General features: G+C 40.2%; 58 protein-coding genes, 1 tRNA gene and 1 riboswitch (2 of these 60 only partly in view). Of the genes, 25 read left to right on the forward strand and 34 right to left on the reverse strand.

Annotated elements, in window-relative coordinates; translation table 11 throughout:
- On the forward strand, window positions 1-680 hold the 3' portion of the coding sequence (locus tag ACXACJ_RS14285; RefSeq protein ID WP_475135142.1) for a flotillin family protein. 745 nt of this gene lie to the left of the window's left edge; only the last 680 of its 1,425 coding nucleotides appear in the window; the start codon falls outside the window, past its left edge; it ends in the stop codon at window positions 678-680.
- Window positions 681-786: 106 nt separating this feature from the next.
- Window positions 787-1,725, forward strand: a complete 939-nt coding sequence (locus tag ACXACJ_RS14290; RefSeq protein WP_475135143.1) for a carbon-nitrogen hydrolase family protein — start codon at window positions 787-789, stop codon at window positions 1,723-1,725.
- Between the two features lie 32 nt (window positions 1,726-1,757).
- Here the strand turns inward: ACXACJ_RS14290 and ACXACJ_RS14295 are convergent, their stop codons facing one another.
- The 5 genes from ACXACJ_RS14295 to ACXACJ_RS14315 form a co-directional block, all read right to left on the reverse strand.
- A complete protein-coding gene (locus ACXACJ_RS14295) occupies window positions 1,758-2,381 on the reverse strand; it encodes a hypothetical protein (protein WP_475135144.1) in 624 nt (207 codons plus the stop codon).
- A gap of 133 nt (window positions 2,382-2,514) precedes the next feature.
- Window positions 2,515-3,471 (reverse strand): DUF4097 family beta strand repeat-containing protein, encoded by a 957-nt coding sequence (locus ACXACJ_RS14300; RefSeq protein WP_475135145.1) that lies wholly within the window; start codon window positions 3,469-3,471, stop codon window positions 2,515-2,517.
- A 22-nt stretch (window positions 3,472-3,493) separates the two neighbouring features.
- The gene (locus ACXACJ_RS14305) at window positions 3,494-4,288 is read right to left on the reverse strand and encodes a HEAT repeat domain-containing protein (protein ID WP_475135146.1); all 795 of its coding nucleotides are present in this window, start codon (window positions 4,286-4,288) and stop codon (window positions 3,494-3,496) included.
- Window positions 4,289-4,296: 8 nt separating this feature from the next.
- On the reverse strand, window positions 4,297-5,169 hold the full coding sequence (locus ACXACJ_RS14310) for a DUF4097 family beta strand repeat-containing protein (protein ID WP_475135147.1): 873 nt from the start codon (window positions 5,167-5,169) through the stop codon (window positions 4,297-4,299).
- 25 nt (window positions 5,170-5,194) lie between these two features.
- Window positions 5,195-5,761 (reverse strand): RNA polymerase sigma factor, encoded by a 567-nt coding sequence (locus ACXACJ_RS14315; protein WP_475135148.1) that lies wholly within the window; start codon window positions 5,759-5,761, stop codon window positions 5,195-5,197.
- A gap of 132 nt (window positions 5,762-5,893) precedes the next feature.
- On the opposite strand from ACXACJ_RS14315, the gene ACXACJ_RS14320 reads away from it, so the two are divergent.
- The 3 genes from ACXACJ_RS14320 to ACXACJ_RS14330 all read left to right on the forward strand — a co-directional run bounded on the left by ACXACJ_RS14320 (window position 5,894) and on the right by ACXACJ_RS14330 (window position 7,589).
- Window positions 5,894-6,067 (forward strand): hypothetical protein, encoded by a 174-nt coding sequence (locus ACXACJ_RS14320; RefSeq protein ID WP_475135149.1) that lies wholly within the window; start codon window positions 5,894-5,896, stop codon window positions 6,065-6,067.
- Window position 6,068: 1 nt separating this feature from the next.
- Window positions 6,069-7,037: an MBL fold metallo-hydrolase gene (locus ACXACJ_RS14325; RefSeq protein WP_475135150.1), complete on the forward strand. Its 969-nt coding sequence runs from the start codon at window positions 6,069-6,071 to the stop codon at window positions 7,035-7,037.
- A gap of 78 nt (window positions 7,038-7,115) precedes the next feature.
- Window positions 7,116-7,589 (forward strand): MgtC/SapB family protein, encoded by a 474-nt coding sequence (locus ACXACJ_RS14330; RefSeq protein ID WP_475135151.1) that lies wholly within the window; start codon window positions 7,116-7,118, stop codon window positions 7,587-7,589.
- A gap of 2 nt (window positions 7,590-7,591) precedes the next feature.
- On the opposite strand, the gene ACXACJ_RS14335 is transcribed toward ACXACJ_RS14330, so the two are convergent.
- The 6 genes from ACXACJ_RS14335 to ACXACJ_RS14360 form a co-directional block, all read right to left on the reverse strand.
- Window positions 7,592-8,188 carry a DedA family protein gene (locus ACXACJ_RS14335; protein WP_475135152.1) on the reverse strand — a complete coding sequence of 199 codons (597 nt, stop codon included), beginning with the start codon at window positions 8,186-8,188 and terminating at the stop codon, window positions 7,592-7,594.
- A gap of 4 nt (window positions 8,189-8,192) precedes the next feature.
- Window positions 8,193-8,672 carry a thiol-disulfide oxidoreductase DCC family protein gene (locus tag ACXACJ_RS14340; RefSeq protein ID WP_475135153.1) on the reverse strand — a complete coding sequence of 160 codons (480 nt, stop codon included), beginning with the start codon at window positions 8,670-8,672 and terminating at the stop codon, window positions 8,193-8,195.
- A 142-nt stretch (window positions 8,673-8,814) separates the two neighbouring features.
- Window positions 8,815-9,099 (reverse strand): GIY-YIG nuclease family protein, encoded by a 285-nt coding sequence (locus tag ACXACJ_RS14345; RefSeq protein ID WP_475135154.1) that lies wholly within the window; start codon window positions 9,097-9,099, stop codon window positions 8,815-8,817.
- A gap of 77 nt (window positions 9,100-9,176) precedes the next feature.
- Window positions 9,177-9,461: a GIY-YIG nuclease family protein gene (locus ACXACJ_RS14350; protein WP_475135155.1), complete on the reverse strand. Its 285-nt coding sequence runs from the start codon at window positions 9,459-9,461 to the stop codon at window positions 9,177-9,179.
- Between the two features lie 77 nt (window positions 9,462-9,538).
- On the reverse strand, window positions 9,539-9,823 hold the full coding sequence (locus tag ACXACJ_RS14355; protein WP_475135156.1) for a GIY-YIG nuclease family protein: 285 nt from the start codon (window positions 9,821-9,823) through the stop codon (window positions 9,539-9,541).
- Between the two features lie 37 nt (window positions 9,824-9,860).
- Window positions 9,861-9,935 (reverse strand) — tRNA-Val (locus tag ACXACJ_RS14360).
- Window positions 9,936-10,142: 207 nt separating this feature from the next.
- On the opposite strand from ACXACJ_RS14360, the gene ACXACJ_RS14365 reads away from it, so the two are divergent.
- The 4 genes from ACXACJ_RS14365 to ACXACJ_RS14380 all read left to right on the forward strand — a co-directional run bounded on the left by ACXACJ_RS14365 (window position 10,143) and on the right by ACXACJ_RS14380 (window position 15,285).
- Window positions 10,143-10,634: an RNA polymerase sigma-70 factor gene (locus ACXACJ_RS14365; RefSeq protein WP_475135157.1), complete on the forward strand. Its 492-nt coding sequence runs from the start codon at window positions 10,143-10,145 to the stop codon at window positions 10,632-10,634.
- Window positions 10,635-10,644: 10 nt separating this feature from the next.
- Entirely contained in the window at window positions 10,645-11,553 is a 909-nt protein-coding gene (locus ACXACJ_RS14370) for a FecR family protein (protein WP_475135158.1), read from the forward strand.
- 44 nt (window positions 11,554-11,597) lie between these two features.
- Window positions 11,598-14,240: a TonB-dependent receptor gene (locus tag ACXACJ_RS14375; protein ID WP_475135159.1), complete on the forward strand. Its 2,643-nt coding sequence runs from the start codon at window positions 11,598-11,600 to the stop codon at window positions 14,238-14,240.
- 103 nt (window positions 14,241-14,343) lie between these two features.
- Complete coding sequence (locus ACXACJ_RS14380) at window positions 14,344-15,285, forward strand: FecR family protein (protein ID WP_475135160.1); 942 nt, start codon at window positions 14,344-14,346, stop codon at window positions 15,283-15,285.
- 125 nt (window positions 15,286-15,410) lie between these two features.
- Here the strand turns inward: ACXACJ_RS14380 and ACXACJ_RS14385 are convergent, their stop codons facing one another.
- Window positions 15,411-16,700, reverse strand: coding sequence for a UDP-N-acetylmuramoyl-tripeptide--D-alanyl-D-alanine ligase (locus tag ACXACJ_RS14385; protein WP_475135161.1), 1,290 nt, complete (start codon window positions 16,698-16,700; stop codon window positions 15,411-15,413).
- A gap of 160 nt (window positions 16,701-16,860) precedes the next feature.
- Here ACXACJ_RS14385 and ACXACJ_RS14390 point away from each other — a divergent pair, with 160 nt between their 5' ends.
- The 3 genes from ACXACJ_RS14390 to ACXACJ_RS14400 all read left to right on the forward strand — a co-directional run bounded on the left by ACXACJ_RS14390 (window position 16,861) and on the right by ACXACJ_RS14400 (window position 20,578).
- Window positions 16,861-18,996, forward strand: a complete 2,136-nt coding sequence (locus ACXACJ_RS14390; RefSeq protein WP_475135162.1) for a T9SS type A sorting domain-containing protein — start codon at window positions 16,861-16,863, stop codon at window positions 18,994-18,996.
- On the forward strand, window positions 18,993-19,388 hold the full coding sequence (locus ACXACJ_RS14395; protein WP_475135163.1) for a hypothetical protein: 396 nt from the start codon (window positions 18,993-18,995) through the stop codon (window positions 19,386-19,388). Before ACXACJ_RS14390 ends, ACXACJ_RS14395 begins: the two co-directional genes overlap by 4 nt.
- An 89-nt stretch (window positions 19,389-19,477) precedes the next feature.
- The gene (locus ACXACJ_RS14400; protein ID WP_475135164.1) at window positions 19,478-20,578 is read left to right on the forward strand and encodes a serine hydrolase domain-containing protein; all 1,101 of its coding nucleotides are present in this window, start codon (window positions 19,478-19,480) and stop codon (window positions 20,576-20,578) included.
- Window positions 20,579-20,586: 8 nt separating this feature from the next.
- Here ACXACJ_RS14400 and ACXACJ_RS14405 read toward each other — a convergent pair whose 3' ends face one another.
- From ACXACJ_RS14405 to ACXACJ_RS14450, 10 genes are all read right to left on the reverse strand, one after another.
- Window positions 20,587-21,366, reverse strand: a complete 780-nt coding sequence (locus ACXACJ_RS14405) for an amidohydrolase (protein WP_475135165.1) — start codon at window positions 21,364-21,366, stop codon at window positions 20,587-20,589.
- 56 nt (window positions 21,367-21,422) lie between these two features.
- Window positions 21,423-22,565, reverse strand: coding sequence for a methionine aminotransferase (locus tag ACXACJ_RS14410; protein ID WP_475135166.1), 1,143 nt, complete (start codon window positions 22,563-22,565; stop codon window positions 21,423-21,425).
- A gap of 124 nt (window positions 22,566-22,689) precedes the next feature.
- Window positions 22,690-23,877, reverse strand: coding sequence for a phosphoglycerate kinase (locus ACXACJ_RS14415; RefSeq protein WP_475135167.1), 1,188 nt, complete (start codon window positions 23,875-23,877; stop codon window positions 22,690-22,692).
- 13 nt (window positions 23,878-23,890) lie between these two features.
- A complete protein-coding gene (locus ACXACJ_RS14420) occupies window positions 23,891-24,850 on the reverse strand; it encodes an L-threonylcarbamoyladenylate synthase (protein WP_475135168.1) in 960 nt (319 codons plus the stop codon).
- Complete coding sequence (locus ACXACJ_RS14425; protein ID WP_475135169.1) at window positions 24,850-25,566, reverse strand: tetratricopeptide repeat protein; 717 nt, start codon at window positions 25,564-25,566, stop codon at window positions 24,850-24,852. The genes ACXACJ_RS14420 and ACXACJ_RS14425 overlap by 1 nt, the downstream gene beginning before the upstream one ends.
- A 51-nt stretch (window positions 25,567-25,617) precedes the next feature.
- A complete protein-coding gene (locus ACXACJ_RS14430) occupies window positions 25,618-28,464 on the reverse strand; it encodes a FlgD immunoglobulin-like domain containing protein (RefSeq protein ID WP_475135170.1) in 2,847 nt (948 codons plus the stop codon).
- Between the two features lie 49 nt (window positions 28,465-28,513).
- Window positions 28,514-29,074, reverse strand: coding sequence for an NUDIX hydrolase (locus ACXACJ_RS14435; RefSeq protein ID WP_475135171.1), 561 nt, complete (start codon window positions 29,072-29,074; stop codon window positions 28,514-28,516).
- Window positions 29,064-29,432 carry a carboxypeptidase-like regulatory domain-containing protein gene (locus tag ACXACJ_RS14440; protein WP_475135172.1) on the reverse strand — a complete coding sequence of 123 codons (369 nt, stop codon included), beginning with the start codon at window positions 29,430-29,432 and terminating at the stop codon, window positions 29,064-29,066. Before ACXACJ_RS14440 ends, ACXACJ_RS14435 begins: the two co-directional genes overlap by 11 nt.
- 12 nt (window positions 29,433-29,444) lie before the next feature.
- A complete protein-coding gene (locus ACXACJ_RS14445; RefSeq protein WP_475135173.1) occupies window positions 29,445-30,041 on the reverse strand; it encodes a hypothetical protein in 597 nt (198 codons plus the stop codon).
- A 20-nt stretch (window positions 30,042-30,061) separates the two neighbouring features.
- Window positions 30,062-32,011 (reverse strand): RecQ family ATP-dependent DNA helicase, encoded by a 1,950-nt coding sequence (locus tag ACXACJ_RS14450; protein ID WP_475135174.1) that lies wholly within the window; start codon window positions 32,009-32,011, stop codon window positions 30,062-30,064.
- A 225-nt stretch (window positions 32,012-32,236) separates the two neighbouring features.
- Here ACXACJ_RS14450 and accD point away from each other — a divergent pair, with 225 nt between their 5' ends.
- Both accD and ACXACJ_RS14460 read left to right on the forward strand, forming a co-directional pair.
- Complete coding sequence (gene accD / locus ACXACJ_RS14455) at window positions 32,237-33,082, forward strand: acetyl-CoA carboxylase, carboxyltransferase subunit beta (RefSeq protein ID WP_475135175.1); 846 nt, start codon at window positions 32,237-32,239, stop codon at window positions 33,080-33,082.
- Between the two features lie 128 nt (window positions 33,083-33,210).
- Window positions 33,211-34,188, forward strand: coding sequence for a radical SAM protein (locus ACXACJ_RS14460; RefSeq protein WP_475135176.1), 978 nt, complete (start codon window positions 33,211-33,213; stop codon window positions 34,186-34,188).
- A 12-nt stretch (window positions 34,189-34,200) separates the two neighbouring features.
- Here ACXACJ_RS14460 and ACXACJ_RS14465 read toward each other — a convergent pair whose 3' ends face one another.
- The 3 genes from ACXACJ_RS14465 to ACXACJ_RS14475 all read right to left on the reverse strand — a co-directional run bounded on the left by ACXACJ_RS14465 (window position 34,201) and on the right by ACXACJ_RS14475 (window position 37,291).
- Window positions 34,201-35,121 (reverse strand): YeiH family protein, encoded by a 921-nt coding sequence (locus ACXACJ_RS14465; protein ID WP_475135177.1) that lies wholly within the window; start codon window positions 35,119-35,121, stop codon window positions 34,201-34,203.
- Window positions 35,122-35,153: 32 nt separating this feature from the next.
- The gene (locus ACXACJ_RS14470; RefSeq protein ID WP_475135178.1) at window positions 35,154-36,332 is read right to left on the reverse strand and encodes a threonine synthase; all 1,179 of its coding nucleotides are present in this window, start codon (window positions 36,330-36,332) and stop codon (window positions 35,154-35,156) included.
- Window positions 36,333-36,394: 62 nt separating this feature from the next.
- Window positions 36,395-37,291, reverse strand: coding sequence for a LysR substrate-binding domain-containing protein (locus ACXACJ_RS14475; RefSeq protein ID WP_475135179.1), 897 nt, complete (start codon window positions 37,289-37,291; stop codon window positions 36,395-36,397).
- Window positions 37,292-37,447: 156 nt separating this feature from the next.
- Window positions 37,448-37,572, forward strand: a riboswitch (SAM riboswitch).
- Window positions 37,573-37,737: 165 nt separating this feature from the next.
- On the opposite strand from ACXACJ_RS14475, the gene ACXACJ_RS14480 reads away from it, so the two are divergent.
- From ACXACJ_RS14480 to ACXACJ_RS14515, 8 genes are all read left to right on the forward strand, one after another.
- On the forward strand, window positions 37,738-38,790 hold the full coding sequence (locus tag ACXACJ_RS14480; protein ID WP_475135180.1) for a homoserine O-acetyltransferase family protein: 1,053 nt from the start codon (window positions 37,738-37,740) through the stop codon (window positions 38,788-38,790).
- Window positions 38,790-40,064: a homoserine dehydrogenase gene (locus ACXACJ_RS14485; protein WP_475135181.1), complete on the forward strand. Its 1,275-nt coding sequence runs from the start codon at window positions 38,790-38,792 to the stop codon at window positions 40,062-40,064. The genes ACXACJ_RS14480 and ACXACJ_RS14485 overlap by 1 nt, the downstream gene beginning before the upstream one ends.
- Window positions 40,065-40,194: 130 nt before the next feature.
- Window positions 40,195-41,499, forward strand: coding sequence for an NADH:ubiquinone reductase (Na(+)-transporting) subunit F (gene nqrF, locus ACXACJ_RS14490; protein ID WP_475135182.1), 1,305 nt, complete (start codon window positions 40,195-40,197; stop codon window positions 41,497-41,499).
- A 216-nt stretch (window positions 41,500-41,715) separates the two neighbouring features.
- On the forward strand, window positions 41,716-44,202 hold the full coding sequence (locus tag ACXACJ_RS14495) for a glycoside hydrolase family 2 TIM barrel-domain containing protein (protein ID WP_475135183.1): 2,487 nt from the start codon (window positions 41,716-41,718) through the stop codon (window positions 44,200-44,202).
- A 36-nt stretch (window positions 44,203-44,238) separates the two neighbouring features.
- Complete coding sequence (locus ACXACJ_RS14500) at window positions 44,239-45,183, forward strand: SMP-30/gluconolactonase/LRE family protein (RefSeq protein WP_475135184.1); 945 nt, start codon at window positions 44,239-44,241, stop codon at window positions 45,181-45,183.
- Between the two features lie 108 nt (window positions 45,184-45,291).
- Window positions 45,292-46,143, forward strand: a complete 852-nt coding sequence (locus tag ACXACJ_RS14505; protein WP_475135185.1) for a sugar phosphate isomerase/epimerase family protein — start codon at window positions 45,292-45,294, stop codon at window positions 46,141-46,143.
- A 126-nt stretch (window positions 46,144-46,269) separates the two neighbouring features.
- Entirely contained in the window at window positions 46,270-47,406 is a 1,137-nt protein-coding gene (locus tag ACXACJ_RS14510; protein ID WP_475135186.1) for a formimidoylglutamase, read from the forward strand.
- Between the two features lie 192 nt (window positions 47,407-47,598).
- Window positions 47,599-48,786 (forward strand): PHP domain-containing protein, encoded by a 1,188-nt coding sequence (locus ACXACJ_RS14515; RefSeq protein WP_475135187.1) that lies wholly within the window; start codon window positions 47,599-47,601, stop codon window positions 48,784-48,786.
- On the opposite strand, the gene ACXACJ_RS14520 is transcribed toward ACXACJ_RS14515, so the two are convergent.
- The 9 genes from ACXACJ_RS14520 to ACXACJ_RS14560 form a co-directional block, all read right to left on the reverse strand.
- A complete protein-coding gene (locus ACXACJ_RS14520; protein WP_475135188.1) occupies window positions 48,783-49,265 on the reverse strand; it encodes a hypothetical protein in 483 nt (160 codons plus the stop codon). The two genes, ACXACJ_RS14515 and ACXACJ_RS14520, sit on opposite strands and share 4 nt — an antisense overlap.
- Window positions 49,265-49,666 carry a hypothetical protein gene (locus tag ACXACJ_RS14525; RefSeq protein WP_475135189.1) on the reverse strand — a complete coding sequence of 134 codons (402 nt, stop codon included), beginning with the start codon at window positions 49,664-49,666 and terminating at the stop codon, window positions 49,265-49,267. The genes ACXACJ_RS14520 and ACXACJ_RS14525 overlap by 1 nt, the downstream gene beginning before the upstream one ends.
- Before the next feature lies 1 nt (window position 49,667).
- Window positions 49,668-49,928: a hypothetical protein gene (locus tag ACXACJ_RS14530; RefSeq protein ID WP_475135190.1), complete on the reverse strand. Its 261-nt coding sequence runs from the start codon at window positions 49,926-49,928 to the stop codon at window positions 49,668-49,670.
- 109 nt (window positions 49,929-50,037) lie between these two features.
- On the reverse strand, window positions 50,038-51,000 hold the full coding sequence (locus tag ACXACJ_RS14535) for a DUF58 domain-containing protein (RefSeq protein WP_475135191.1): 963 nt from the start codon (window positions 50,998-51,000) through the stop codon (window positions 50,038-50,040).
- On the reverse strand, window positions 51,000-51,977 hold the full coding sequence (locus ACXACJ_RS14540) for an AAA family ATPase (protein ID WP_475135192.1): 978 nt from the start codon (window positions 51,975-51,977) through the stop codon (window positions 51,000-51,002). The genes ACXACJ_RS14535 and ACXACJ_RS14540 overlap by 1 nt, the downstream gene beginning before the upstream one ends.
- A 12-nt stretch (window positions 51,978-51,989) precedes the next feature.
- Window positions 51,990-53,198, reverse strand: a complete 1,209-nt coding sequence (locus ACXACJ_RS14545; RefSeq protein WP_475135193.1) for a DUF4350 domain-containing protein — start codon at window positions 53,196-53,198, stop codon at window positions 51,990-51,992.
- Window positions 53,195-53,911: a hypothetical protein gene (locus tag ACXACJ_RS14550; protein ID WP_475135194.1), complete on the reverse strand. Its 717-nt coding sequence runs from the start codon at window positions 53,909-53,911 to the stop codon at window positions 53,195-53,197. Before ACXACJ_RS14550 ends, ACXACJ_RS14545 begins: the two co-directional genes overlap by 4 nt.
- Entirely contained in the window at window positions 53,892-54,794 is a 903-nt protein-coding gene (locus ACXACJ_RS14555) for a hypothetical protein (protein WP_475135195.1), read from the reverse strand. The genes ACXACJ_RS14550 and ACXACJ_RS14555 overlap by 20 nt, the downstream gene beginning before the upstream one ends.
- Window positions 54,772-55,740 (reverse strand): stage II sporulation protein M, encoded by a 969-nt coding sequence (locus ACXACJ_RS14560; RefSeq protein ID WP_475135196.1) that lies wholly within the window; start codon window positions 55,738-55,740, stop codon window positions 54,772-54,774. Before ACXACJ_RS14560 ends, ACXACJ_RS14555 begins: the two co-directional genes overlap by 23 nt.
- A gap of 45 nt (window positions 55,741-55,785) precedes the next feature.
- Between ACXACJ_RS14560 and ACXACJ_RS14565 the strand changes: the two genes are divergently transcribed.
- The 3 genes from ACXACJ_RS14565 to ACXACJ_RS14575 form a co-directional block, all read left to right on the forward strand.
- Window positions 55,786-56,496, forward strand: a complete 711-nt coding sequence (locus ACXACJ_RS14565; RefSeq protein ID WP_475135197.1) for an RDD family protein — start codon at window positions 55,786-55,788, stop codon at window positions 56,494-56,496.
- Window positions 56,497-56,506: 10 nt separating this feature from the next.
- Window positions 56,507-56,743 carry a cytochrome b5 domain-containing protein gene (locus tag ACXACJ_RS14570; RefSeq protein WP_475135198.1) on the forward strand — a complete coding sequence of 79 codons (237 nt, stop codon included), beginning with the start codon at window positions 56,507-56,509 and terminating at the stop codon, window positions 56,741-56,743.
- Window positions 56,744-56,938: 195 nt separating this feature from the next.
- On the forward strand, window positions 56,939-57,028 hold the 5' end (the start) of the coding sequence (locus ACXACJ_RS14575) for a hypothetical protein (RefSeq protein WP_475135199.1). It continues 285 nt past the right edge of the window; 90 of the gene's 375 nt are visible here — the first part of the coding sequence; it begins with the start codon at window positions 56,939-56,941; its stop codon lies off the right edge, out of view.

Here is a 57,028-nt window from a genome sequence, read left to right on the forward strand (position 1 = left end):
AAATCAAAGTGGCTCAGTCCGATGCGCTTAGAAAAGAGAAAGAAGCCGAAGCTTTGAAAATTGCTACAGCCGCTGAAAAAGTACAGTCGGCCAAAGCTTTGGAAGAAGCCTACGCTGCGGAACAACACGCTGAAAACGCCAGAGCCGAAAGAGATAAATCCAGCCAAACTGCGGATATCGTAATCCCAGCGCAAATCGATAAAGAGCGAGTAGAAATTGCCGCGGAAGCGGAAGCGGAAAGAATCAGAAGACGCGCAAAAGGTGAGGCTGATGCAATCCTTTACATGAAGCAAGCTGAAGCGAGAGGTATTTATGAGGTATTGACCAAGCAAGCCCAAGGTTTGGAGCAAATCGTAAAAGCTGCGGGAGACAACTCAAAAGATGCCGTTCTCTTGCTTGTTGCGGACAAATTGCCTGAACTGGTTAAACTTCAAACTGAAGCGATTAAAAACATCAAAATCGATAAGGTTACCGTTTGGGACAATGGTGGCAATGGCCCTGAAAGCAAAGGCTCAACGGCCAATTTCATTTCTGGTCTTTACAAGTCCGTTCCTCCGTTGCAAGAAATGTTCAACATGGCTGGAATGGAGCTTCCAAACTATCTTCAAGGAAAGTCAACTTCTGAAATTGAAGAAATGGCCGAAGAGGTTAAAAGCAAGAAAGAAGAAGATTCTGAGTAATCATTATTCACACAAAATTGAAAGGTCAGGTGCTACGCCTGACCTTTTTTGTTTCTATTGAATTTAAGGGCTCCGTTTTCAAGCAATTATTAATTAATATCGGCATATGAATCGTAAAACAACCATTGGCGTAGTTCAGGCGGCTCCTGAATATTTGAATGTTTCAAAATCAATGGAAAAGGTAGAAAGCCTTCTGAAAGAAGCAGCCAATAAAGGTGCTGAACTAATTACTTTTGGAGAAACCTGGTTTACAGGCTACCCCGCATGGCTTGACTATTGCGATGAATACGCTCGCTGGGACTTTCAACCCACCAAACAGATTTTTGCTAAAACCTACCACAACAGCCTAGAAGCAACCGGAAAAGAAGTCAAACAAATTGGCGAATGGGCTAAACAACTTGGTGTTGCTGTAGTAATGGGCATTAACGAAAAAGTGAGTTCTGGCCCAGGAAATGGAACTATTTACAATTCATTACTCACTTGGAACGAAAAAGGAGAGCTAGCCAATCATCATAGAAAACTGATGCCCACCCATACAGAACGGCTCATTTACGGCCAAGGCGATGGCTCTGGACTGAAAGCGGCCGAAACTTCATTTGGGCGCATTGGCGGACTGATTTGCTGGGAACACTGGATGCCACTTACACGCCAAACCATGCACAATTCTGGGGAACACATTCATGTTGCCGTTTGGCCCAAAGTGCATGAAATGCTGCAAATCGCTACTCGATCTTATGCTTTTGAAGGCAGATGCTTTGCCGTTGGTGTGGGGCAAATTATGAGAGTAAGAGACATTCCTGAAGAATTAAATCTACCTGAGGAATTACAAAATAAGCCAGACCATATGTTACTAAATGGAGGCAGTTGCATTGTAGGCCCTGATGGCAAATACATTTTAGAGCCGCAATGGGATGTAGAAGACATATTTACAGCTGAGGTAGATTTAAATCGCTGCTACGAAGAAAAACTAGCCCTAGATGTAACCGGGCACTATCAACGACACGATGTTTTTGATTTTTCTGTCAATAAAAAAAGGCCTGCTTAAAGGCCTTTCATTTATTCTTTTCTCTGAGAAGATTACCTACATCTGTCATCACGCTCATCAATTTTTTCCGCGTATTCAGATTGATTGATGGTAAACTGAGTGCCAGCCGTGCTGGTGCTGAAGTTTGAGATGCGGAAAATATGAGATGTCCCCATTTCATCCATCGCTTTAATTGAAGTGATATTATCCCCTTCTACAGAAATCAAAAGTTCTGTATATGCCTTTTCAGAATTAGGGACCAATTTGATTTGATTGCCTACTAAAGTAGCTGAATGTCCCGTTCCAAAGAAGGTCAGCAAGTGTCCATAATCAACAATGGCTTCCGTGTTATCGCCTGGGCAGAAGAAAAGAATTTGAGAATGATCTTCTTCTTTAGTGCCCACATATTCAGTTTTGCCATCGCTCATCCAAGTTTCATTCGGGCCATATTTCAGGATATACTGTTCTCCACGCACAACCAAAACGCCATTTTGGGTATTGCTGAAGCCCATATCGTCATTATTCACCTCGTATTCAACATCTACTTTATAAGCAGGTACTTCACCGTATTTATTCACCAATTTGGCGACAAGGGCATCGGCATTTTGAGCAGAGAGGTTAGAAGTTGCAAAACAAACCACCGCAAGGGTTAAAAAGTATTTGGTCAAGTTCTTCATATGAAAACGCGTTAGTTTAAAAGAAATAGCAGATTAAAATCGATGGATAGCGATTTGATGAGGCGATCAAAAATAGAAAAATCCTGCAGATAATTAATCTACAGGATTCAAAATAGTATGCTTACACTAAGGCCTAGCCTTTTCTGATATAAATGTTACCGTTTTGGGTTTTCATCATCACTTCGGCTCCTCCACCATTTAAATCTCCTTCTACCCAATTTTCATACTTTACTTTATAGCCTTTCCCTTCTGTGTTTTTCTCTGTAACAGGAGCTGTTTTCTTCAAGTTAAAGGCTTCAAAATCAGTGTAGATATCTCTGTTGGTTTTCATTTTAGTCGAGATTTTTGTGCCGGCTGGAAGCGTCAAATCCACATTACCATTGTAGGTTCCAAAAACCATAGGAGCATCTGGCGTTACTTTGGCAAATGAAACCGTAACTGAACCATTGTAAGTGTTGGCACTTGCCGAACCACTCACATTGCTAAGCGTGATGGGGCCATTATAACTCTCAACGTTAAGCTCTCCGTTCACTCCTGAAATTTCGATGTTGCCATTATTATAAGCTTCTGCACTGATGTCGAAATTAGTTGGCACTTGAATCTCGAAATCCACGCGGTTTCCCCAGCCTTCGTTTTCAATCTGAACGGTGTTATTGAACTCTTCCGCCTGAACTGAAAAACCACCCGTGCTTAATAGCTTCATTCCGTTTTTACCTGTTTCGCGCTCAACCTTTTTGGCGTACTTAATCATTTTCACCTTCACGGTATTTCCCGCATAAGCTGAGATTTTAACTTCGCCATTGTGAGATTCAATCTCTAGTTTTCCTCTTTCTCCTGGCTTGCTTAATGGAATTTCCAACTCTTGTGCTTCCTGCTGATATTCAGTATAATCATCACCACCGAAATCAAAGTCGAAATCAAATCTGAAATCTGTTTCAGAAATGGATGAAACTGCCAAATCTATGATTTTATCGACATTCACATTGGTCGATACTTCCAAATCGGGATTTACATTAATCTTTGGATTTTGCGCCACCAACATCTGGCTTGAAATCCCTAACACCACAAATACTATTGCTAACCTTTTCATTATAAGTTGTTTCTGAGTTCTATTACATTATTTTATCTATGCTCGCTTGGAGCGTTGTTTTCACCTCTTCAGGTGTAAATTCATTGTCGAGAATGGGCTTGAATTCATCAATAGCTTTTTTCTCTTGCAGCTCCACCATCAGTTCGGCCAAAGCCACCTGCATAAGCGGTGATTCTTGATGAGAAATACTGTTGATCAAACCTTCTCTGATCTCTGGATTTGCTGCGTATTGAGCCAAAGTATTTAAAGCCGCCATTCGCACATTAGTACTTCGATCTTTATTGAGCGTTACAAAAAGTGCGTTAATTACTTTTTGGTTGGAAGAAGGGAGTTCCGAAGACATTTGAACGCCCTTGAGCCTATCCGTAACCAACTCTTTTTCCAGCATGCTCACCATCATCATTTCGCGCATTTCTGTCACTTGGCCATTCAACTCATTCAACTGATCTTGATATGGGTCGGCTCCGACCCCCTTTCCAATCCAAAGACCGACTGTAAGAATGAGCGCACCAAAGGCCACTCTCCCGAAAGCTTCCGCAAAAAACCATTGGCTTATTCGATCCAAAACCGAAACCTTTTCTGGCCTATTTATCTTCTTTTGCTCTTCACCTAGTTTTTGATAGAATGAGTCCCTAAGGGCTGGTGACGGTTCGGGAGTTTCGATAGCCAACATATTAGACTGCATGGCCATTAAGTCTTCAACTTCCTTCATGTCAATATGCCCTTCTTCAACATACTTCTGAAATTCCTTTTCCCTTTCAGGAGAAAGTGTTCCATCCATATATTCCGTGATAAGCGACATATAATGCTCTTCCATGATTCTGATTATTTTCCTTTTTTGATCATCACATCCCCATTCAGTGTTTTAATGCTGATTTCGGGACCGCCTTTGCCTACTTGAAAGCTATTGGCATTGGAGATTTTATACATTTTAGCACCTCGGCTATCGGTTGTTTTGGTCATTTGAGGTGCCAGTTTTTCTGAGAAGTCGAAATCGCTGTACATTTTACCCCACTGCGATTCGAAGCTATAAACTGCGCTAGAATTGGCCGGAGCCGTAACTTCAATATTCCCGTTTACGGTATTGAATTCCGCAAACTCCTTCGGCATGGCCGTATAGTTTACCTCAATCGTTCCGTTTACCGTAGTGGCCTTAGTGTCGTTCGAGATATCAATCAAGTCTACATCGCCATTCACGTTTCCTGCATAAACTTGCCCCTTCACTCCTTTCACTCGTAGATCACTTTCATTCACTGTTGAAATTTTGACACTGATTTGGCGAGGTACCTTCACCTTAAAATCCAATCGGTAATTATACTTTATGCGCTCGCCTTCTTGATGCCAATCCCAACCACATTCTAAAGGATCGTCCTTTTCTCTATAACGGTTATAAGGCGTTGCCAATCTCGCCCTTACAAAGCCATCTCCCTCAGTAAAATCTACAGTTACATCTTCCATTCCCTTTTTAACATCTGCATCATTCTTAGCAGAAATTCGCTTGGTAACTTCCACTTCAATGGTATTACCATCATATGCTTCCACATCGATATCACCTTCAATATTGCAAGCGCAGAACCACATTTCTTGTGTGAGTTGGCTTACCTGAAAGCTCTTTTTTATGGTTTCGGAGTTTTGCCCCATCACCACAACAGAGCAGCACATGAGCAAACCCAGCAATAAATATTTTACACCTTTCATTTTCAGTTTTTTTGAGTTTCCCTTTTTAATAGATAGAAGATTGAGCTTCTAACTTTTCATAAGTAGCCTTTAAATCTTTTAATGCCCGGAAAATCCGCACCTTCACAGCGCTTTCCGTAAGTCCCAGTAAATCAGCAATGTCTTTGTATTTCATTTCCTGATATTTACTCAGCACCAGCACTTCCTTTTTATCAAAAGGCAGTTGATTCATGGCCTTCTGCAGCAGGTCCACTTCTTCACTTTGAATTCTTGTCAACTCGGCATTGACTTCATTTTTGAAATACCGATCAGTTACTGAAACATCTTCTTTGTAGCCCATTTTCTTGTTTTTTCTGTAATGGTCTGTAAAAAGATTTCTGGCCATGTGGTACATCCAAGTGCTGAATTTTCCATCGCCATTGTATGTATGCCGGTACTTCATTATTCTCAGAAAAACATATTGCACAAGGTCTTCACTCGCCTCTTTATCAAGGGTTAACCTGTAAAAGAACCCGAACAGATTCTTGTGGTAGCGTTCGAAAAGCAGCCCCAATTTATCGAGTTGCCCTTCCTTTACCTGAAGCATTAATGTGTTGTCTGAGAGTGAATCCAATGCTCTGTTTTAAGAATTCAGTAGGGGAAACCTAAGCTTTTGAGAAAGGTTACACACAATTTACACTTTTTTGTTTTTATGAACTGATAGGCTATATTCATCGTTACCGAACCAAACGAACATAACCCAACCATGGAAATGACTAAAGAAAGTATTGAGCAAGAAATTTCAGAATTGAAATTACAATTGACCGGAGACATGTTTCAAGACATGGATATTAAAGATAAAATTCACAACTTGACAATGAAGCTGAACGGAGTTAAACCAATGGATTCATCGTTTGATTGTGTAGGCTGCGGCAGCTGATATGAAAACAACACCAACTTCAACCTTAAGAATCGAGCCCTTTGTGGCTCTTTTTTTATTCCTTTTGGTTTCGTGTTCACATAAGAAGGAAACAACCGAATTGCCGCCCGACAAACCTTTTTTGGTGGTGCTAGGCGTTGCTCAAGATGCTGGCTATCCACAAGCTGGCCAAAAGAAAGAATGGGATTTAGTAAAAGCAGGAAAAGCCAGCCAACAACATGTGGTTTCTCTGGGCTTGGTAGATCCAGAAAGCCAGCAAAGATGGCTTTTTGAGGCGACTCCAGACTTCAATATTCAGTTGAATAAAATGGATCAGTTTTCCACCACCAAGAACTATCCTTACGATGGTATTTTCATTAGCCATGCGCACATTGGGCATTATACAGGTTTAATGCATTTAGGTAGAGAAGTGATGGGCGCTCAAAACACGCCCGTGTTTACCATGCCTAAACTGAAAACTTTTTTAACAGAAAACGGCCCTTGGAGCCAATTGGTAGAGCTCAACAATATTAAACCCACTGATATTGAAAACGGAAAAGCTATTCAGCTTAATGAAAGAATTACGGTAACTCCGCTTCAAGTTCCTCACCGTGATGAGTTCTCCGAAACTGCTGGTTTTCTTATTGAAGCGAATCAAAAGAAGCTTCTTTTCATTCCAGACATCGATAAATGGGAGAAGTGGCAAATGAGTATTACAGATTTAATAAAGCAGGTAGACGCTGCATTATTGGATGCTTCCTTTTTTCAAAACGGGGAAATCCCGGGCCGTGATATGAGCGAAATTCCTCATCCTTTTGTAGAAGAAAGTATGGCTTTATTTGGTTCGCTTTCAGATGAAGATAAAGCGAAAGTCCATTTTATTCATTTCAATCATACCAATCCATTGATTTTTGAATCCAGCCCAGAAAACAAAAAAGTACTAAACGAGGGCTTCAAAATTGCTCGTGAAGGGCAAGTTTTTGAATTCTGAAGTTTCAGTTTAACAAAGGCTCAAATTCCTAGTTTTCCTTCTTAACAATGCTTTTCAAGCATTTAAGGGAAAGAGAACATGACGGAATTTAAAGAACTTAACATCTTAATCGATGTGATGATAGCCACTATACTCTGTGGTTTCGTGGGCTATGAACGCGAAAGTAAGGACAAGCCTGCTGGCCTAAGAACGAATATGATTGTAGGTGGTTTTGGCTGCCTCATCGTATCACTCTCCATTCCTTTAGTAGATTTCATGCAACAGGCCAATGTGGAAGAAACGGTTGATTCAGATCCGATCAGAATTTTACAAGCGTTAGTTGTGGGCATAAGCTTTATTGGCGCAGGCACTATTCTGAAAAGGGATGATGAAAAAATTAAAGGCCTTACCACTGCCGCCACACTACTCTATTCCCTAGGAATTGGGATTGCTGTGGCTTTGCACAATTACATTGTAGCTGCTGGCATCACCTTAATCATTCTTTTGATTAACAATGTATTTAGGGGAGTCAAAAACAAAATTAACGATAACGATGAAAAGATAGTGGAATGATATTAAGCCTCAGTTTTCTCTTTTCTGAACTTCAGTATCACAGGAATTAGGACCACAATCACCAAAGCAGGAAGAACATATTTGAGGTAATTTTTCAGTTCAGGAAATTGCTTTCCTATGAAATAACCAGCCAAAACCAAGCTAGAGACATAAGCCACAACTCCCAGTACAACAGCCCAAATAAATGTTTTAAACTTTACTTTTCCCGTGCCACAAAGTAGCGGATTCATGGTTCTTACTATGGGCAAAAACCTTCCTAGAATGAGTGCCCATGCACCTTTTTCTTTGTAAAAATCTTCTGCCTTTTTTAAGTATCGTTGCTTAAAATACCAAGTATCCTTTTTCTGATGGAGCTTATCACCAAGCTTTTTCCCTATAAAATAACCCGTGACATCCCCCACAATGGCCGCAGCAACCAGAACAGGAATAATTAACCAAATTGAGACATTGAAAACACCCGTGGCAGCCAAAAGCCCTGTGGTAAACAAAAGTGTTTCTCCACCAGGCACCACAAGGCCAATCAAAAAGCCTGTCTCTACATAAACCATTGCTATTACGATAGCAAACCCTCCCCATTCAATCAGACTTTCTCCATTCATAGCATTAAATAAGCACCCAAACAGCTACCGCTACAAGAGCCATCAAACTTAGAAGAACAACCAACCAATAGGGCTTTCTGTTAACAGGATTTTTTCCAAACAAAGCAAGCGTCAACTTCATCATAAAAGGCCGGTGTTTAGCCACATAGCTATAAGCTCGGTCACTCAGCTTGCGGAAAAAGCCATACCGAACATACCAGCGATGAAGAAAATGAATTGGGCTTTTTAGATAGGTTAAGGCCTTATACGCGGAATCTGGCCCACTGAAAACCTCTCCACTGGGTTCAATCAAACGAGAAGCTTTCATGAATTCCTTCTCGGGAATATCTGGATAGAAGATGGACAACTCTTGATAAGGCTCAAAGTTTAAGTGAGAACTACGCTTGAGCACTAACACCCAATATTTGCAAAAACCGCAATCCCCATCCCAAATAAAAATGGGCGACTTTGGTGCATAGGCCGTCTTTTCAAATTTTCTAAACATTAGACAGTCAACCCTCTATATTTAGAGATGTTTTCAACGGAGAAGAGAATTTCTACCAAATGCATAGAAACAAAAAAAGGCAACCATTTCTGATTGCCTTTGTGGGCGCTGAGGCTCCGAAGCTTCGGAGCGAACCCCGACCCTATTTTATCTTTTCAAGAACAGATGCCAGTACACCCTTTTCTTTCTTCAACTTTTCAATAAACCTCCTGCTTTTCTGTTTCTTTATGAATTTCTCAAGCCTTAAAGCTTCATCTCTATCATTGCAATTCACAGAAAGAAAAACCTCCCAATCCGTGGCAACCTTAGTGCTCGCATTTTTGTAATAACCAGAATTGTGCTGTGCCAAGCGCCCATCCAAATGAGCGGTTTCGCCAACGTAGTACCTATCTTTTGAAGGAGAATATAGAATGTAGACCAAATGCATAGAAACAAAAAAAGGCAACCATTTCTGATTGCCTTTGTGGGCGCTGAGGCTCCGAAGCTTCGGAGCGAACCCCGACCCTATCTTACCTTTTCAAGAACAGAAATCAGAACACCTTCTTCATTCTTCAACTTTTCAATAAACTTCCTGCTTTTCTGTTTCTTTATGAATTTCTCAAGTCTTAAAGCTTCATCTCTATCATTGCAATTCACAGAAAGAAAAACCTCCCAATCCGTGGCAACCTTAGTACTCGCATTTTTGTAATGGCCGGAATTGTGCTGTGCCAAGCGCCTATCCAAATGAGCAGTTTCGCCAACGTAGTACCTATCTTTTGAAGGAGAATATAGAATGTAGACCAAATGCATAGAAACAAAAAAAGGCAACCATTTCTGATTGCCTTTGTGGGCGCTGAGGCTCCGAAGCTTCGGAGCGAACCCCGCCCCTATCTTACCTTTTCAAGAACAGAAGCCAGAACACCTTCTTCATTCTTCAACTTTTCAATAAACTTCCTGCTTTTCTGTTTCTTTATGAATTTCTCAAGCCTTAAAGCTTCATCTCTATCATTGCAATTCACAGAAAGAAAAACCTCCCAATCCGTGGCAACCTTAGTGCTCGCATTTTTGTAATAACCAGAATTGTGCTGTACCAAGCGTCCATCCAAATGAGCAGTTTCGCCAACGTAGTACTTATCTTTTGAAGGAGAATATAGAATGTAGACCAAATGCATAGAAACAAAAAAAGGCAACCATTTCTGATTGCCTTTGTGGGCGCTGAGGGATTCGAACCCCCGACCCCCTCGGTGTAAACGAGGTGCTCTGAACCAACTGAGCTAAGCGCCCTTTTGTCGCATTTTCCAGCAGTTTTACCGTCTTTTTCGGTGAGCTGCTTGCGATTGGGATTGCAAAGGTAGTATAGGTTTTTATATATGCAAACACTAACCGTAAATAAATTGAATATTTTTTTCATCATTTCAAAAAACACCTATTAAAGGCTTTCAAAGCTTATTTTACGTATCTTACAACGCCTTATAAAAAGGTGCTCTGCAAATGACCCTAGTTGAGTTTAAAGATATATTTGATCAATACCATTCACCTATCAAGAATTTTCTCTACTACAAGTCGGGAGATGTTGATTTAGCTGAAGATTTGGCTCAAGATGTATTTATGAAACTCTGGGATAAGAGAGATGAAATTTTGCAAGACACCGTAAAAAGCTACCTCTATACCATAGCCAACAACATGTTGTTGAACAAGTTGAGGCACGATAAAGTGGTTCTGACTTTTGCCGAAAAAAGCAAAGACCAGAACAATGAACAATCGCCTCAATATTCTTTGGAAGAAAAAGAATTTAAAAAACACCTAGAAGCCACCATTGGGGCAATGCCCGAAAAACAGCGCGAAGTGTTTTTAATGAATCGGATTGACGATTTAACTTATAAGGAAATTGCCGAGCGACTGGACCTAAGCGTAAAAGCTGTAGAAAAAAGAATGCACGGGGCATTATCTTATTTGAGAGAAAATGTGAAGTATAAAATTTAACAATTCTCGGGTGAAGAACGACAGACTTATAACGGATTGGCTGAGCAAGAACGTCTCTGATTTCGAAAAGGAAGAATTAGAAAACGTACTAAGGTTAAGCGCAGATTTGGCAACTCCTCAATCGAAGAGCAAAGATGAGGCGTGGCACAGCATTTTGAATAAAATCGAAGCAGAGAGCCAAATCAAGGAACCCGTACAACACTCCATCAAACCTCAAAATATTATTCTTTGGGCTGTAGGCATTGCAGCTATGTTTATGATCGGATATTTCGGCCTTTTTCAGAGAGTCACGGTTGCCAATTTCAAAACACTGAGAAGTCAAACATTGGCTCAAAGTCTACCCGATGGCTCCAAAGTAACCCTTAACGCGAGCAGCAAAATCAGTTATATCGAAAGCAATTGGGAAAACAACCGAAATATTAACCTTACTGGCGAAGCATTTTTTGAAGTTGAAAAGGGAAGCCGTTTTTCAGTAATCACTATTCAGGGAACTGTTGAAGTTTTGGGCACTTCTTTCAACGTTTTCTCAAGGCCCGATCATTTTGAAGTTGCTTGCGTTACTGGACAGGTTCGCGTGAAGCATCAAGACAAAGAAGTGATTCTTACCCCAGGTCAAAAAGTTGAGTTATTTAAAGCCAAAGGCACCATAGAAAAGAACTTACTAGTTTCAGAATTCAACACCGATCACGCGGCCTCTTGGATGAATGGAGAATTCTATTTCGACTCCACCCCTCTTTCGCAAGTAATCAAAGAATTAGAAAGACAATTTGGCATTACAATCGATGCACAAACGGATGTTACCGAACGTTATTACAGCGGTTTTTTCAATAAGACTAACCTTAGCGAGGCATTACAATTGGTTTTTGTCCCTATGGGTCTTAACTTCGAAATAAACAATCGCCAAGTAAGCGTTCAATAGTGCGAAAAATCCTATGCGTTCTCATATGCCTGCTTCAAGGACTCTTGCTGAACGCGCAAGAGTTGCCTGATATTTCCATCAATGAGGACTTCAAAAACACTCCGCTTTCCAAGGTAATCCGGCTTTTAAAAAACAAATACGATGTAAAAATCGCATATGATGACGCACTCGTAACTGGCATTACCTTAACAGGAAAACATACAAACCAGAGTTTATCTGAATTCTTAGATGAAGTTCTTCCCTCAAAAGGAATTTCTTATCAAGTTTTAAACGGAAAGGTAATTCTGACCCCAGGAAACCTGAATATAGATTTAGGCAAACCGAGCCTTTTCGACTTAACAGTTATTGGCATGGTGATGGACGCACGAACTGGAGAAATGCTACCTAATGCAGTGGTGCGCGTGGCCGGTTCTACCCAAGGCGTTTTAACCAATAAAGACGGTTATTTTTCCCTTCCAAAAGTACCCACGGACACATCTACCATTGAAGTTTCCTATTTGGGCTATAAGAGAAATTACACAAAACTGAACCCCGTAAAAAGTAAGGGCACACTGGAAATCTCCATGGCGGAAAGCACTGTAAACCTGGCTGAATTTACCGTTTTGAATGCCCGAGACAACAACACCATCAGTTACGGAGATGAACTGAGTCAGATTTCGATTAACCCTGCCAATCTCTATGCCCTTCCGAGTTTAGGCGAGTTAGACATTTTCCGATCACTTCAGCTATTGCCTGGCATAGGCGGTACAGATGAAACCTCTTCGGCTTTAACGATAAGAAACAGCCCATCAAACCACAACCTGATTCTCTTCGATGGTTTTACCATTTATAGGCTCGACCATTTTTTTGGTGTGTTTAGCGCCATTAATCCCGATGCCGTTCGTGATATCAGAGTTTACAAAGGCGGATTTGGAGCCAAATATGGAGGCCGAATCTCAGGAGTGGTAGACATTACGGGGAAAACCGGGAATTACAACGAACCCTCATTCTCACTGGGAGCAAACCTACTAAGTGCCAGAGGCAGTGTAAATGCACCTCTGAATAAAGGGAAAGGAGCCATTCATTTCAGCATAAGAAGAGCCTACACAGACATTATCAGAAGTAACTTGTTTGAAGAACTCTACAAGAATTACAGAGACAATTCGAACCAACTGAACACACAACCGGGAAGTGACAACAATGATTTTCTAAGGCCCGATTTCCATTTTTACGACCTTAACCTAAAAGCTTCTTACAAAGTCACAGATAAAGATTTCTTGAGTTTTTCGCTCTACAGAGGCAAGGACGAATTAACGACCAGCTTTGACCAAATCCGAAGAGACAACAACACCATTGTTTCTACCGAAAAAACGGACGAGCATGCGGATTGGGGCAATACAGGCATTGGAGGAACGTGGTCGCGCCATTGGAACAGCAGGTATTATTCGAGCCTTCAATTCGCTTATTCAGGCCATAATTTCGACTACTTGTTTTTGAGTGAAAACCGAAACGAGAATGGAGATGTTACCCGAACTTATAGTTCTGAAAGATATAATAAAGTAGGTGATTTCCAGACCAACTTCAGAAACGAATTTCTTGTAGGAAAACATAAATTCGATTTTGGATTTAATCTTTCCTCTATCAAAACCACCAATGACGTTTTAATAGACGAAACACCGCAAAACCCTACCGAAAGTAGAGAGCAAAAGGGTAATATATTGGCTTTTTATGCTTCGGATGAATATTCAGCTTCCGAAAAACTAAAGCTCAATTATGGTTTCAGATATACGCTTACTGACTTAACTCAGCAAAACTATTTTGGAAGAAGATTGGGACTTTCATACCAAATCAGTCCGTCACTTCAGTTCAAACTATCGAATGGGGAATATTTCCAGCTTGCTCAGCAGGTATATTACGATGACCCACGTTCAAACTTGCAGGACGGATGGAATTTAGCCGATGATCACCTGTTAGGCGCTTTAAATTCGAATCATTGGATTGGCGGCTTGAACTTCTCTAAAAATGGCTGGATGCTGGATATGGAGCTATATCAGAAAAATGTAACGGGCTTGGTCGAGCTCACCGTTTTGCATTTGGCCAACCCAAATCAGGCTGGAGATACGCAACCTGTAGTGATTGCCTCTAGAGGAGAAGATAAAATCCGAGGAGTTGATTTCCTGGTTCAAAAGAGAATTGGCCCTTACCAAGGTTGGCTGTCTTACACCTACGGAAAGGCGAAAAGTCAGTATGAAAATATCAACCAAGGCGAGATTATTCCTTCTCGTTTGGATCAAAGACATGAAGTTAAATTCGTTCATATTTTTGAACTTCCGAAGTTTAACTTCTCGGCTACTTTTCTCTATGGAAGCGGAAAACCGTTTTATCGCCCAGAAATCAATTTCATAAGAGACAATTCAGGCACTGTAATTAACTACGAAATCCTGAACCAGAACAAAACCATCGAAAGGCTTCCAGCCTATCACAGGCTCGACTTATCAGGTGCTCTAAAATTTGAAAACGAGAAAGCTAAAGGAGAAATCGGTCTTTCTATTTTGAATGTGTACAACCACATGAACATTCAAAGCAAAAGACTGAATGTCAATTCCATTGAGCACGCAATCAGCAATGGAGAAGAGCCTCAAGAATTGTATAGAAACATCGTTCTTCTAGATTTCACTCCTTCAATTTTCTTCAATCTCTACTTCTAAAATAGACCTTAAGTTCTATTCCTATTTTGGGAAAAACCACAGTTCAGCCAATTTCCACCTTCCATCAGTAGGGTAAAGCAATCAATGTGTGTACTAACACCAAATGCAGGAAAAGAGCGGAAATACAGAATTAGAAAATCTTTGGGCAAAGGGAGAAATCTCTTCTGAAGAATTTCTAACCAAAATGGAAGGCAAAACGGAATCCGCCTTTCAAAAAGCATTGCTCCTTTCTTCTGATTTTGTAATCCCTTCTTCTCAAAAATCAAATCATGCATGGGATTCAATTTTGGAGAAGATTGAAGAGAAAAACACGCCTACAATTCCTCTTTACAGAAAATATTGGGTTAGCATTGCGGCATCACTCGCTTTAGCCATTGGCGCTTTCTTCATATTAAATCAAAAAGCCAATCAGATGAAAACCATTGAAACAGCAACGGCTGAATTTCAATCGGTGTATTTGCCTGATAGCTCCATTGTTTACATGAATGCGGAATCAGAGGTTTCTTTTTCAGAAACCAGCTGGAATGAAAGTCGCGAAGTAAAACTTAAAGGAGAAGCCTTTTTCGAAGTTAAAAAGGGAAGTGATTTCACGGTACAAACCTTATTGGGTAATGTTTCGGTATTAGGTACCAGTTTTAACGTTAAGGCAAGAAATGAGCTTTATGTAGCGTGTAAAACCGGTAAGGTCAGGGTTACTTCTCCAAACAATCAATTTGTAGATATCACGCCAGGAATGGCGGTAAGGTTAAAAACTCAAAATAATTTCGAAGGTCCATATGAGGTCAATTTATCAGAAATAGACCAGTGGAGAACTGGGGAATTCTATTTCGAAAGTGTAATGTTTAGTGAGGTTTTAGAAGAACTCAAAAGGCAGTTCAATGTTGAAGTTGAGTTTGATACTAGCAATTTCGAAGACAGACCTTACACAACATATTTCAATAGTAAAAACCTGACAGAAGCTTTACAGTTAGCTTGTAAGCCTATTGGTCTTTCTTTTGAAATAAAAGATCAGAAAGTAACAATTAAGAATCCAGATGCTCAATAAACAGACGGTTTAACAGTGCTCTGAAGATAAAACGGTGGCAACAGAATCAGAAGGTTAAGCAGTTCTGGTCACCAGTTTCTTAGGTTGAGGTTGAGGAACGGGTGGTGCCGTTCCTCATTTCATTTTTAGCCAATATGATTTAACAAACTTTCTAGCCCCATTCCTCGGGAACCTTTAAGCAAAATTGTTTTTCCTCTCCAGTTCGTACTCATCAAAAAATCATTCAAGTTGGATTTGTCTTCAAAGTAAAGCGCACTTGTATTTGAAGCTGCCGCTGCACTCATATGTGGCCCACAAAAAATAACGGTTTCTAAATCCATATCAGCGGTTTGTTTTCCAATTTGAGCATGTTCTGCTTCGCTCTCAGCACCTAGTTCTAGCATGTCGCCTAAAATGGCCACCTTGTGTTCAGCCTCTAATGCATTCAAATTCTCCAAAGCAGCTTTCATCGAGGTTGGATTGGCATTATATGCATCCATAATCACTGTATTTCCGCTGTGTTGTATAACCTGCGAACGATTATTATCTGGCGTATAAGCAGCAATTTCAGCTTCAGCTTTTGCCATATCCACTTCAAAATACTTCCCTACACATAAAGCCGCAGCCATATTTTCGAAATTGTAAATACCGCTTAATGTGGTTGTGGTTTGTTTTCCGTCAGCATTTTTGAACGTGATATTGGGTTTTGCCTCTACCAATTTCAATTCTAAGAAATCACCAGATTCAGGATAGAAAACGGGAGCCTCTATTCTTTTCTCTGCAATGTTTGAAAGAATCTCGCTTCGTGAATTGACAAAGATTGTCCCCGAATGTGTGATTAACCAATGATACAATTCCGTCTTCCCTCGGATAACACCTTCTATTCCTCCAAACCCTTCTAAATGAGCCTTGCCAATATTGGTAATCAAACCATGAGTGGGCTCTGCAATTTTACACAACGCAGCAATTTCACCTACATGATTTGCGCCCATTTCTATAATGGCCAATTCTGTATCAGCATTCAAGCCTAATAAAGTCAGAGGCACGCCAATATGATTATTCAAGTTTCCTTTGGTCGCTAAAACTTTGAATTTTGTGGCCAGCACATTTCTCGTTAATTCCTTTGTTGTGGTCTTTCCGTTTGAACCTGTTATCGCCAAAACAGGGATTTCAAATTGCTTTCTGTGGTAGTTTGCTAAAGCTTGAAGAGTTTGCAAAACATCTTCAACCAACACGCATCTGCCATCCAAGTTATAAGCCTCATCATCGATTACGGCAAAAGAAGCTCCTTTCTCTAATGCTTGGGCAGCCAGTTTATTTGCATTGAAATTTGGCCCCTTCAATGCAAAAAACATATTCTTCTCTTTGATGATTCGCGTATCGGTACATACGCCCGAAGAAGCAAGAAACTTTTCGTGTAATGATTGAATGTTCATTCTAAGACTTTGCTAATGTTCAAATTGATGGACAAGATAATACAGATTAAGATGACAAGCCGTTAACAAACTAGCATTCGCTTAAATCTTTACATTTGCAGTCGACAATTTTATGCGATTCACTTTTACTTTTCTTCTTCTTTCTTTGACCCTAAGCGCTATGGGTCAATTTGCATTCCAATATGATTCCAGCATTTCTCTCAAAATAGATGGTGAAAATTTATCGCGCGCTTGGGAAGGAGGAATCAATTCTGCTCAGTTTTTAGCCTTCGATTTAAACAACGATGGACAAGATGACTTGGTAGTTTTGAATAGAATGTCGGGAGAGTTAAGCACTTATTTGGCAATAGAAAACCAATACGTTTGGGCTCCTGAATACAAATCCTTTTTTCCTCCCATTGTGAGTTGGATGGTGTTTGCCGACTACAATTGTGATGGTAAAAAAGATATTTTCACGAGCGTGCCTCAAGGCATTACTGTGTATGAAAATATAACCACCGGCAATATTCCAGAATGGAAATCGGCAATAGATTATTTGAGATTTGAAACTGGCGTGAATATTCAGGTCAATGCTTCCGACATTCCTGGCATTGCTGATGTTGACGGAGACGGTTTACTTGATTTACTAGCTTATCGATTTTCAACCGCCAGTACCATCGACTATTACGAAGGCACGGGAAGTTGCGGAGATTTAACTTTTACACGGAAAAACAGAAAGTGGGGTGACTTCGCAGAATGCACTTGTAACTCCTTTGCTTATGGAGACAATACTTGCGCTTCTGTTGGCACTGGCACAGCCAACCTGAGAATTGCCCCAAGCAACACCAATAGCCCCAACCTTGAAGAACATGCGGGAGGAAAAACCATCACCGTTTTTGATGCTGATAATGATGGTGATTTAGACCTTATTACTTCAGATGAATTCTGTGAAACGCTGTATTTTATGACGAACGAAGGCACAAAAGAAGAAGCTAAAATGACTTCTTTTATCAGTTATCCGTCAACAAACCCTGCGGGTTTTTATCTGTTTCCTTCGGCCTTTTTATTGGACATCAATTTTGACGGGTTGAAAGACCTTGTTATTTCATCGAATGCTGATAATAACTTGCTTAACCAAGTAGATTTTAACTCGACTACTAAAGTTTACACGAACAATGGCTCCAATGCTTCACCTGATTTTGAAGGAAATTCAACACCCTTTTTTCAGCATGAAATGCTCGATTTAGGCGAAGACGTTCATCCTGCCTTGGCCGATTTTGATAATGACGGAGATTTAGATCTGTTTATCGGCACGAAAGGAGTTTCTGAAAATGGCAGTTTTGTTGGATCGATTTATCTCTTCGAAAATACAGGCGGTAGATTTTCCCCAGCCTTCGAACTCATTGATCGTGATTTTGCCAATCTAAAATCTCTCAACAAACGAAATCTCAAGCCTCAATTTGTGGATATCGATGGAGATGGAAACCTTGATTTTATTATTCAGGCGACTGATCAAGGAAACACTTCTACTATTGAATACAGGTTAAATAATGGAGATTTCACATTTGGTGCTCCTTCTCAAATTGCATTCAACTTACACGAAAATGACAATGTCTTTTTCTACGATGTTGATAAAGACGATCAACTTGACTTGATCATCAGCAAGCGATTGGGAGATGTAAACCTCTTTTTGAATCAAGGAGATTTCAGTTTCACAGAAGAGATTCAGGGCTTTGCGGGAATCACTACGGACTTCACTACGCGAACCCCATCTTCTACCATTGCAGACTTAAATAATGACGGACAAGATGAGCTTATTAAAATTGATGTTTCGGGTGAATTGAAAATCTATACAGGTTCAATTTCCGAGAACTTCAGCCCTACAAATATCTCGACTTCAATTCTTGTAAATTCACTTTCGGAAGACCTTCAAACTACGAGGCTCAGCCAAATTTCGTTTATCACTACGGGTGACATTTTTGGAGAAGGGAAGCCTGCCATTCTTGTAGGTAATAACCGAGGCGGAATTCAGATTCTTCGTAATCAAAGTTCTGACTCACCCGTTGGCGGTGGTCGCTCCATCGAACTCACTTTATTTCCGAACCCAACCTCTTCGCGCCTTTTCTTACGAACCGACAGCAATGCAACGCTCGAAATGTATACCGTTACGGGTCAAAAAATCTATCAGAACATTCCCATCGAAAGTGGAGTAACCAAGGAAATTTCCACAGAGAACCTAGCCAACGGAGTTTACATTATTCGTGTTTTTAATGGCTCCAACTCCCCTACTTCCAAAAGAATAATCATTCAGAAATGATACTTTTCATTCATTTACAAATTAAGCCTTTGAACGAAATCGACTTCACTAGTAAATGGGCTGAAGACTTAAAGCATGAATTTCCGGAAGCTGTTTTTTTTGAAGCAGACAATCACTCCGAAGGATTTATCATTCAACAAGGTCTTGAGTTTTTGAAGCAAGCAAAGAAAGTCATTTTACTTCTGGAGCCTTTTGAAAATGAAAGCCCAAGCAAATGTGCATCGCTTATCGAAAAAGTAATCAGAAATCAGACACTCGCTTCTCTCATCATTCTGAAAGGAGAAAATAAATGGATAGAAAAAATGGTAGCTTCTTCTAAAAAGAAGGTGTTGTTAAATCAAAACCTCGAAGAACTAACCTTTCAGATTAAGGATTTTCTAAAAGGAAACTAAAAAAGTTAACCTTCTGACTTTAAGCAAACAACAACCTAAGCTTGGAACAATTTTTGGTCAATATTCGCTTTGTAAAAAATGTGAATAACATGAAATATTTTTTAGTCTTCCTGAGTGTACTTTTTCATTCCGTTTTACATGCCCAGAAAATTGATCAAATTATTGAAAAGAGGGCTAAATCTCTTCTAAAAAGCAACATAGGCTCTGTTTCTATTGGAATTTACAAAGACGGCAAAACCTACATTCAGCATTTTGGAGAGTTAGAAAAAGGGCACAAGAACGCCCCGGACAACAATACCCTTTACGAAATCGCTTCAGTCACAAAAACATTCACTGGTTATTTGGTTGCAAAAGCCGTTTTAGAAAAAAGAATAAATCTGGATGATGATGTCCGCATTTATCTCGAACAGGAATACCCAAATTTAGAATTCCAAGGTGCTCCCATCACCATAAAACATCTACTTACTCATACTGCTGGGTTTCCGCCATTTATGTCCGATGAGATGGCCAAAGTTTTCCAAGAACTGAAGCCAGAAGCTCCAAAACAAGTTTTGGAAATCGAACATCAAACTGACAAAGAGCAATTCTTGCAGCGGCTTCACAAAGTAAATATCACAACTTCTCCCGGAACAATATACAGCTATTCAAACGCTGGAGCTGAGCTAATTGGACACATTTTAACCTCCGTTTACCAACAGTCAATTGACGAACTTTTGACGGAAAATTTCTTGAATAAACTTGGGATGAACAACACGGCTATTCAACTGAATTCTGAACAAAAAGAAAACTTGGCTCAGGGCTATTGGCTCCAAAATGATTGGCTTTCCCCTAACCAAGTAAATTCATTATGGGGAACAGCAGGTGGCTTAAAATCTACCATGCCCGACCTTATGAAGTTTATTGAGTTCAATTTAAAAGCTGATGATCCGATCATAAAAGAAGCCCACAGAGAATTGTATAAGGAGAGCAACACACTTATGCTCGGCTACTTTTGGCGTATCGCTCAAGATAAATACGGCACATCTTACAATCATCACGGAGCCACCACGGGAACCCAGAATTGGATATACATTTACCCAAAATACAATTTGGGCATTTCAATCATTGTCAATCAAAGTGATTTGAAGACGCCTACGTTACTTAGCGCCACAGCTCACAAATTGCTGAAAGACATTATCAAGTTGGACTAAACTCGGCTCTAATCAGCCTTTAGTTCAAAATCATCAGCGTCCAAATGTGCGGGGAATTTCTCTCTGAAATCTTCTAGTTGAGATTTGCTTAAGGTTACTTGAAGAATTTCTTCCTTTTCCGAAAACGCAAGCGCTTCTCCTTTTGGTGAATAAACAGCAGAATGTCCATTATAATCTATTCCCATCCCGTCCGATTCAACTCTGTTTAGACCAACCGAATAACACACATTTTCTATAGCCCGAGCCTTCAAAAGCGCATCCCAAGCGGTAACACGAACTGCTGGCCAATTGGCAACATAAAGCAAAACATCATATTCCAGATTTCTATTTCGAGCCCAAACCGGAAAACGAAGATCATAACAAACCATTGGACAGATTTCCCAGCCCTTCCATTCTACGATCAGCCTTTCCGTTCCGAAGTCAAAGTGAGCATGTTCATCGGCCATTCGGAAAAGATGTCGTTTATCGTATTTCCACCAGTGCCCGTCAGGCTGCATCCAAATCAGTCGATTGAAGACTTTCCCTTCTTCTTTCACCATAAAGGAGCCCGTAATTACAGCACCCAACTGAATCGCCATTTGCCTCATCCATTTAAAAGTGGTGAAATTCATGGGTTCAGCTAAATCAGTATGTTTCATAGAAAAACCTGTCTGAAACATCTCCGGTAAAACGACAATGTCAGTCTTACCCTTGAGTGGCCAGATTTTCTCTTCGAACATGGCGAGGTTCGCCCCGATCTCGTGCCAGTGGATGTTACTTTGAACCAAGGAAATTCGTAAGTTTTGCATAAACCTAAGTTATGGGAGAAGAACAAGGGTTGCTAGGGAATTGATCAAAAACATAACTATATAGAACACAAGATATCGGCAGCTTTTCTCAGTGTCTCCTCGCTTTTCGCGAAGCAAAAACGGAGCATTTTATTATCTTCTTTGGAATCATAAAAGCCCGAAATCGGAATAGAAGCGATTCCTTTTTCTTTGGCAAGCCATTCCGCCATTTCCAAATCAGGTTGATTCGAAATATTCTTATAATTCAACAATTGAAAATACGAACCCTGGGTTGGGATAGCTTGAAAGCGCGAGTTTTTGATCAGTTCTAAAAACAAATCACGCTTCTGCTGATAAAATGAACCCAAATTCATATAGTGCTCTGGTTTTTCCAAATAATCAGCAATGGCCATTTGACTTGGGGTATGAGCTGTAAAGGCCATATACTGATGAACTTTTCTGATCTCGGTGGTAAGCGATTCTGGTGCTATACAATAGCCAATTCTCCAACCCGTAGCATGAAAAGTTTTCCCAAAAGAAGAAGTCGCAATTGACCTTTTTCTTAACTCTTCGTACTTCAAAACCGACTGATGCGCTCGGTTATCAAAAGTGATGTGCTCATAAACCTCATCCGAAAGTATCAGAATATTGGAATCACGGGTGATTTCGGCCAAAATCGAAAGATCATCTTCGGTAATCATCGCTCCAGTGGGGTTATGAGGCGAGTTGATAATGATCATTCTGGTTTTCGCATTGATCTTATCTTTTACTTTTTGCCAATCGATGGAATAATTAGGCTGAAGCAACGAAACAGGGATTGCACTTCCTCCATTTGCATTGATTATGGGCTCATAAGCATCGTAAGCTGGATCCATAATGATTACCTCATCTCCCGTATTAATCAATGCCGTAATCGTAGAATTTATGGCTTCAATTGCTCCTGACGTGACTGTAATTTCGGTTTCCACATCTGGTCGATAACCGTAAGTCAATTGTGTTTTTGCAGCGATTCGCTCCCTCAACTGCGGCATTCCCGTCATGGGCGGATATTGATTAAAGCCAGCTTTCATATAATGATAAACTCCTTCGATCAATTCTTCGGAAACGGGAAAATCAGGAAAACCTTGAGACATGTTCAAAGCATTATGATCCTTGGCCATTTTTGACATAATGCTGAAGATATTGGTCCCTACTTTTGGAAGCTTAGTTTGAATGCTCATAAGTGGGAAGTTAAGAGGAGGCAATGGTTTTGACAAATTCTACGATGACATTCGGCCATTCCCCATGAAACGAGAAAAGCCACTGGTACACAGTGGCTTTTCTTTTGGTATTGTTCCGTATCTTTTAAGCTTCCAAAGCGGCTACACCTGGCAACTCTTTACCTTCCATATATTCAAGAAGGGCTCCACCACCTGTAGAAACGTAAGAAACGTCTTCGCCATAGCCTAGTGTATTCACTGCTGCAGCAGAATCGCCTCCACCAATCAGAGAGAATGCACCATTCTTAGTCGCTTCCACAATTGCTTCGGCTACCACTTTTGTTCCAGCAGCAAAGTTCTCCATTTCAAAAACGCCCATAGGGCCGTTCCATAGAATGGTTTTTGAATCCTTAACAGCATCAGAGAAAACTTGAGCTGCTTGTGGCCCGATATCCAAGCCCATCCAACCATCAGGAATGGCATTGTTCATGCTAATTTGGGTGTTAGCATCGTTGCTAAATGCATCTGCAATTACAGAATCGATTGGCAACATTAGGTTTACGCCCAATTCTTTAGCCTTTTTAATAAGCTCATTGGCCAAACCTAGTTTATCTTCTTCCAAAAGTGAATTACCGATATTACCTCCCATGGCTTTAAAGAAAGTGTAAGACATTCCTCCTCCAATAATTAGGTTATCCACTTTCTCAAGCAATCTTTCAATGATTAATATCTTATCAGAAATTTTAGCTCCTCCCATAATGGCAGTGAAAGGCTTTTCTGACTTATCTAAAACCTTCTGAGCATTTTCCAATTCAGCTTGCATTACATAACCACAACCTTTATCGCTAAAGAACTGAGCAATAATAGAAGTAGAAGCATGTGCTCTGTGGGCCGTTCCGAAAGCATCGTTGATATAGATATCTCCGTGATCCGCTAAAGACTTGGCAAAGTCTACATCGCCTTTGGTTTCTTCATCATAGAATCTCAAATTTTCTAAAAGAAGAATCTGGCCAGGCTTAAGTGTAGAAGAAATTTCTTTGGCTTGAGCACCAATACAATCGTCACCAAAAAGAACTTGGCGATCGAAAACTTCGCTCAAATGAGGCACAAGGTGCTCTAACGAAAATTTATGCTCGGGGCCTGACTTTGGACGACCCAAATGAGACATAAGTACCACCGAACCCCCATTGTCCAAAATATATTGAATTGTAGGTACTGCAGCCTTAATTCGTGTATCATCAGTGATTTCAAATTTGTCGTTCAAGGGAACATTGAAGTCAACCCTGATCAGTGCGCGTTTACCAGTAAAGTCGAAATCGGTAATGTTTTTCATAGTTAAATGGTTTTTATTTTGCGATGGCTCGTTTGAGCCTATCATTTATAGCCCGCCCCAAACCAACGTTGGGCACCTGACTTATCACTAAGGTGTGAATATGAGGATTTTGATCCAATGCCCGCAAGCCAGCAAACAAATTTTTCGCGGCTTCGGCTAAATCTTCATTTTCGGATAATAAAAGTTGATTTGCCTTTTCGAATCTATCGTCCCATTGGCTGTAACCTAAGTAGCCCAATCCTTCTGTTTCGGGATTTTCCATGGCATTAAATTCTTCTAACGAAAGCATTTTCTTGCCTGGAGAATAATGGCTTTTTAACATCCCTGGAGCTTGAGGTTGAGAAGAAGAATGCGAATTAACATTCACCTCTCCAATAACTTCTTCAATCTGCTCCACAGTTAAACCGCCCAAACGAAGCACAGTTGGTTTCTCACTTTCAAAGCTCACAATCGTAGATTCTACACCTACATCGCAAGGCCCGCCATCAAGAATATATTCGATTTTTTCACCCAATTGCTGATTTACGTGCTGAGCCGTTGTAGGGCTGACATAACCGAAAGGATTTGCACTTGGGGCAGCCAGAGGGAAATTAAGAGTACTCAAAAGCTGCCTTGTTAATTCATGGCGAGGCATGCGAACCGCAACTGTTTCTAGGCCAGAAGTCACCAAATCAGGAATAACAGACTTTCTTTTCAACAGTATAGTAAGCGGACCAGGCCAAAACACTTTGGTTAACTGAATGGCCTTTTCAGGAATATCGTGAGCAAATTCGCTGATACGCTCAATGCTATCCACATGAACAATGAGAGGATCGAAAGCAGGTCTATTCTTAGTGCTGAAAATTGAAGTAACCGCTTCTGCATTCAATGCATTTCCCGCTAAACCATATACGGTTTCTGTAGGAATGGCTACCAATTTCCCTTCTTCCAAAATGGATTTGGCTAGCGCGATATCTTGCCCAATCTGAGCCATTATTGCAAACAGTTTTGACTTATAGCTTCGCTTGCCCCTTCAAAAGAAAGCGCTTCAGCTTGCTTTAAATATTGGCAGCCATCGGTAACGTTCTCTCTAGCCAATTCGCCCAATCCCATCCAATAGTAGGCTTCGCCATACTCTGGATTTAATTCTAAGGCTTTGCCAAAATCGAACATAGCATCGTCAGGATTGTTGGTTCTCAATTCGGCTTTTCCCTTATTCAAATACACTAGTGCATTGGAATCGTCAAGTCTTAATGCGAACTCAAAATCGAAAAGTGCCCTATCGAATTCGCCATATTTAAAAAGAATAGCCCCGCGATTGATGTACAAATCTGGCTCGTTTGGCTTTAAATTGATGGCCTTGTCCAAATCTTGAATGGCCCCTACATCATCAGAAAGAAGTCGTTTGGTGTTGGAAAGATTATAGTAAGCACGGTAGTCGGTACTGTCTATTTTAATGGCTTCGCGAAAAGCCACAACTGACTCTTCCAACTGACCAATTCTTAATAAGGCAACTCCCTTTGCATTCAGTGCAATGTAGTTTTCAGGGTTCTTTTCTAAAGCTTTGTTGAAACTCTTAATGGCTTCGGCATAAGATTCATCAGCCATTAAGTTACGGCCTTCCTCCACTAATTCTTCTTCGCTTTTGCTACACGACACAGAAAAAACGAATACCAAAAGGCAAAGTGAGGTTTTCAGAAATAACTTCATATTCTCGAATTAGTCGGCAAAGATACAAGCCTAATACTGTAAGTGAAAGATTTAACGCTTGGTATAAATGATTCGCTGAGCCGTAATTTCGCCTTTGTATTCAAGCCTGATTAGATACACGCCCGAACTCACAAGCTGATCTTGCGTATTGGTACCATCCCAGAAAATTTCGTTTTCGCCTTTGAAGGCCAAACCTAGAGCAATGGTTTTCACAATGCTACCATTCATGTCGTAAACCCGAACCCGAACATAATCGGTTTCAGGCACATTAAAGCTGATCGCGATTTCATCTGAAAACGGATTTGGGAAGGCGTTACCTACCACCAATTTTGTTTCGCTATTTAAATCAGGATATGGCTCAACATCTTGAATCTGACTAAGAAAAAGGCCTGTTCCATGAGTAGCGGCCACAACTTTTCCGTCCGATCTTCTATAATCCAACATATTCACTGGCACATTGCCGATAGTCTGTTTACCTTCTTCAATCCAAAGTGTATTTTCTCCATTTAATGTTTTGGCAGAATAAAGACCAATACTTGTGGCCACAAAGTATTCCGTTGAACCATCTGATTTTGGCACCACTTCTACCCAACGAACCGAAGGCCCATTACCTGAACCATCTGGGTTTTCTTCTAAATTCCCAGAAACATTTTCGAAATTCTGACCACCATCTGTGCTATGAAAAACGCTCAAAACTTGGTAGTTAGAAAACACAACAACCACTTCGTTTGCGTCTGTAGGATTGATAGAAATGGAGTTAATGTAGCCATTGGTCGGGAACAAAGGAGAAGAAACATTGGTCACTAAATATTCATCAGAATGCACATTGTCCACTCTGAACAACTCTCCGATAGAAGTACCATAGAAAAGAATATTTGCTTGATCGGAAGAAATATCCAATGCAGAAATTGACCCTGTTAAAACTTCTGTTCTGGTTAGGCGATCCCAATTCACACTGGTTTTATTCTGCGAACCTGCAGGAATTTGGCTTAGGTTTTTATTTCTCCAAATAAAATCTCCCCCTGTATAATACATTCGGTTTCCATTGTTCGGGTCGAGTACATATGGATTCACAAAAAGTACTGGCTGCGTTGGGTCCGCTCCTGCACCTACAGGATCTACCCTAGCAAAGGAAGTAAGTTCAATATTCTTATTGAATGTCAGTCGGTATACCTGCCCATTTTGGAAAGACATGTAGTAGTAAATCCCGAATCGAGTAGAAGCAGTAAAACCGCCATCGCCATTAATAATGGGCAAACCGATATTTGAACCATCGAAAGGAGAAAGAATGCTTCCATTATCCTGAAGGCCGCCAAAAGCAAATTCATCATTTGGCGATTGACTTATGCTCACCGTGTAATATTGAGTGGTTACATAACCGTTGTTCAAAGGTTCGTAAACCACTTCATCAGCCAGATTATCAACTGTTTTATGAAGTCCACCATCATTTGCAGAAATCATCACATTTGGGTCTGAAGGAAGAAAAATTAAATCGTGCTGGTCGGGATGATGATTCGGGTATATTGAACCACCATCATTGCTTGGATTATAACCTCCAATCCAACTCGTATTTCCTTTTGAACTGAAACCATCCGTAGAGCGATATAAGTTGGTTCCTCCTAAAAAAACCACATCAGGATCTGCCGGATGAACCGCAACAAATAAATCGTAAGAGCCCTGAGAATCGAATTCTTCGATTTCTTCCTCTTCATCGGAACCGTCAGGAATATTATTGCTCAAGTCGGTGAAATCATCAGAAATGGCATTGTACTTCTTCAGCATATAACCACTTTCTGCATCGGTAATGGAATAAACGATATTTGGATTGGCAGCAGAAGATCCAAACTCTGTTCTTCTGAAAGGCAAGTTTGAAAGTCCATTTTTATTCTGCCAAGTAACACCACCATCTGTTGATTTATAAATACCCGCATTCTTAGCTAAAACTTGAGCATCGTTGGTCACATTACTCAAAGAAGCGTAAAACGTATTGTCAGCAGCTCGATAAACATCGGTGTAGAAGATTGAAACGACTTCGTTTAAATCGGTTCCTTCTGGCTGATTGATTAAATCCTGACCGAGCACTGTGTTCCAAGATTGTCCGCCATCGGTAGACCTTACAACTCCACCAAAAATAGCCGCAATAACTTCATCGTTGCTGCTTTGAGGGTTCACCTCAATATCCCAAACATACATGAATGGAGAAGAGAAATTCGCAGGTTCGTTTACTTGAGTAGAAGCCAGAGGCTCCCAAGAACGTCCACCATTTGTAGATTTATAAATACCGTCTCCGCGGAATGGAGCACCAGTAGCTCTTGCTGAATTACCAACCAACTCACCAGTTCCGTAGTACCAAATGTTTTGCTTGCCCGGCCTTATGTCTTGAACAATACAAGTTACGCTATGAAGTTGCTCGGGGTCTGTAGTTTTTGTCCAACTTTGGCCTCCATCTTCGGAACGCCAAACGCCTCCTGTAACTCCAGCGGCCAGAATTACATTTTCATTACTGATATCGAAAGCTACCGCTCTGGTTCTGCCACCTATATTTTTGGGACCCAAGGCAGTCCAATTCAATGCTGTTTCTTGAGCAGATTCACTACCTTCTGCCTTTTGCATTTTCAGAAAAAGCTGATCGTTTTTATACCTCAGTTCTTTCGCGAACTTCATTTCCATTTCATGGATATCCGCTGGAATTTCATCGGTTTTTGGATTGGCCAAAATCTGGTGAATGTATTCGCTCCTCTGCTGAACGTTCTCTCTGGAAAAGATTTCGGAACGAGCACTTGGCGGATCAACTACCTTCTCACTTTGAAAGGCCGGCCCCCAAATGGCCCAAGTGCCCGCCAAACCAATCCATACAAAAACAACTATCGGTAAATTATACTTCTTCTTCCAGCTCATTGAGGTTAAATATAGTGGTAGTCAGCTAATTTCGGTGATTTTAAGAGTTCTAATCGTTCAGTTTTTCACCAATTTTAGCATACATACGAAGCAAAGATGGCTCGTGAGCAACCCTTTCTTCTATTTGTTGAAGAGGAACCCATTCCATAGCATTCGATTCGTGATTGATTTCTACTTTGGCGCCTTTCGGAGCAATAAGCATAAACCGAACATCAAAATGCTCATGTTCTGGAACGCCCTTTCTTTCAGGAATGGTGTGAATATCGAGGTCAAAAATTTGATCATTTGCCATTTCAAAACCTGTAATACCCGTTTCTTCTTCAGCTTCTTTTAAAGCCACCGCTCTTACATCTTCATCTCCATCGGCATGGCCACCTGGCTGAAGCCATTTATTAAGTTTGGCGTGATGAAGCAGTAAAACCGCATCTTTCTCATGGTTGAGGATCCAAGCCGAGGCCGTAATGTGCCCCAAAAGCAAAGATCGCTCGAAGCAATTTGGGTAGGTTTTAAGTAAATGAAGAAAACGGGGTACGAAACCCAATTCCGTTTCGTACCCCGTTTTATAATTTTCTATTTCTGAAGTGAGTTGTTGCCGTAGCTCAGATACCATCTGTAATTACAATATTAGCTTTATTGATTTTTCCTTTTTCCAATTTAGAAACAATCTCTCCTCCTCCTGAATTGTCTTTATCACCTTTTCTTACAATTACATAGTAAGATTTTGGCTCCAACTTTTTGAAGGTTACTTGTCCCTTATTATTCGTTTTTTCAGCTTTCTGAACTGGGTTTTTCTCCGCATTATAATTGGCTTGGTTACCATATAAAGTCACCTCGGCTCCTTCAACAATATTTCCTAGCTCATCAATCACAGTGATTTTGAGTTTGGTGTTGAAAATCTGAGCATCGGGTGTTGCAGCTCCAAAAAGACCCGCAAAGAAAATTGAGAACGCAAGAGTTAGTGCTTTCATGTAGAAATTAATTTATAGTTCTTTTTCAAATAGTTTTTCCAGTAATCCATCAAATGGCAAGGCCTCTGAATATAAACGATCTTGATAGACATTGGCCGACAATTTTATGTAACTGGGCTTTCGATCGATCAATACGTATTCTATCAAAATATTGCCATAAAGTTGGTTAGATTTATTTTTTTCAACGGCTTTTGCCCTTGGCTTCAAATACCATTTTTCAATGGTTTCTTCGTAAGTAGACTTGTCCATGATGCGCCTGTCCTTTTGCGCCAGTTTATAGTCCAGCTTCAGAACTGCATCTTTGAAAGAGTCAAACAAATTTCTGAGGTGGATTGGCTCCGCATCTGCTGTTCCGCAGCTAATCGCAAAACCGTTCGCATATTTGGTTTCCAACACATGCACACCCAACTGAGTCGCGATACCTCGCTTTTTAAGATGATACGCGTTATAAACCTCTCGGCTGAGCTGCTGATGTTCCGGTGAATTAAACCAAGCTTTGTATTCTGTCTTCTCCTTTTCAGAACGAACTAAGGGTTCGTGAATCAACTCTGAAGGCGTGTTCCCTTTTCGGTTGAACAACTTATTGAATACATCGTCAAAAAAACTCATAGGTTATTTAAATCTTAAAACTAAAGGTGTTGCGATGAATTGCCCGATTTGCTTCGCCTTATTTTACCGAAATCATCAAAACGCAGCACACCATGATCAATCATTTCTGAAACGAGCAAATTGAATAAAGCCTTCTGTTTGGGCATTAAAATATTCACCATTTGTTCCACATCGTAACTCTGCTCGCCATCGGTTAATTCCAAAATCTGCTTTTCATATTTCTGTCGAAGTTCCGCCTCTTCTTCCTTTCGCTTTTCGGCCAAACAATTGTCGCAAACACCACACCTATTGTAATTTACTTCCCCAAAATATTCGAGCAATTGCTGGGTTCTACATCGATCTTCATTGTGTAAATACGCAATCACCGATTCCATTTTCGCTAAAATCAGCCTTCTGCGCGATTCGATTTGATGTTCGTCTAACTGAAGTTTATCGGCCGAAGTTTTTGGTTTCAGAAAAGAAAGCTGAGGCTGATCTTTTCTAGGCAAATACTCCAAAACATCTCTTTCGTGAAGATGTGTTAAGGCCATTCGCAGAGCCTCTATGGTTGTCCCCAACAGAGCAGCCAAGTTATTTTCTTGAATTATGGAAGGACTATTATAAACCTCACCACCAACCAATCTTAAAATAGCTTTGATCACAGGATCGAAACGGGCATTGGCAATCTGAAACTCGTACATCTGCCGGTGATTCAGCTTAAACATAATGCGAGAAGGCTGAAAAAACGACTCACTTAAAAGTATCGCGCCTTGAGATTCGAGCACTTTTATGCCGTTGAAAATTTCAATTGGATGTCTGTCAAAACGCTTCGAGAAATCCTGAAAATCGAAATCCAAACTTTCTTGAGGATGACTTCCGTTTGCCAATTGGTAATAATTCCCCAGCATTTGGTAAACCTCTCGAACAAGCTTTATTTCTGGCAAAGACTGCTTAGTCCGTTCGCGCAATTCTTCGATATCTCGTTGGTGACAAATGATAACGCCAAAAGCTTTTTTCTCGTCCCTGCCCGCTCTTCCAGCTTCCTGATAATAAGCTTCAAGATTGCCTGGCAAATCCATGTGAATTACCACCCGAACGTCAGGTTTATCGATTCCCATTCCGAAGGCATTGGTAGAAACAATCACCCGTGTACGGCTATGAATCCAGTTTTCTTGCTTCTGATTTCGTTCTTCATGGCTAAGGCCTGCGTGGTAGAAATCTGCCTGAATGTGCTGCTTTTGAAGCATATGAGCAACTTCTTTCGCATGCCTTCTGGTATTTACATACACAACAGCCGACCCTTGAATTCTATTCAGGATTTCTAAAAGCTTCCGTTCCTTATGCTCTTCAAAACGTACAGAATAAGAAAGATTATCGCGGGCAAAGCTTTTGGTGAACACCTTTCTATTTCCAAATTTTAGCTTCTCCTGAATATCTTCTTTTACCTTAAGCGTTGCGGTGGCCGTAAGTGCCATTACAGGAACATCGGGAAGAATTTCGCGCACATTCGCTATATCCAAATAAGCAGGCCGAAAATCGTAACCCCATTGAGAAATACAATGGGCTTCATCCACCGCAATCAGGTTTACCCTTCTTGTGTTGTGAACGATTTTTATGCGTTCAATAAAAATCTCCGTTTTCAACCTTTCAGGAGAAAGGTATAGAAACTTGACCTCCGAATTCACGCAGTTGTCTAAGGCAATGTCAATTTCCCGTTTCGACATACCTGCATGAAGCGCTTCGGCAGAAATTCCCCTTTTCTTCAATTGATACACCTGATCTTTCATCAAAGCGATCAAAGGAGAAACCACTACGCACAAACCTTCTTTTACCAAAGCTGGAACCTGAAAACAAATGGACTTTCCACCGCCAGTAGGCAACAAGGCCAATACATCAAAACCTTCCAGCGAAGCTTTAATAATATCTTCTTGCAAAGGCCTAAACGCATTATAGCCCCAATATTTCTTCAGTATGTGAAGCGGTTCGGTCATTTTGGGTGAAGATAAAGATTAATTGAATGGATTGGCGAAAACTAACTGAGCGGAATTTGAGTTTAAGGAATTACATTAACCGCGCATCGACCATTGTGTTTACTTGTTTAGATTTTGAGTTTTTTGAACTCAAGGTTTATTCCTGCAATTAATATTGGGGGCTAAGAAGTTTTAGCCTATTTTTGCCTCCTGTTTCATGTAAAAATTCAAGCTTAAAACGAACATATGTCTTGGTTTGAGAGAAAGGTAAAGGGGATTACAACCCCAACGGAACAAAAAAAAGATGCACCTGACGGTTTATGGTTTAAGACCCCAACAGGTAAAATTGTTCACACCAGAGAGCTTAAAAATAATGCGTATGTGAGCCCAGAAGATGGTTTTCACGTACGGATCGGTTCTAAAGAATATTTCGAAATTCTTTTCGATAAAAATAAATTCACTGAGTTAGACGAGAATATGTCGTCTGGTGATCCATTGAAATTTTCTGATAGCAAGCCTTATCCAAAGAGAATTGCTGCTACTCAAGAAAAGACCCAGCTGAAAGATGCTGCTCGTTCTGCTTATGGCAAAATGAATGGTCTTGATTTGGTAGTTTGCTGTATGGATTTCGCTTTCATTGGTGGTTCTATGGGATCTGTTGTGGGTGAAAAAATTGCTAGAGCGATTGACTACGCACTTGAAACCAAAACTCCATTTTTGATGATTTCGAAATCAGGTGGAGCCAGAATGATGGAAGCGGGTTATTCTCTGATGCAAATGGCCAAAACTTCAGCAAAATTGGCGCTCTTAGCCGAAGCTAAAATCCCTTACGTTTCGCTTTTAACCGACCCAACTACAGGTGGTGTTACGGCATCTTATGCTATGTTAGGTGATTTCAATATTTCAGAGCCAGGCGCTTTGATTGGTTTTGCCGGCCCTCGTGTAATCAGAGACACCGTAGGAAAAGACTTACCAAAAGGTTTTCAAAGTGCAGAATTTGTTCTGGATCATGGCTTCCTAGATTTTATTGTGGACAGAAGAGACTTGAAAAAGCAGCTGACCACATTGCTACATATGCTTGAACAAGGCTAAATCGTAAAATATTTGAGGCCGTCTTAAAATTTAAGACGGCCTTTATTTTTGCTAAACTTATTTCCAAAACAGAGAAAAGCTTGAAATGATCCATCAAGCGATCTCTAAGAGTTAGCTATCTTTAGCCCATGCGGCTGATTTTCCACCCCATTCTATGCAATTATTATGTCACCTACAGGTGCAATGCCACTTGCAGCTTTTGCGACATTTGGGAAAAGCCCTCGCCTTATGTAACCCTTGATCAAGCCGAACAAAACTTTCGAGACCTTAAAAAACTTGGCGTTAAGGTTATTGATTTTACAGGTGGCGAACCATTACTGCACAGAGAATTAGACAAAATTCTCGCTCTTGCGAAATCCATGGGGTTTATCACAACGGTAACCACAAACGGTCTTCTTTACCCCAAAAGGGCTGAATCTTTAAGAGGATTGGTGGATATGCTTCATTTTTCTCTGGATTATGCCTCTGCCGAAAAGCATGATTCAGCACGGGGTGTGGCTTGTTTCGATGCAGTAATGCAATCAATTCAGGTAGCCAAAAACCTAGGAGAAAGACCGGATATTTTGATGACAGTCTTCGAAGAAAATGTCGAGGAAATTGAAAAGGTTTACCAGCAAATATCTCAGCTTAATGGTTTGGTTTTAATTCTCAATCCGGTTTTTGAATATAATAATGTTACCTCTGGCGAAAAGCTTTCTTCCGAAACTTTAAACACTTTACATTTCTGGGCAAAACAGAAAGGAGTCTATTTGAACGAAGGCTTTCTTGCTTTGAGAAAAGATGGCGGAAACCACATTCAAAAACCTGTTTGCAAGGCCAGTTCTTCAACCATTGTTATTTCTCCCCAAAACGAACTCGTGTTGCCTTGCTACCATCTAGGTTTGGAATCTATCCCCATTCAAGACAATCTGCATGAGATTTATACGTCAGAAAAGGTGCAAAAACTGGTTGCACTTGAAGGCAAACATCCCGAATGCGAAGGCTGCACAATCAATTGTTATATGCAGCCTAGTTTTGCAGTTGAAATGAATAAATATTGGTGGAAAGCGCTTCCGAGCACATTGAAGTATAACCGCATAAAAGGTACTTGGAAACAGCTTTTCTAAATCTCATTTCTTTCAATAGAAGGCTAAAATTGCACAAGCGGAACTCACGCCAATAAAAACCCAGAGTACAACGCCAAAAACCAATGGCTTATGCCCAACTTTCTTAAACTCGGAAAAGGTTAATGAACTCCCCATCAGGAAAAGAACTAGAGCCATCAAAGGTTTAGACCACCTGAAAATGCCTTTAGAAATTTCAGCGGGAATTGAAAACCAAGTTGACGCAAATAGTACGAGGCAGAAAATCAGCACGAACCAGGGGAAACTAATTTTCTTTCTTTCCTTACCAAAAACCACCAAAACAAGCATTAGGGGCAAAATCCAAAGCATGCGAACCAACTTTGCCACAGTAGCCAGTTCCAATGCTTCTTGCCCAAATTGAGCTGCTGCACCAACTACAGAGCTAGTATCGTGTATGGCAACTGCACACCATAAACCAAACTGATGTTGGCTCATATGTAGCAATGTCCCCAGTTCAGGAAAAATGAAAACTGCGAGCGCATTCAACAGAAAAACCACCGCTAAAGCTGAAGAGATTTGACGGTCGGAAGCATTGACAATTGGTGCCATTGAAGCGATAGCGCTACCTCCACAAATGGCGGTTCCCGAAGAAATCAGTAAACTGAGTTTCTTTTCCAAATGAAACCAACGCGTAATCACAAAACCTAAGCCCAACACCGCAAAGACAGAAAGCGCAGTAATGGAAAACCCTTCAGAACCTGCTGAAATGGCTGTATTCACATCGATACCAAAAGCCAAAGTAACTACTGCGATCTGCAGCAAATATTTGTTCCATTTAGCCACTTGAGTAAAACCATGATCACCGATGAGATTCCGAAACCCAAAGCCCATAAGCAATGCCAAGGGAACATTGACAGCAAAGAAAAGGCAATACGCTGCCAGGCCTATAAATAGGCATTTTTTAAACGTCTGCATAACAAATTATTTATTGAATGAAGAGACTCCTTCTAAATCAGGTTTTCCAAATATTTATACCCGCTTCCCGTATTGATCATCAATATTTTTTCAGATGGTGACACGATTTCATCTGCAACCAATTGCTCTAAGGCCTTCCACAATGCAGCACCCTCAGGCGCTACCAACACACCTTCTTGCTTCGCAATTTCTTTCACTCCTTCCATCATGGCTTGTTCTGAAACCCTAACAGAAGTGCCCTTTGATTCTTTGACAACTCGATGAATCATATCCTGCCCAAAAGCCACGGGAACTGCCAAACCATTGGCTATAGAGCCTTTATATTCCGAAAGTTCCTTCTGAATTCCTTGTAATGAATCCACTACCGGAGAACAATTTTCAGCCTGAACCACAATCATTCTCGGTAATTTAACTGTTGGGCTCAACCAGCCGAGCTCGATCATTTCATGGAAAGCTTTCCAAATCCCTAAAAGGCCGGTTCCTCCACCAGTAGGGTAAAGAATTACATCGGGCAATTGCCAATCAAGCTGCTCGGCAATTTCATATCCCATCGTTTTTTTACCTTCCAATCGATAAGGTTCTTTAAGCGTAGAGATATTAAAAGCGCCTTGCTCCTTTTCAATTTGTACAGAAAGTGCTCCGCATTGATTGATTAAACCATCCACCAAAATGAGTTCGGTTCCATAATACTCACATTCTTGCTGAAATATTTTTGGCGTGTAACTCGGCATAATCACCGTTGCTTTTATACCAGCCGATGCACAATAAGCGCTCATTGCTCCGCCCGCATTGCCAGCCGTTGGAACAACGCAACGTTCAACACCCAATTCTTTCGCCTTCGAAATGGCCATGCTCAAACCTCTTGCTTTGAATGAACCTGTCGGGTTTAACGATTCATCTTTCATCTGCAAACTGTTCAATCCTAGTTTTGAAGCGAGTTTGTTAAGTGTCAAAATTGGGGTGAAGCCTTCGCCTAGAGAAACAATATTTTCTGGATCAAAAACCGGCAACATTTCCCTGTAGCGCCACATGCTAGATGGCCTCCCTGACAAATCAGTAGGAGAAAACGAATCGGGTTTACCGTACTGAACCACCAAAGGCTTATTGCAGCAAGTCGCAAAAGTTTGAAGCTGATGAAGACTGTATTGTTTCTTGCAATTGGAGCACTCTAAATGAGTGGCATGAGAAGTAATTGTTTCGGTGAAGTTCATGACACAAATTTGCTGCGCACTTCATAACCAAACAAATGAATAAGAGTAACCAAATATAACCTTTAGTTATACAATAATCGAGCTTCTTTCACAAAAGCGCGCACGGTATCAGGTAGAGTTTCTCCTGTTCTGGTCACGAAATTGAAGGTTCTTTCTATGTTCAAATCAGGGATATTTACTTCCTTTAGTAAGCCTAAAGCCAATTCTCTTTTAATAGCCAAAGGCGAAAGAAAGCCAATTGCTGAATCTTCAATCAAAAAGTTCTTTAGTACTTCTGTTCCTCCCAAGCGCGCAATAATGTTCAAATCGGCCGATCTAAGGTTTCGTTTTGCTATTTCTCGGGAAAGTGCCGAAAGCGTTCCAGAGCCAACTTCACGCATCGCCAAAGGAATTTCCCTTAATTCTTCTATCGGCACTTCTCTGCCCACATAAGGGCTGTGACTGGAAGAAACAGGAATAATTCTGTCATCCATAAAGAAATCGTAATGCAAGCCGTTGGCTTCAAATTTATCTTCTACCACAGCCAAGTCAATTTCTTCGCTGGCTAGCGCTTTCAATACATTCTCGGTATTACGATTTACCAGTGTGATCTTGATCATAGGCCATTTCTTCCGGAAGGAAGAAAGCACTTTGGGCAAAACATAAAGCGAAAGCGTAGTACTCGCTCCAATTTTGAGGTCGCCTTTTGCCGTCAATTGACTTTTAACAATGTCGATATCTGACTCCATCCGCTTCTGAATGTGTTTGGCTTCGCGCAAGTAATTGAGCATTTTCTCGCCTTGAGGCGTCAAAGAAATAACGCTCCCCTTCCTTTGAAAAAGAGACACTCCCAATTCACCTTCGAGCTTTTTAATCTGCTTACTTACAGCAGGCTGCGAAATGCAAAGAACTTCGGCCGCCTTTGAAAAGCTTAAATGGCAAGCCACTTCATAAAAAACTTCGTGAGAAATGGATAACATGCAGGCAAGTTAGTGTATTAGTCAAAATGCTTAATAGTTTCACAGTTACTGAGACCAATAATTTTCAATCTTCCATTTTGAAATCCAGAAAAGGGCTTGTACGTTTGCAGTCACAAGTCGAGTATTCCTGAACGGTGTCAGCCGAAATCGGGAAGCGATTTATAAAGAAGCGTGGAGAGACAGGCTCTATGAAGCGCTAGCAACCACTCCGACACATACGGAAAAGGTGCTAATTCCTGAACCCAAATGGATGTCAAGTGACATTCGGGTGAATATAAATTGAAAGTAATGATCAATTCAATAAGCGCTTCGGGCTCATGCCCTGTTGAGGTTTCAACCTCACAAATCAATCAGTCAAATCCATTTGTATTTGCTATTGTTCGAATTGGCCTTTAAGCTCTTTCGCAAATCCCCTATTCCCTTTTCTCAAGTATAATTTCCGAAAAATGAATTCAACATTTTCGCCTATATACAGCACTACGCCTGCATCTGAAAACCTTCAATATTATTATTCTGATCAAGTTTTTCAGCTTGAAAGCGGTGGTTACTTGCCGGAAATCAGAATTGCTTACCAGACTTACGGTAAGCTAAACGAAGCAAAAGACAATGTAATTTGGGTTTGCCATGCCTTAACTGCCAATGCCCACCCTCAACAATGGTGGCCTGGTTTAATTGGCGAAAACGACCTTTTCAATCCGAAAGAACATTTCATTGTTTGTGCAAACATTTTAGGCTCTTGCTACGGCAGCACAGGACCAAGGGATTTCAATCCAGAAACAGGATATCGCTATGGAGCAGAATTCCCAAACCTTACTATTCGCGATATGGTAAAAGCGCATCAGTTGCTAAAAGAACATTTAGAAATTGATCGAATTGCCTTAGGCATAGGCGGTTCAATGGGCGGCCAGCAAATCATTGAATGGGCTATTCAAGAAGATGTTTTCGACAAGTTATTTGTAATTGCTACGGCTGCACAAAGTTCCCCTTGGGGCAAAGCCATTCGAGCGGCCCAGCGCATGGCCTTGGAAGCGGATCCTTCTTTCTATTCAAAATCTGTAAATGGAGGAAAAAAAGGTATGGAGGCCGCCAGAGCCATGGCTTTGCTTTCTTACAGAACACCTACGGCATTCAACCAAACACAGCAAGATGATGACGATTCGTTGGATGATTATAGAGCGGAAAGCTACCAGAGGTACCAGGGCTTAAAGCTGAGCAATCGCTTTGATGCACGCAGTTATTATGTTCTTGGAAAAGCTATGGACAGCCATAATGTGGGCAGAAATCGCAAAGGTGGAGCGGAAGCCCTTCAGCAAATCAAAGCCAAAACCTTAGTAATGGGCATAGAAGGCGACTTATTATTTCCTGTTGAAGACCAAAAATATTTGGCAGATCACCTTCCAAACGCCAAACTGGAAATCATCAACTCCGACTACGGACACGATGGATTCTTAATTGAAACTCAAAAAATCACTCAAGCACTTAAAACATTCCTTATATAATGAAAGCGATTAAAATTGGCCTTTTCGGCTTCGGTTGTGTTGGGCAAGGCCTTTATCAAACCATCAATAATTCGAAAAACTTTTCAGGCGAAATCGTAAAGATTTGCGTGAAAGACCGAAACAAAAAGCGCAGTCTTCCTGAAGGTGTTTTCACTTATGATAAAGATGTTATTCTTAACGACAGCAGCATTGATGTAGTGGTAGAACTAATCGACAATGCTGAAGCTGCCCTTGAAATCGTGACTACAGCTTTGAAAAACGGAAAATCCGTAGTTACTGCTAACAAAAAAATGGTGGCTGAAAATCTGGAATACCTAATCGACCTACAGGAAAAAACTGGCAAAGCAGTATTGTACGAAGGAGCGGTTTGCGGCAGTATTCCAATCATTAGAACTTTGGAAGAGTATTTTGGGCATGAGCCTTTAAACGAAATCAAAGGGATTTTCAATGGTTCGACAAACTACATTCTCACTAAAATTTTCGAAGAAAGGCTGGATTATAATCAAGCTTTGGAACAAGCCAAAGAAAAAGGTTTTGCAGAAAGTGATCCTACACTAGATGTTAAAGGCTTCGACCCAAAATTTAAGTTGAGCATCTTACTGACACACGCTTTCGGCATTAATGTTTCTCCAGAAAAAATAACGAATCTCGGCATCGATCACCTGAAGCCAAGCGATTTAGAATTCGCCAGAAAACATGGCTATAGAATTAAGCTGATCGCTCAGGCTGTAAGAAAAGGAAATGAGGTTTTTGCCTGTGTAATCCCGCAATTCATTAAGGAAGACCACAATTTGCGTAATATCAACAATGAGTTTAACGCGGTAACCTTGAATGGAGAATTCTGTGACGACCAACTTTTCATAGGAAAAGGAGCAGGAAGTTTACCAACAGGCGCAGCAGTGCTTTCTGATATTTCTGCCCTTAGCTACGATTACAAATACGAATACAAAAAGCACTACAACCAAGGCCAAGTAAATTTCACTAGCGACAAAACAGTTACTGTTTATGCCAGCTTTGAAAAACCAGAAGATATCGACTTGAACGAGTTCGAAGTAGTGTCAGAAAAGTACTTCTGTTTTGACCATAGTTATGTGATCGGTAAAATAAAATTATCCAAACTCTTAAGCTCAAAGTGGATTTACAATTCAAAAATCAGTGTAGTTCAATTCAACAACGAAAGCGAACTCGCTGAGGAACTGGATATTAAAGCACTTGAAAACGAAATTCAAGAATTAAGAAAAGGCCAAAAATTAAGGGAGAAAATCAGCGTTTAAAAACGGCTATTCAAAAGCTCTGTTTTTTTATGGAAACCTTCTCCATTTTAATCTTTAGTCAATATATTTGTAGCCCTTAGTAAAGGCCGATTTAAGGCCTTTCAAATTGTTGATTTAAAAGAGATTATTAATGTCTTCAGTTATTATCACTTCAGTAGTCGCATTCTCGGCTGTAATTCTGTTGCTTGTGCTTATTCTTCTTTATGCACAATCAAAACTAGTTCAGTCTGGCGATGTAAAAATCATCGTGAACGGTGATGAGAAAAACCCAATTGTAACCGCAGCAGGAAGCACACTTCTTTCGACTCTATCGAACCAGAAAGTGTTCTTGCCATCAGCTTGTGGTGGTGGTGGTACTTGTGCCATGTGTAAATGTACCGTAAAAGAAGGAGGAGGGGATGTACTACCTACAGAGGTTGGTCACCTAAGCCGTGCCGAACAAAAAGAAGGCGTTCGTCTTTCTTGCCAAGTAAAAGTTAAAAACGACATGCGCATCGAAATTCCTGAAGAAATCTTCGGAATTAAGAAATGGGAATGCGAAGTGGTTTCTAACTACAACGTGGCTTCTTTCATCAAAGAATTCGTAGTGAAATTGCCAGAAGGCGAACACTTAGAATTTGAAGCAGGAGGTTACATTCAGGTAGATGTTCCAGCAGTAGTTTGTGACTTCAAAACAATCAACATTGAGCCACATCCAGAAGATCCAGCTGGGCCAGACAAATTCAAAGGTGACTGGGACAAGTTCAACCTATGGGATTTGAAAATGGTGAACGATGAAGAAATCTTCAGAGCCTATTCAATGGCTAACCACCCAGCAGAAGGAAACATCATTATGTTGAACATCCGTATTGCTACCCCACCTTGGGACAGAGCAAACAACAAATGGATGGACGTAAACCCAGGTATTTGTTCTTCTTATGTGTTCACAAGAAAACCTGGCGACAAAGTAGTTATTTCAGGACCTTACGGTGAATTCTTCATCAAGCCAACAGACGCAGAAATGCTTTATATTGGTGGTGGTGCAGGAATGGCGCCTATGAGATCTCACCTTTTCCACCTTTTCCATACTTTAAAAACTGGAAGAAAAGTATCTTACTGGTACGGTGGTAGATCTAAAAGAGAGCTTTTCTATTTAGAAGATTTCAAAAAAATCGAGAGAGAGTTCCCTAACTTCCAATTCCACCTTGTTCTTTCTGAGCCATTGCCAGAAGATAACTGGAAAGTGAAGAAAGATGTAAATGATAAAGATGGAGACGGTTTCTTAGGATTTGTTCACCAAGCTGTAATCGATCAGTACTTGAGCAAGCATGATTCTCCTGAAGACATTGAATTCTATTTCTGTGGCCCTCCAATGATGAATGCCGCAGTAATTAAAATGTGTGACGACTGGGGTGTGCCACCAGAAAACGTTTCTTTTGACGATTTCGGAGGATAATCACCATCTAAATAATTTATTAAAGCCCCTTTATGGGGCTTTTTTATTATATGACATTCTCATTAAGCTTAATCACAAAGCATTCTTTTTCAACATTTTAACCAAAAACAACATCATATTGCCAGCTATCAACTAATACCTGCAAACGTTTGAAGTTTTAAACAGAAGGTTTATTTTTAATAAACGTATTTTTTACGTTTTATATAATAAGCCACTATGAAAAAACTGATTCTATCTCTACTGCTATTGAGCAATGTTGCCTTCGCTCAAAAAAACACTTCCACAGGTCGCCAGCATTTGCTTATGGATTTTGACTGGCGCTTTTTACAATCGGATGTTGCTGAAGCTCAAAATCCTGAATTTGATGACAGCCAATGGAGAACTTTGGATTTACCTCACGACTGGAGTATTGAAAATGGTTTTGTTGAAGATGCTCCTACAACAGGCCGAGGAGGATATTTACCCACAGGGATTGGCTGGTATAGGAAACGTTTTGACATTCCGAAGTCACAAATTGGGAGAAGCATTTGGATCGAATTTGAAGGAATTTACCAAAACAGCGATGTTTGGATCAATGGTCATCATTTAGGGCACTACCCCAGTGGCTACATGAGTTTTCACTACGATTTAACGCCTTATATTAAAGCTGGAGAAAACTCCATTTCCGTAAGAGTAGACAACTCCAAACAACCAAATTCTAGGTGGTATTCAGGCTCTGGCATTTACCGCCATGTCTGGCTGAACTTTGCTGCTCCCATACATGTCGCTCAATGGGGAACTTATATCACCACTCCTTATGTGGACCCGCTTTCGGCAGTGGTTTCGGTTAAAACACAAGTGGAAAACCAAAGCCAGGTTTCTAAAAACATCATATTAAAATCTGTAATTCTTGATGCTGCGGGGAAAAAAGTTGCCGAGGCAGAAACGCAACTTACAAATATTTCAAACGAAGGCACTGAAGCATCACAAAGGCTGGGGGTAACCACTCCTACGCTTTGGTCGATAGAAAATCCCTACTTATATACGCTTGTTACAGAAATATTGGAAAATGGCAAATTAATAGACAGTTCTGAAACTCCTTTCGGGATAAGACATATCGAATATGATGTAAACAAAGGCTTTTTATTAAATGGTGAGCAGGTAAAAATGAATGGCGTTTGCCTTCATCATGATGGAGGTAGTGTAGGAGCTGCTGTACCTATTGGCGTTTGGGAGCGCAGATTAAAAGTATTGAAGGAAATGGGGGTAAACGCTATTCGAACCTCGCACAACCCCATGGCTCCAGAGTTTTTGGACTTATGCGACCAAATGGGATTTCTGGTTCAGGATGAAGCCTTTGACGAATGGACTGCAGGTAAAGTGGAGTTTGGCTATAACAAGTATTTCAAAGAATGGTCGCAGCATGATTTGACTAGCTTTATTCTTCGCGACAGAAACCATCCTTCTATAGTGCTTTGGAGTGCTGGCAATGAAATTGGAGAACAGAAGATGGAAAATGGTCATGAAATTCTTCAACCCTTAATCGAAACTTTCCACAAACTAGACCCAACCCGACCTGTCACTACTGGCAATGATAATATTGCTGCAGATGGCGGTTCTGCAAGATTACCATTTCTCAACATGTTAGACATTGTAGGCTATAATTATGTGGATAGATGGCACGAAAGAAGAGAATTATTCTACAGTATCGACAGACACGACCATCCTAACTGGAAAATGGTGGGTACCGAAAGCGTCTCTATTCCAGGTGTTAGAGGAAGCTATTTTGATGGGAATTTCTATTCAGTAGACTCTACTGTCATTGTTCCAGCGAATTTAGGACGGGTGATCAGGGCCGAGCAGCTGTGGAAATTTGTATCGAGCCACGATTACGTTATTGGAGATTTTATGTGGACAGGGATTGATTATATAGGAGAGTCCCGGTGGCCCAGCAAAAATTCAAGCTCTGGTGTTATTGACATGAACGGCTTTCCTAAAGACGCTTTTTACTTCTACCAAAGCCAATGGACAGAAAAGCTCATGATTCATATTTTCCCTCATTGGAACTGGAAAGGGCATGAAGGACAAATCATTCCAGTAATGGTGTACACCAATTGCGAGACAGTAGAATTGTTTGTGAATGGAAAATCGTATGGAGCGAAATCTCTAGAATTTCCACGACAGGGAAATTCAGGTTCATGGAATGGGTATGAAAGACCAAAAGTAAACAACAGCACTAGCGATTTACATCTTATTTGGGATGTCCCCTACGAAGCTGGCACTATCAAGGCAATAGGCAAACGCAATGGAGAAGTGGTATTTGAGAAGGAAATCAGCACTACAGGAGCACCAGCTAGCATAAGGCTCTCCTCGGATTCAGAAACACTTAATGCCAACAAAACTGATGTAGCCCACATTAAAATAGAAGTAGTAGATTCAAACGGCCATGTAGTTCCAAATGCTCAAAATATTGTCCAATTCAATATTGAAGGAGCAGGCAAAATGATCGGGTTCGATAACGCCAACCCAACTGAACACTCGTCAATGAAGAGCAATACCAAGCCCGTTTTTAACGGTCTGGCTTTGGCAATTGTTCAAGCCACTGATAAAACCGGGGCGATAAAGATAAGAGTAACTTCTAAGGGCTTGAAGGATGGCACGATTGAGATAAAAATTCAAAAACCAGAGAGCACACTTCCAACGATAGATGATTTAAGAAAGTAAACCTATCTTTAACTTTCACCATAATTTAACTTGATTTTGAAAAATCTAGCCCTACTCCCCCTTCTTCTTTTGCTCATTACTTGCGCACCAAAGCTTAAAGAAGCCTCTCACGAACTAAAACTTATTGTGGATGCAAAGGCTGAATTAGGAGAAGGTGCCATATGGCATCCTACTGAAAATAAACTTTACTGGATAGATATAGAAGGCAAAGCACTTCATATCTATGATCCAGAAACAGGAAAAGACAGAGTTCTTCCCGTTGGTGAAAGAATAGGAACTGTGGTACCCGTTAAAGGAGGTGGAGCTTTGGTAGCCCTTCAAAATGGCATTCACAAAATAGATACTGACACCGGAGCATTAACTTTTGTAACTAATACTTTGCCTGATGAAAACATTCGGTTTAACGATGGTAAATGCGATCCATCGGGAAGGTTTTGGGTAGGTAGCATGGCTCTGGATTCACGAGTTAAAGGCGCTTCTTTATACAAAATGGACATTGATGGTTCTATGGCAACCATGCTAGACAGCGTATCCGTTTCCAATGGCATTGTATGGACAGCCGACAAAAAGACCATGTACTATAATGACACTCCCACCATGTCTGTGCAAGCTTTCGATTACGATAATCAAACCGGCCAAATCAGTAATAGAAGGGTTGCCTTTAAAATCCCTTCTGGCATGGGGGCTCCCGATGGAATGACCATTGATTCTGAAGATAAATTATGGGTCGCGTTGTGGGGAGGAAGTGCTGTAGCTAGATTTGACCCAATTACTGGGGAGTTGATGGAAAAGGTTGAAGTTCCTGCACAAAATGTATCGTCATGCGCATTTGGAGGAAAAGATTTAAAAACCCTCTACATCACCACAGCTCGTGCATGGACAAGCCCAGAAAAACTTAAAGAATTGCCTTTAACTGGAGGCGTTTTCGCTATTGATTTGGATGTAGCAGGTGTTCCTGCGAACTTTTATAACGGACATTAAAAGGCTTCTAGTTCTATTAAATCGATTTCGATAATTGAAGAAAACTTACGTTTCGCAAACGATTCTTATTAAATTCAGCCTTACTATTCCCAATTAACCTTAAACAAAATGACATATAAAAGAAGAGAATTCCTCAAGCTTGGTGGTGCCTTTGCTGCTGGCTTAGCGGTTTTACCTACGGCCTGTAAAATGGCAACCGAAAGCGGAAACAAATTCGGACTTCAACTTTACTCCCTTAGAGATATATTACCAGCCGACCCAAAAGGAGTATTGAAACAAGTAGCCTCTTTCGGCTATAATCAAATTGAAGGCTATGAAGGCCAACAAGGGCTTTTCTGGGGCATGGGAAACAAAGATTTCAAAAAATATACTGAAGATTTAGGTTTAGACTTTGTGGCTAGCCACTGCAATATTGACGACAACTTTGAGCAAAAAGCAGAGCAGGCAGCAGAGATCGGCATGAAATACTTAATCTGCCCTTACAGAAGCCAGAACTCATTGGATGAATACAAAAGAACCGCTGAACTCTTCAATGAAAAAGGCGAAATCTGTAAAAAGAACGGAATCCGTTTTGCCTACCACAACCATGAATACGGCTTTATTCCTGTTGAAGGGGAACTTCCTCAAGATGTTTACATGCAAAACACTGATGCTGATTTAGTGGATTTTGAAATGGATATGTATTGGGTAGTAACTGCTGGCCAAAAACCTGAAGCTTGGTTTAAAAAATATCCCAATCGCTTTAAACTAGGTCACGTGAAGGATCGCATGAAAAACGCCACAGAAAGAGACGCAACTTGTACTCTAGGTACAGGAATCATCGATTATCCTCCAATTCTAAAATCTGCAAAAGAATACGGCATGGATTATTTCATTGTTGAGCAAGAGCGATATGATGGCACCACGCCAATAGAAAGCGCCAAAGATGACGCAGCTTATATGAAAAGCTTAGATATTTAAACCTCATAAAGGCATTCCGAATTACTTCTTCGGGATGCCTTTATCCAATAATCCTTCTTTTTAAATTCATTTCATTTATTGGATTGCCTTAAATGGCTACCTTTATTTTGCAATTCAATTTAACGGATGAATCTAAAACTATTCTTCACCCCCATTACCATTCCCGATACGTTACCCAACAACTCCCTTGGTAAAAGTATCAAATCCCTTTCTGACGAAAATTTCCACATCACCCAATGCGAAATTGCACTCGTGGGCCTTACTGAAAATAGAGGAGCCAGCGACAATGAAGGTGTAAGTGAAGGTGCTGAAAAGATCAGAGAGAAACTTTTCAGGTTGAAAAAAGGCGCTTCTGCCTACCGAATTGCGGATTTGGGAGATTTGAATAATGGAGAAAAACTAGATGACACTCAAGATAGAATTAGAGAGGTTTGCGAGTTTCTATTAGCCCATAAAGTATTGCCTATCTTCATTGGTGGTTCTCACGATCTAAGTTTCGGGCAATTCAGAGCCTATGAAGCTTTGCCCGAATTGATCACGGTGCTCAATGTAGATTCAACTTTAGATTTAGAGCCCGAAGGAGACGAACATCATACTTTCTTAGAAAAGCTGCTGACCCACTCTCCCAATTATCTTTTCAGTTATAATCATTTAGGCCACCAAGGTTATTTGGTAGGCCAAGATCACCTTACCATTCTCGATAAACTATATTTTGAAGCCATGCGTTTGGGCGAGCTTCGTGAAAAATTTCAGGAGTCTGAACCGTTGGTGCGCATGGCCAACATGATGACCTTCGATATTTCAGCTATCAGAAGTTCTGATGCACCAGGAAATGTCTTCGCCCAGCCTTTTGGTTTATCTGGTGAAGAAGCCTGCCAACTCTGCTGGTATGGAGGTATGAATGAAAAATTAAGCTCACTAAGCATTTCTGAGTTCAACCCAAATTTTGATGACCAACATGGCAAAACGGCTTCAGTAGTTGCTACCATGATCTGGTACTTTATTGAAGGCTTCTACAATAGAAAAGACAGTGGCCGATTTGAATCGGGCGAATACACCAAATATGTAGTTTCTCAAGAAGGAACAGATGATACACTGACTTTTTACAAAAGTAAAGCGACAGACAAATGGTGGATGTTGGTCACTTTTGGAGAAAGGCACAGTCAAAAGGCCTATTTACCCTGTAGTTATCTGGATTACACCAAAGCTACTCATGGAGAATTGCCCGATAGATGGATAAAAGCTCAAGTCAAGTTGCTATAAAAAATAAAAGCCCTTTCACCGTATATGAGAGGGCTTTTTGCTGGGTCATTAAAATAAAATAGTACTTTCCTAACTAAACTACTTATAGATAAGCACTTTAGATATGTTACGCATTCGTTAGCATTGACCCTACCAGTAGGTAAAATAATTGTAAACTTTTCAGAAAGCGCCATCACATTCAACTTTTTATATATGAAAAACCTAATCAAATCGATTTTCATCTTAACCCTAATCTTTGTGTTTTGCAGCTGTCAAAACCAAGAAGAAACGCAATGGTACAAAGGCAATTTACATACTCACACTTACTGGAGCGATGGAGATGGTTTTCCAGAAATGGTACTCGATTGGTATAAATCTCACAACTATGATTTTGTTGCGCTCACTGAGCACAACATTATAGCTGATGTTGAAAAATGGAAAAAGATACCAAGAAGCATGATTTATGAAAAAGCATTCGAAGATTACCTAAGCAAGTACGGAGAGTATTGGGTTAAGTACACCCATGATAGTACCGGCTACAATGTAAAACTTAAGACACAATCAGAGTATAAACCTTTGTTTGAAGAAGAGGGCGAATTCCTCATTATTCAAGCGGAAGAAATTACTGATGGCTTTGAAGGAAAGCCTATTCACATGAATGCCACCAACGTTCAATCTTTGATTGGGCCAAGGCATGGAAATAGCGTTGCAGAAACTGTTCAAAACAATATCAATGCGGTTTTAGAGCAACGAGAAGCAACTGGCAAAGCAATAATGCCTCACATCAACCACCCCAATTTTGGCTGGGGAATTTCGGTAGAAGACATGAAATCACTGAAAGGGGAAAGGTTTTTCGAAGTTTTCAACGGGCATCCCTATGTGAATAATTATGGTGATTCTGCAAGAATGAGCACGGAAGAAATGTGGGACCAAATCAACATTGCCTATTTAAACAGAAACCAACCGATAATGTATGGTCTCGCGACAGATGATAGTCACAACTATCATTTGTTTGGTGGTCAATACAGCAACAGTGGCCGTGGTTGGGTAATGGTGAATGCCAAATCATTGGATGCTGAAACCTTAATTCAAGCCATGGAAGCAGGTGATTTTTATGCCAGTACAGGCGTCACTTTAAGAAAATTAAGTCAAAGCAATGGCAAAATTGAATTAGAAATAGAACCAGAAGATGGTATTACCTACAGAATAGATTTCATTGGCGTAAAAAAAGGAAGCGAAGTTTCAGAAGTGTTTGATTCTATCAACGGAAACAAAGCATCATTCAAAATGGATAACGATTTACTCTTTGTCCGAACCAAGATCACTTCTTCCAAACTGAAAGAAAATCCATTTAAAGAAGGGGATTTTGAATGCGCTTGGACACAGCCTATTCAACATTAATTCAAGAAATAAAACCAATCCTTTTTTACGTGCTCTAAAATCATATTGGCTTCTTGTAAATGAAAAAATAGAATCACGACCCCAATGAAAAAGGGGATAAAAATGAGATTAAGAATGTTAGCAATCTTTTTCAGCCTAACGGACTTTGGCGTATCTCCTAAATCCTTTCCCCACCATAGTGTGAAAATCGCAATGGCCAAAAGTTCAAAACCACGATAATCATCGCCTCCATCAATGGTTGGATTTTTAAGTTTTGGGTATGTTCTTTTTAGTCTTTCAATTTCTTCATAAGATTGGGGCACGATGGTTCGCCATTTCGGAATATTTGGATGTACAAGACCTGAGTCTATCAAGTCATAAATCAACCAATTAAGGATCAAGCGCACAACCAAGAGCGACCAAAACAACGTAGTCCAAAACCCTTGGGTTTGAAAAAGGAACATGTCCCAATCGCTCATAGAGTTGAAGTACTTTTCCATTACTCCGCTTTCATAGGATACTTCGAAAAATACACCAGTCCTGACGCGTTCTTTTCATAAAGCCCTAGGCAAGCGGAATTAAACTCTTGAGCAAAATGCGGATTTTGTAATGATAATTTCTGGGGAGTTGGAAAGCCTGTTTTAAAGAAGTAAACCTTGGTGTTTCCCAGCTTGGTGTAAGGCATAAAGTCACCGTATTGCTGCATTTCTTTCCATAAAGTATCGGTAACGGCTACCGCATAAATCCGCTGAATTGGGCCAGTATTGTTTTCGTTGCGATACATGGCAACTTCCTTGAAATCTCCTTTTAAATCTGAAACTCCTGGTTGAGATAAAGAATTATAAAGCATTCCAGCAACCATAGCCGCAACTACGAAAATCAGTATGTACTTCCCTTTCATACTAAATCAACCCTCTGGCTTTTAATTCTAAATATTTATTGATGGTGTTGATGCTCAATTCCTTTGGTCGAGTTAAAAGTGCATGAATCCCGTGCATCTGCAATTCCTTTACGATCAACTTTTTCTCATAGGATAATTGTTCAGCAATACCCTTGGTGTAAACTTCTTCCAGATTATCGGCTCGCGACTGAATCAGAGAGTCCACTTCAGTATTTTCGAAAAGAATACAAACCAACAAATGCTGCTTGCTGATTCTTCTCAAATGGGGTAATTGCCTTTCTAAGGAAGAAAGCGATTCAAAATTGGTATAGAGTAAAATTAGGCTACGTTGTGTAAGCTTGTGCTTTAGTGTTAAATAAAGCTTCGAAAAATCAGAACTCCTTGTAAGCTGTCTTTTGCTTATATAAATGCTCTAAAATCAAGTTGAGCTGCATGTTTCTTCGCGAAGCAGGCAATATGGAATTTACCTTATGCTGAAAGGTAACAACACCAGCTTTATCACCCTTTTTCAAAGCAATGTTAGAAATCACCAAACTCGCGTTTACAGCATAATCTAATAAACTCATACCTTCAAAAGGCATTTGCATCATGCGCCCTTTATCGATTACGGAATAAACTTGCTGTGAACGTTCATCTTGAAACTGGTTCACCATAAGTTCCGACCTTCTGGCGGTAGCTTTCCAATTCAATTTTCTATAATCATCGCCAATAACATAGTTTTTGATCTGCTCAAATTCCATGTTATTACCAATCCTCCTCACCTTCTTTATTCCAAACTCTTGAAGTTGGTTGGAAATAGCCAGCAATTCATATTTCCGCATTTGAATAAAGGAGGGATACACGGAAACGGTTCGTTCGGAAGAAAGGATTGTTCTTCTTTTAACCAACCCTAAAACGGAGGTTGCAAACACATTGATATTTCCGAATTCATATTCTCCTCGCTTTTTAGGTTGAAGAATATAGGTGATCACCTTGGTTTCCGTAGGCTTAATCGCGAAGTTAAATTGAGTGGTTCTATCCTGAAATTGGAATGGCATTTCATCAATTACCTTCAAATTCATCGCCATGGGATAAAAAGATTCCAAGGTAATTTTCACTTCATTTTCATCACCGTTTGAAAATTTATCGGCACACGATCTAAGTGCAGAAATTGGTTTCTTAACTCGGTAGAGCAAAATGAAATCGAGCACAAAAGCCGACAAAAACACCATGAATATTGCTGAGGTAATATTCAGCAATACCGGAAAAAAGTAAGAAACCACAAACAGGCATACAAAGCCTGCTGCAATGTAGAAGAAACGATTATTGATATAGAATGAACGCCAAAAATTCATTAGCGAGGCACCTCAATTTTAGCCACCAACTGATTGACTACCTCATCGGCTGTTACTCCCTCCATTTCTTTTTCTGGAGTCAGTAAAATTCGATGTTTGAGCACTGACGGTGCCAAAAACTTAATATCATCAGGTGTCACAAAATCACGACCTTTAATAGCTGCAAAAGCTCTAGCTCCATTCAGCAAGGCCAAAGAAGCTCTTGGAGAAGCACCCAAATAAATGGCGTGGTCGCCACGGGTTTTATGTACAATTTCGGCAATGTATTTCAGCAACTTTTCATCAATCAAAATTTGCTTAACCGTTTCGCGATAAGCCAAAATATCAGCCTTTGAAAGAACCGCTGTCACTTGGTTTAAGTCTGCCAAAATATTAGCCGATTGACGCATTAAAATCTCGGTTTCTTCTTCCAATGAAGGATAACCAATTTCAATTTTAAATAGAAAACGATCTAATTGAGCTTCAGGTAAGCGGTAAGTCCCTTCTTGTTCTATGGGGTTTTGAGTAGCCAAAACAAGATAAGGTTCTTCCATTTTATAGGTTGTTCCATCAACAGAAACCTGCTTTTCTTCCATCACTTCAAAAAGTGCTGCTTGGGTTTTTGCTGGTGCTCTGTTGATTTCATCGATCAACACAATATTTGAGAAAATAGGGCCTTGTTTAAACTCAAAATTTGAGCTTTTCATGTTGAAAACAGAAGTTCCCAAAACATCCGAAGGCATTAAATCGGGCGTAAATTGAATTCGGGAGAAGTCTGCGGTGATACCTCTTGCTACCAATTTAGAAGCCAAGGTTTTGGCTACGCCTGGTACACCTTCTAAAAGAATATGTCCATCGGCTAAAATGGCAGTCAGTATAAGATCGATCATTTTGGGCTGCCCCACAATAATCTTGGAAATTTCGGCCTTAATGCGCTCAACGCCATCTTTTAATCCCGTAAGATCGATTCTGTTTTGGAATTCCTGTTCGTTTTCCATGAATTATTCTATCTAATTAATATCGTAAAACTCGTTTAATAATTTTTCCAGCACCATCAATTCTCCTTCCCCTAAAGCTTCCCCACTCTCCACTTGACTTGCCAAATCAACAATAGCCTTAATTGACTGTTGGCGCTTTCCGCTTTTCAAAGTCAGCTCAGCAACAAACTCTTGATCCAATCGGTCGGTTCGTAAATTGTAATGCCTTCTCACAAAATCCTTCCAATAAAGAATTCGCTTTTTGGCCAAATTGCTATGATTTTGCTGGCGATAATAAAGCCTACCCAAAACACTAACAAACTCGAGAGTTGTATTCTGAAGAGGCTTAATAATAGGAATGATGCGCTGTCTTCGCTTCGCTTCAAAAACCATAAATACCAGCATCATTAAAATCAGTAAACCAATGCCCCATCGGAGCGCCTCCTGACTCAATAAGTAGCGTATTTGGGAAGAAGCTTCTAACCTACCCAGCTGATAATATTCATTATGCGTGAGCTTTTCGCTTTCAGGAAAAAAACTGAGCAATTCTGAAGAAAAAGCCGAGGTTTCCTCATTCAACACAAAGTAATTTGTGAATGCCAGCGGCATAGTAGACACCAGTAAATGTCCATTCGAATTACCTTTGTAACTCAACAGCATAGATTTTCCATCCTCATTTTGAGCCATGGAATGCCATAATGAATCACTGTAATGATTGAAGTAACCCGAAACCGCAATTGAAGGAAATTCAAATTTTCGAGTCGTTTCTGGTAAATTAAGGGTTATGGTTTCTCTTAATTCCCCAGCCAATGCATTTTGAATTTGGGTCACACTCGTAGTTAGAAATTCTTCTCTATAACCCATTTCAAGATCAAGACTATCGGCCAGAGTTCCGCTGAACGCACTAGCCACCAAGAGCACTGTATTTCCTTGATCAACATGATTGAGTAAGGCTTCGAAATCTAAATCGGTTAATTGAATTTCAGAGGCCAAAACCAAGTGATTCCCTTCTACACCTTTATCGTGAAGCGAGGCATAAAGTGTATTGAATTCATGCGCAGCCTTATTATCCTGAAACATATCGGCCACCAAATTGTGCATCACATAAGTTCCAAAAGGTATTTTATCTCTGTAATGAAGTGTTGGAGACCAGTCCACTTCTTTCGGTTTCTGAAGTTCATAAACCACATATATGGCTAAAATAGCAATCAGAATATAGAGGTATTTTCTATCGCCTTTCATGCCTTTGTTGCTAAAATTTGATCCAAATACTTCTTCGCTTTGTCAGCCATAGATTGACTCGCCTCAAAATGACCGTACCAAGTATAATCGAACAAGAAACTCAAGCCAGAGAAATTCTCGCGCACCTCGGGCTTGTTGATTTCGTACAAATATTCTTGGTTTGTTTTTCCCTTCTTCACCAAAACCATTTCAGTATCGGCCAAGTGTTTTAGTGAGTAAAGATAAATGAGCCTAATGGCTAGGCTCCATTGACTAGATTGAAATGCCTTTTGGAGTTCTTCATCAAAGTTGATGTCATCTAAAGATTCTTCGTCAATCTTAAAAGCCTTTTTATGCGCTTTGGCTGGTTGAAAAATAGAAGATGTTTCTATTCCAAAAATTTTGATAATGAGCAAAATGAATGCCGCAACAAGAATCAGTCTCCAGAGGATTCCCCATAAGGTTAATGCTGCTCCAGATCCGATCAAGCTAAAAAACCACCTTTGAATCCTCTCTATAAAGCGCTGAAAAGCGCCCTTTTGTCTTTCTTTATAAACCTCATATTGAAAGGTTTCATCAGCCCGAAGCTCCTTTAGCTTTTGCTGATCGTAGGACCTTTCTGTGTAATCTATCCGATGAGCAGAACTATCCGTAGACTGATACGCGAATGAGGGAACAGTCCAACCAATGAAAACCAGTATGTAAAAAAGAGCTTTAATAAGTTTCTCCTTCATCTTCGTCTTTAACCTGATCCATTGCTTCAATTCTCGACATCAAACCTCTAGATTCTCTTCTTTCAACCAAATTGAAATACTGAAAGGCCAAAGCGATGTAAATCACAGAATATGAAATAATTGCTCCAAATGAATTTAATAATGCGAAAATGATATTCAGAGCCTGAGCGTATGAAGGCATTTCTACAGCATTCAATCCACCATCTTGATCTATAGAAGAAAAAGTCCAAATTGAATAAAAAATGGTTTGTGGCAAGGAAAATACCAAGCTCATAAATCCACCAATAATCGTCACTATAAAAATCAAACCTAAGGTGCTAAACCATTTATCTTTAATCAATGTAAAACACCTGCCAAATGCGGTAAAGGAATCTGTGTCTTCAAAACTAATTACAGGCGATCCCAAAGACAGAACGACAGCTAAATAAACCCCTGGAATGATCAGAAATATCGTTCCGAATAAGATACATATCGTCATTAAAACACTGAAGATGGCTATAAACAATACTCTTTTACCCATTCCTGAGGTTACTTTCGCTACTGTGATTTCACTTGGGTGAGTATTCATATAGCTTTTCATGTACCCAAACGTAAGCGCAGGCAACAAAGAGGCGCTAATTAAGCCTCCTATCAGTATTACGCCATAGCCAAGAAAAAAATCCGAGAGAAAACCAGGATCCTGAACCGCTTCCATAGGGTTTCCCATAAAGGAAGTTTGAAACTGAAAAGACAGCATATTGGTGATCAACAGGATTGGTCCGGCAATTAAAAGCTGAACTTTCAATAATGACCAGGCATTTTCTCTGATGAAAGCAAATGTTACATTTAGCTTATTGCTAAAATCTCTCTTTTTATAAAACTCAATCTTGGGTAAATGCTCCATTTGCATATAAACGTTTCGGGTAAATAATGATGTAATAAACCATAAAGGCCAGCGAGCCTAAAATAATTGCGGCTTTCAAAATATTCGGCATTCCTGATAAGCGAGTAACAAAGGATTCTAAAAAACCAGCGGTAATAAACAATGGTACCAAACCTAGAACAACCTTGGCTCCTTTTAAAGCACCTCGCTGCAAAGATTCTCCTCTGGAATAAGTACCTGGAAATAAAAAAGAATTGCCCATAATTAAGCCTGCTCCACCAGCCATAACAATGGAAATAATTTCAATAGTCCCGTGAATCCAAATGGTAAGTACCGAAGTGAGTAAAAGCCCTTTTTGAAAGAAGAAATACTGGAATGCTCCCAGCATAACGCCATTTCTGAAAAGCAAATAAACGCTACCAACGGAAAGCAAAATCCCGAATGCGAAAGCCATAAATGAAACACGGATGTTGTTGAAAGTGATCATAAAGAACATTTCAACCTGAGGCATACTACCGTATATCCCAAGCGGTTCTCCACTTTCAATATTATCTAAAGTTCTATCCACATAATTATCAGATAAAATCAAACGCACAAAAGTATCGTCATTAGCAGCGGAAATGCCGCCTATTAAACATGATATGAAGAAGATGATAAACGCATAACCAAATTCCTTTCGGTGTTGATAAAAGATCTTTGGCAGTTCTAATTTCCAAAAATTAGCAAAGCGGTTCGATTGCTGCTTTTTATTCTTGTAAATAGAAGCATGAACTTTGGTGGAAAGACCATTTAAATATTGAGTAATCTCGCTATTGGGATAATGCGTTCGGGCATAAGCTAAATCATCCGTCAAATGGATAAAAAGATCCGCCAGTTCATCAGGATTCTTTTTGTGCTTTGAAGTAATCAAGCTTTCGAACTTTTCCCATTTATTTATATTTGCCTTTACGAAAGCAGATTCCCTCATCTGATATATTTAATTAAAGCAGAAAATTATTCAATTATACTTCTTATGCAAACAGTAAGTGTTCAAACCACTCAAAATATAGAACTGGAATATCCACTTGCTGGAATTGGCGATAGATTGGTGGCTTTTGCCATTGATTTAGTCATTGTATTCAGCTTTTATATTATCGTTTTTTCGATAATTGGTTTTGTAGGCGGCAGTGTTCCTGCTGCAATTTCTATATCGCTAGTGATTTTAGGGTATTTGTACCGATTTTTTGCTGAATTACTGTTCAACGGTCAAACCGTAGGGAAGAACGTAATGAAAATCCGCGTGGTGAAACTGGATGGAAGCCAACCTTCAGTAGCTTCTTATTTTCTGAGATGGTTACTCGAACCCATCGATTTTTTTATATCCGGATTGGCTGTGTTAATTATTGTAGTTACTCCAAAAGGGCAAAGAATTGGCGATTTACTGGCCGGAACCACGGTAGTGAAAATCAAAAAAGTTACGGCTACCAACATCCGAAATAAAACCATTCTTCAAAAAGTTGACGAAACTTACGAGCCCGTTTTCCCAAGTGCCAGCCTTATTTCCGATCAAGAAATCAACATCATCAAAGACGCTCTTAAGGCGTATCGCGATGATGCGGTTCAAAAGCCAATCACCATTTTGGAAATGAAACTAAAGGAGAAATACGAGATTCAGAGCGACTTGCCAACCGTTAAGTTCCTTTATACGCTTGTGCGAGATAACGCCTACTACGTTTCAAAATAGCCTTTGCTAAATGCCTGAAAAAGAATACTCGTCTGCTCAACTCGCTTTAAGAAATGGTCAAGACAGAGAGGAAATCTGGATTGCCTATCAAGGCAATATTTACGATGTTGGAGCCTCTAGGCTTTGGCGCAACGGCAAACATTACGAACATTGGGCAGGTCAGGATTTAACTCACGAGCTTCCTGATGCTCCTCATAATGCTTCCGTTTTTGATAAATTCCCCATCATAGGAAAACTCAAATCTTGAGTGTTCCATTTCGCGCAATTTGTGTGCTATAAGTGATCGAAAGGTGTACGTTTTCGTGACACAATTTTCGACCTATTTTTTCAAAACCAAACATTCACCACTGACTATCAACAACTTACAAACATTGGCACATCCATTGGATAAAAGCTTACAGGTCAATTAATAAAAGGTCAGAAACTCTAAAACAACACGGTCATGAATAGCTCAAAGGTTAAAACTCAAAAAAATTTAAGCGCTCTTATCGCAATAGCTTTAGCGGCAGTAACATTATTCCAAGCGAGTTCG

The sequence above is a fragment of the Roseivirga sp. AWQ4_251 genome (assembly GCF_056158225.1).

Excerpts from the sequence above, each read along its gene's own strand:
- ACXACJ_RS14290 (WP_475135143.1), top strand. The coding sequence starts at position 787 with ATGAATCGTAAAACAACCATTGGCGTAGTTCAGGCGGCTCCTGAATAT.
- ACXACJ_RS14295 (WP_475135144.1), bottom strand. The coding sequence starts at position 2,381 with ATGAAGAACTTGACCAAATACTTTTTAACCCTTGCGGTGGTTTGTTTT.
- ACXACJ_RS14300 (WP_475135145.1), bottom strand. The coding sequence starts at position 3,471 with ATGAAAAGGTTAGCAATAGTATTTGTGGTGTTAGGGATTTCAAGCCAG.
- ACXACJ_RS14305 (WP_475135146.1), bottom strand. The coding sequence starts at position 4,288 with ATGGAAGAGCATTATATGTCGCTTATCACGGAATATATGGATGGAACA.
- ACXACJ_RS14310 (WP_475135147.1), bottom strand. The coding sequence starts at position 5,169 with ATGAAAGGTGTAAAATATTTATTGCTGGGTTTGCTCATGTGCTGCTCT.
- ACXACJ_RS14320 (WP_475135149.1), top strand. The coding sequence starts at position 5,894 with ATGGAAATGACTAAAGAAAGTATTGAGCAAGAAATTTCAGAATTGAAA.
- ACXACJ_RS14325 (WP_475135150.1), top strand. The coding sequence starts at position 6,069 with ATGAAAACAACACCAACTTCAACCTTAAGAATCGAGCCCTTTGTGGCT.
- ACXACJ_RS14330 (WP_475135151.1), top strand. The coding sequence starts at position 7,116 with ATGACGGAATTTAAAGAACTTAACATCTTAATCGATGTGATGATAGCC.
- ACXACJ_RS14335 (WP_475135152.1), bottom strand. The coding sequence starts at position 8,188 with ATGAATGGAGAAAGTCTGATTGAATGGGGAGGGTTTGCTATCGTAATA.
- ACXACJ_RS14340 (WP_475135153.1), bottom strand. The coding sequence starts at position 8,672 with ATGTTTAGAAAATTTGAAAAGACGGCCTATGCACCAAAGTCGCCCATT.
- ACXACJ_RS14345 (WP_475135154.1), bottom strand. The coding sequence starts at position 9,099 with ATGCATTTGGTCTACATTCTATATTCTCCTTCAAAAGATAGGTACTAC.
- ACXACJ_RS14350 (WP_475135155.1), bottom strand. The coding sequence starts at position 9,461 with ATGCATTTGGTCTACATTCTATATTCTCCTTCAAAAGATAGGTACTAC.
- ACXACJ_RS14355 (WP_475135156.1), bottom strand. The coding sequence starts at position 9,823 with ATGCATTTGGTCTACATTCTATATTCTCCTTCAAAAGATAAGTACTAC.
- ACXACJ_RS14365 (WP_475135157.1), top strand. The coding sequence starts at position 10,143 with ATGACCCTAGTTGAGTTTAAAGATATATTTGATCAATACCATTCACCT.
- ACXACJ_RS14380 (WP_475135160.1), top strand. The coding sequence starts at position 14,344 with ATGCAGGAAAAGAGCGGAAATACAGAATTAGAAAATCTTTGGGCAAAG.
- ACXACJ_RS14385 (WP_475135161.1), bottom strand. The coding sequence starts at position 16,700 with ATGAACATTCAATCATTACACGAAAAGTTTCTTGCTTCTTCGGGCGTA.
- ACXACJ_RS14390 (WP_475135162.1), top strand. The coding sequence starts at position 16,861 with ATGGGTCAATTTGCATTCCAATATGATTCCAGCATTTCTCTCAAAATA.
- ACXACJ_RS14395 (WP_475135163.1), top strand. The coding sequence starts at position 18,993 with ATGATACTTTTCATTCATTTACAAATTAAGCCTTTGAACGAAATCGAC.
- ACXACJ_RS14400 (WP_475135164.1), top strand. The coding sequence starts at position 19,478 with ATGAAATATTTTTTAGTCTTCCTGAGTGTACTTTTTCATTCCGTTTTA.
- ACXACJ_RS14405 (WP_475135165.1), bottom strand. The coding sequence starts at position 21,366 with ATGCAAAACTTACGAATTTCCTTGGTTCAAAGTAACATCCACTGGCAC.
- ACXACJ_RS14410 (WP_475135166.1), bottom strand. The coding sequence starts at position 22,565 with ATGAGCATTCAAACTAAGCTTCCAAAAGTAGGGACCAATATCTTCAGC.
- ACXACJ_RS14415 (WP_475135167.1), bottom strand. The coding sequence starts at position 23,877 with ATGAAAAACATTACCGATTTCGACTTTACTGGTAAACGCGCACTGATC.
- ACXACJ_RS14420 (WP_475135168.1), bottom strand. The coding sequence starts at position 24,850 with ATGGCTCAGATTGGGCAAGATATCGCGCTAGCCAAATCCATTTTGGAA.
- ACXACJ_RS14425 (WP_475135169.1), bottom strand. The coding sequence starts at position 25,566 with ATGAAGTTATTTCTGAAAACCTCACTTTGCCTTTTGGTATTCGTTTTT.
- ACXACJ_RS14430 (WP_475135170.1), bottom strand. The coding sequence starts at position 28,464 with ATGAGCTGGAAGAAGAAGTATAATTTACCGATAGTTGTTTTTGTATGG.
- ACXACJ_RS14435 (WP_475135171.1), bottom strand. The coding sequence starts at position 29,074 with ATGGTATCTGAGCTACGGCAACAACTCACTTCAGAAATAGAAAATTAT.
- ACXACJ_RS14440 (WP_475135172.1), bottom strand. The coding sequence starts at position 29,432 with ATGAAAGCACTAACTCTTGCGTTCTCAATTTTCTTTGCGGGTCTTTTT.
- ACXACJ_RS14445 (WP_475135173.1), bottom strand. The coding sequence starts at position 30,041 with ATGAGTTTTTTTGACGATGTATTCAATAAGTTGTTCAACCGAAAAGGG.
- ACXACJ_RS14450 (WP_475135174.1), bottom strand. The coding sequence starts at position 32,011 with ATGACCGAACCGCTTCACATACTGAAGAAATATTGGGGCTATAATGCG.
- accD (WP_475135175.1), top strand. The coding sequence starts at position 32,237 with ATGTCTTGGTTTGAGAGAAAGGTAAAGGGGATTACAACCCCAACGGAA.
- ACXACJ_RS14460 (WP_475135176.1), top strand. The coding sequence starts at position 33,211 with ATGCGGCTGATTTTCCACCCCATTCTATGCAATTATTATGTCACCTAC.
- ACXACJ_RS14465 (WP_475135177.1), bottom strand. The coding sequence starts at position 35,121 with ATGCAGACGTTTAAAAAATGCCTATTTATAGGCCTGGCAGCGTATTGC.
- ACXACJ_RS14470 (WP_475135178.1), bottom strand. The coding sequence starts at position 36,332 with ATGAACTTCACCGAAACAATTACTTCTCATGCCACTCATTTAGAGTGC.
- ACXACJ_RS14475 (WP_475135179.1), bottom strand. The coding sequence starts at position 37,291 with ATGTTATCCATTTCTCACGAAGTTTTTTATGAAGTGGCTTGCCATTTA.
- ACXACJ_RS14480 (WP_475135180.1), top strand. The coding sequence starts at position 37,738 with ATGAATTCAACATTTTCGCCTATATACAGCACTACGCCTGCATCTGAA.
- ACXACJ_RS14485 (WP_475135181.1), top strand. The coding sequence starts at position 38,790 with ATGAAAGCGATTAAAATTGGCCTTTTCGGCTTCGGTTGTGTTGGGCAA.
- nqrF (WP_475135182.1), top strand. The coding sequence starts at position 40,195 with ATGTCTTCAGTTATTATCACTTCAGTAGTCGCATTCTCGGCTGTAATT.
- ACXACJ_RS14495 (WP_475135183.1), top strand. The coding sequence starts at position 41,716 with ATGAAAAAACTGATTCTATCTCTACTGCTATTGAGCAATGTTGCCTTC.
- ACXACJ_RS14505 (WP_475135185.1), top strand. The coding sequence starts at position 45,292 with ATGACATATAAAAGAAGAGAATTCCTCAAGCTTGGTGGTGCCTTTGCT.
- ACXACJ_RS14510 (WP_475135186.1), top strand. The coding sequence starts at position 46,270 with ATGAATCTAAAACTATTCTTCACCCCCATTACCATTCCCGATACGTTA.
- ACXACJ_RS14515 (WP_475135187.1), top strand. The coding sequence starts at position 47,599 with ATGAAAAACCTAATCAAATCGATTTTCATCTTAACCCTAATCTTTGTG.
- ACXACJ_RS14520 (WP_475135188.1), bottom strand. The coding sequence starts at position 49,265 with ATGGAAAAGTACTTCAACTCTATGAGCGATTGGGACATGTTCCTTTTT.
- ACXACJ_RS14525 (WP_475135189.1), bottom strand. The coding sequence starts at position 49,666 with ATGAAAGGGAAGTACATACTGATTTTCGTAGTTGCGGCTATGGTTGCT.
- ACXACJ_RS14535 (WP_475135191.1), bottom strand. The coding sequence starts at position 51,000 with ATGAATTTTTGGCGTTCATTCTATATCAATAATCGTTTCTTCTACATT.
- ACXACJ_RS14540 (WP_475135192.1), bottom strand. The coding sequence starts at position 51,977 with ATGGAAAACGAACAGGAATTCCAAAACAGAATCGATCTTACGGGATTA.
- ACXACJ_RS14545 (WP_475135193.1), bottom strand. The coding sequence starts at position 53,198 with ATGAAAGGCGATAGAAAATACCTCTATATTCTGATTGCTATTTTAGCC.
- ACXACJ_RS14550 (WP_475135194.1), bottom strand. The coding sequence starts at position 53,911 with ATGAAGGAGAAACTTATTAAAGCTCTTTTTTACATACTGGTTTTCATT.
- ACXACJ_RS14555 (WP_475135195.1), bottom strand. The coding sequence starts at position 54,794 with ATGGAGCATTTACCCAAGATTGAGTTTTATAAAAAGAGAGATTTTAGC.
- ACXACJ_RS14560 (WP_475135196.1), bottom strand. The coding sequence starts at position 55,740 with ATGAGGGAATCTGCTTTCGTAAAGGCAAATATAAATAAATGGGAAAAG.
- ACXACJ_RS14565 (WP_475135197.1), top strand. The coding sequence starts at position 55,786 with ATGCAAACAGTAAGTGTTCAAACCACTCAAAATATAGAACTGGAATAT.
- ACXACJ_RS14570 (WP_475135198.1), top strand. The coding sequence starts at position 56,507 with ATGCCTGAAAAAGAATACTCGTCTGCTCAACTCGCTTTAAGAAATGGT.